At 63.5% G+C, this 56022-nt stretch carries 53 protein-coding genes (1 of these 53 only partly in view); 19 read left to right on the top strand and 34 right to left on the bottom strand.

The features are described 5' to 3' along the window. From IB267_RS30590 to IB267_RS30540, 11 genes are all read right to left on the bottom strand, one after another. Positions 1–227, bottom strand: partial view of a carbohydrate ABC transporter permease gene (locus IB267_RS30590; protein WP_192451162.1) — the 5' portion only. The gene continues 634 nt to the left of window position 1, outside the view; the window shows 227 of its 861 coding nt (coding positions 1–227); the start codon lies at positions 225–227; its stop codon lies beyond the left edge, outside the window. 88 nt (positions 228–315) lie between these two features. Further along, positions 316–1593, bottom strand: a complete 1278-nt coding sequence (locus tag IB267_RS30585) for a sugar ABC transporter substrate-binding protein (protein WP_192451161.1) — start codon at positions 1591–1593, stop codon at positions 316–318. Between the two features lie 227 nt (positions 1594–1820). After that, positions 1821–2753, bottom strand: coding sequence for an AraC family transcriptional regulator (locus tag IB267_RS30580; protein ID WP_192451160.1), 933 nt, complete (start codon positions 2751–2753; stop codon positions 1821–1823). Between the two features lie 96 nt (positions 2754–2849). Continuing rightward, on the bottom strand, positions 2850–4082 hold the full coding sequence (gene pepT / locus IB267_RS30575) for a peptidase T (RefSeq protein ID WP_192451159.1): 1233 nt from the start codon (positions 4080–4082) through the stop codon (positions 2850–2852). Positions 4083–4235: 153 nt separating this feature from the next. Beyond that, the gene (gene hpaI / locus IB267_RS30570; RefSeq protein WP_192451158.1) at positions 4236–5048 is read right to left on the bottom strand and encodes a 4-hydroxy-2-oxoheptanedioate aldolase; all 813 of its coding nucleotides are present in this window, start codon (positions 5046–5048) and stop codon (positions 4236–4238) included. Between the two features lie 8 nt (positions 5049–5056). Then, the gene (hpaH, locus tag IB267_RS30565; RefSeq protein WP_192451157.1) at positions 5057–5860 is read right to left on the bottom strand and encodes a 2-oxo-hept-4-ene-1,7-dioate hydratase; all 804 of its coding nucleotides are present in this window, start codon (positions 5858–5860) and stop codon (positions 5057–5059) included. Positions 5861–5863: 3 nt separating this feature from the next. Beyond that, positions 5864–6733 (bottom strand): fumarylacetoacetate hydrolase family protein, encoded by an 870-nt coding sequence (locus IB267_RS30560; protein WP_192451156.1) that lies wholly within the window; start codon positions 6731–6733, stop codon positions 5864–5866. Beyond that, a complete protein-coding gene (locus IB267_RS30555) occupies positions 6730–8166 on the bottom strand; it encodes a pyridoxal-dependent decarboxylase (protein WP_192451155.1) in 1437 nt (478 codons plus the stop codon). Before IB267_RS30555 ends, IB267_RS30560 begins: the two co-directional genes overlap by 4 nt. Positions 8167–8218: 52 nt before the next feature. Next, positions 8219–9199: a 3,4-dihydroxyphenylacetate 2,3-dioxygenase gene (gene hpaD / locus IB267_RS30550; RefSeq protein ID WP_192451154.1), complete on the bottom strand. Its 981-nt coding sequence runs from the start codon at positions 9197–9199 to the stop codon at positions 8219–8221. 34 nt (positions 9200–9233) lie between these two features. Next, the gene (gene hpaE / locus IB267_RS30545; protein WP_192451153.1) at positions 9234–10751 is read right to left on the bottom strand and encodes a 5-carboxymethyl-2-hydroxymuconate semialdehyde dehydrogenase; all 1518 of its coding nucleotides are present in this window, start codon (positions 10749–10751) and stop codon (positions 9234–9236) included. A gap of 65 nt (positions 10752–10816) precedes the next feature. Continuing rightward, positions 10817–11209, bottom strand: a complete 393-nt coding sequence (locus IB267_RS30540; protein ID WP_192451152.1) for a 5-carboxymethyl-2-hydroxymuconate Delta-isomerase — start codon at positions 11207–11209, stop codon at positions 10817–10819. Between the two features lie 108 nt (positions 11210–11317). On the opposite strand from IB267_RS30540, the gene hpaR reads away from it, so the two are divergent. Next, the gene (hpaR, locus tag IB267_RS30535; protein ID WP_371742666.1) at positions 11318–11806 is read left to right on the top strand and encodes a homoprotocatechuate degradation operon regulator HpaR; all 489 of its coding nucleotides are present in this window, start codon (positions 11318–11320) and stop codon (positions 11804–11806) included. 23 nt (positions 11807–11829) lie between these two features. Here hpaR and IB267_RS30530 read toward each other — a convergent pair whose 3' ends face one another. From IB267_RS30530 to IB267_RS30505, 6 genes are read right to left on the bottom strand one after another with little or no spacing between them, the layout of a single operon-like run. After that, a complete protein-coding gene (locus IB267_RS30530) occupies positions 11830–12837 on the bottom strand; it encodes a phosphotransferase enzyme family protein (protein WP_192451150.1) in 1008 nt (335 codons plus the stop codon). A 7-nt stretch (positions 12838–12844) separates the two neighbouring features. Next, positions 12845–14128: an aspartate aminotransferase family protein gene (locus IB267_RS30525; protein ID WP_192451149.1), complete on the bottom strand. Its 1284-nt coding sequence runs from the start codon at positions 14126–14128 to the stop codon at positions 12845–12847. Positions 14129–14132: 4 nt separating this feature from the next. Then, positions 14133–15488, bottom strand: a complete 1356-nt coding sequence (locus IB267_RS30520) for an aspartate aminotransferase family protein (protein WP_192451148.1) — start codon at positions 15486–15488, stop codon at positions 14133–14135. 2 nt (positions 15489–15490) lie between these two features. Next, positions 15491–16165 carry an HAD family hydrolase gene (locus tag IB267_RS30515; protein ID WP_371742665.1) on the bottom strand — a complete coding sequence of 225 codons (675 nt, stop codon included), beginning with the start codon at positions 16163–16165 and terminating at the stop codon, positions 15491–15493. Continuing rightward, a complete protein-coding gene (locus IB267_RS30510; protein WP_192451147.1) occupies positions 16162–17415 on the bottom strand; it encodes a Tm-1-like ATP-binding domain-containing protein in 1254 nt (417 codons plus the stop codon). The genes IB267_RS30515 and IB267_RS30510 overlap by 4 nt, the downstream gene beginning before the upstream one ends. Next, a complete protein-coding gene (locus IB267_RS30505; RefSeq protein WP_192451146.1) occupies positions 17415–18197 on the bottom strand; it encodes an IclR family transcriptional regulator in 783 nt (260 codons plus the stop codon). Before IB267_RS30505 ends, IB267_RS30510 begins: the two co-directional genes overlap by 1 nt. A 297-nt stretch (positions 18198–18494) precedes the next feature. Between IB267_RS30505 and IB267_RS30500 the strand changes: the two genes are divergently transcribed. Both IB267_RS30500 and IB267_RS30495 read left to right on the top strand, forming a co-directional pair. Continuing rightward, positions 18495–19946 (top strand): APC family permease, encoded by a 1452-nt coding sequence (locus IB267_RS30500; RefSeq protein ID WP_192451145.1) that lies wholly within the window; start codon positions 18495–18497, stop codon positions 19944–19946. A 69-nt stretch (positions 19947–20015) separates the two neighbouring features. Beyond that, positions 20016–21494, top strand: a complete 1479-nt coding sequence (locus IB267_RS30495) for an aldehyde dehydrogenase (RefSeq protein WP_192451144.1) — start codon at positions 20016–20018, stop codon at positions 21492–21494. Positions 21495–21536: 42 nt separating this feature from the next. Here IB267_RS30495 and IB267_RS30490 read toward each other — a convergent pair whose 3' ends face one another. After that, positions 21537–22439, bottom strand: a complete 903-nt coding sequence (locus IB267_RS30490; protein ID WP_192451143.1) for a LysR family transcriptional regulator — start codon at positions 22437–22439, stop codon at positions 21537–21539. Positions 22440–22614: 175 nt separating this feature from the next. Between IB267_RS30490 and IB267_RS34030 the strand changes: the two genes are divergently transcribed. Beyond that, positions 22615–24342: an amidohydrolase family protein gene (locus IB267_RS34030; protein ID WP_210336050.1), complete on the top strand. Its 1728-nt coding sequence runs from the start codon at positions 22615–22617 to the stop codon at positions 24340–24342. A 163-nt stretch (positions 24343–24505) separates the two neighbouring features. Beyond that, complete coding sequence (locus tag IB267_RS30480) at positions 24506–25213, top strand: YitT family protein (protein WP_192451141.1); 708 nt, start codon at positions 24506–24508, stop codon at positions 25211–25213. Positions 25214–25297: 84 nt separating this feature from the next. Here IB267_RS30480 and IB267_RS30475 read toward each other — a convergent pair whose 3' ends face one another. From IB267_RS30475 to IB267_RS30465, 3 genes are all read right to left on the bottom strand, one after another. Continuing rightward, complete coding sequence (locus IB267_RS30475; protein WP_192451140.1) at positions 25298–26551, bottom strand: sensor domain-containing diguanylate cyclase; 1254 nt, start codon at positions 26549–26551, stop codon at positions 25298–25300. Positions 26552–26699: 148 nt separating this feature from the next. Next, a complete protein-coding gene (locus IB267_RS30470; protein ID WP_192451139.1) occupies positions 26700–27212 on the bottom strand; it encodes a flavin reductase in 513 nt (170 codons plus the stop codon). 8 nt (positions 27213–27220) lie between these two features. Then, positions 27221–28783, bottom strand: a complete 1563-nt coding sequence (locus IB267_RS30465; RefSeq protein WP_192451138.1) for a 4-hydroxyphenylacetate 3-hydroxylase N-terminal domain-containing protein — start codon at positions 28781–28783, stop codon at positions 27221–27223. 95 nt (positions 28784–28878) lie between these two features. Between IB267_RS30465 and IB267_RS30460 the strand changes: the two genes are divergently transcribed. Next, complete coding sequence (locus IB267_RS30460) at positions 28879–29757, top strand: helix-turn-helix domain-containing protein (protein ID WP_192451137.1); 879 nt, start codon at positions 28879–28881, stop codon at positions 29755–29757. A gap of 36 nt (positions 29758–29793) precedes the next feature. On the opposite strand, the gene IB267_RS30455 is transcribed toward IB267_RS30460, so the two are convergent. The 4 genes from IB267_RS30455 to IB267_RS30440 are packed head-to-tail and all read right to left on the bottom strand — an operon-like array spanning position 29794 to position 33757. Beyond that, positions 29794–30918, bottom strand: a complete 1125-nt coding sequence (locus IB267_RS30455; RefSeq protein WP_192451136.1) for a P1 family peptidase — start codon at positions 30916–30918, stop codon at positions 29794–29796. A 2-nt stretch (positions 30919–30920) separates the two neighbouring features. After that, positions 30921–31751, bottom strand: a complete 831-nt coding sequence (locus tag IB267_RS30450) for an ABC transporter permease (RefSeq protein WP_192451135.1) — start codon at positions 31749–31751, stop codon at positions 30921–30923. Between the two features lie 7 nt (positions 31752–31758). After that, on the bottom strand, positions 31759–32661 hold the full coding sequence (locus tag IB267_RS30445; protein ID WP_192451134.1) for an ABC transporter permease: 903 nt from the start codon (positions 32659–32661) through the stop codon (positions 31759–31761). Position 32662: 1 nt separating this feature from the next. Further along, complete coding sequence (locus tag IB267_RS30440; protein WP_192451133.1) at positions 32663–33757, bottom strand: ABC transporter ATP-binding protein; 1095 nt, start codon at positions 33755–33757, stop codon at positions 32663–32665. A gap of 163 nt (positions 33758–33920) precedes the next feature. Here IB267_RS30440 and IB267_RS30435 point away from each other — a divergent pair, with 163 nt between their 5' ends. Both IB267_RS30435 and IB267_RS30430 read left to right on the top strand, forming a co-directional pair. Continuing rightward, positions 33921–35000, top strand: coding sequence for a spermidine/putrescine ABC transporter substrate-binding protein (locus tag IB267_RS30435; protein ID WP_246764803.1), 1080 nt, complete (start codon positions 33921–33923; stop codon positions 34998–35000). 76 nt (positions 35001–35076) lie between these two features. Then, positions 35077–35934: a MurR/RpiR family transcriptional regulator gene (locus tag IB267_RS30430; protein WP_043614025.1), complete on the top strand. Its 858-nt coding sequence runs from the start codon at positions 35077–35079 to the stop codon at positions 35932–35934. A 15-nt stretch (positions 35935–35949) separates the two neighbouring features. On the opposite strand, the gene IB267_RS30425 is transcribed toward IB267_RS30430, so the two are convergent. The 6 genes from IB267_RS30425 to IB267_RS30400 all read right to left on the bottom strand — a co-directional run bounded on the left by IB267_RS30425 (position 35950) and on the right by IB267_RS30400 (position 42559). Next, on the bottom strand, positions 35950–37248 hold the full coding sequence (locus IB267_RS30425; protein WP_192451132.1) for an amidohydrolase family protein: 1299 nt from the start codon (positions 37246–37248) through the stop codon (positions 35950–35952). Between the two features lie 44 nt (positions 37249–37292). Further along, positions 37293–38252, bottom strand: coding sequence for a GlxA family transcriptional regulator (locus IB267_RS30420; protein WP_034787850.1), 960 nt, complete (start codon positions 38250–38252; stop codon positions 37293–37295). Continuing rightward, on the bottom strand, positions 38252–39247 hold the full coding sequence (locus tag IB267_RS30415) for an SLAC1 anion channel family protein (protein ID WP_192451131.1): 996 nt from the start codon (positions 39245–39247) through the stop codon (positions 38252–38254). The genes IB267_RS30420 and IB267_RS30415 overlap by 1 nt, the downstream gene beginning before the upstream one ends. A 157-nt stretch (positions 39248–39404) precedes the next feature. After that, on the bottom strand, positions 39405–40166 hold the full coding sequence (locus IB267_RS30410) for a sulfite exporter TauE/SafE family protein (RefSeq protein WP_192451309.1): 762 nt from the start codon (positions 40164–40166) through the stop codon (positions 39405–39407). Positions 40167–40194: 28 nt separating this feature from the next. Continuing rightward, on the bottom strand, positions 40195–41070 hold the full coding sequence (locus IB267_RS30405) for an MBL fold metallo-hydrolase (RefSeq protein WP_192451130.1): 876 nt from the start codon (positions 41068–41070) through the stop codon (positions 40195–40197). Next, on the bottom strand, positions 41063–42559 hold the full coding sequence (locus IB267_RS30400; protein ID WP_210336048.1) for an aminotransferase class V-fold PLP-dependent enzyme: 1497 nt from the start codon (positions 42557–42559) through the stop codon (positions 41063–41065). The genes IB267_RS30405 and IB267_RS30400 overlap by 8 nt, the downstream gene beginning before the upstream one ends. Before the next feature lie 100 nt (positions 42560–42659). On the opposite strand from IB267_RS30400, the gene IB267_RS30395 reads away from it, so the two are divergent. After that, on the top strand, positions 42660–43142 hold the full coding sequence (locus tag IB267_RS30395; protein WP_192451129.1) for an Lrp/AsnC family transcriptional regulator: 483 nt from the start codon (positions 42660–42662) through the stop codon (positions 43140–43142). 30 nt (positions 43143–43172) lie between these two features. Here the strand turns inward: IB267_RS30395 and IB267_RS30390 are convergent, their stop codons facing one another. After that, positions 43173–43865: an RraA family protein gene (locus IB267_RS30390; protein WP_192451128.1), complete on the bottom strand. Its 693-nt coding sequence runs from the start codon at positions 43863–43865 to the stop codon at positions 43173–43175. Positions 43866–43873: 8 nt separating this feature from the next. Further along, positions 43874–45064, bottom strand: a complete 1191-nt coding sequence (gene uxuA, locus IB267_RS30385; protein ID WP_192451307.1) for a mannonate dehydratase — start codon at positions 45062–45064, stop codon at positions 43874–43876. Positions 45065–45265: 201 nt separating this feature from the next. Here uxuA and IB267_RS30380 point away from each other — a divergent pair, with 201 nt between their 5' ends. From IB267_RS30380 to IB267_RS30335, 10 genes are all read left to right on the top strand, one after another. Then, positions 45266–46009 carry a FadR/GntR family transcriptional regulator gene (locus tag IB267_RS30380; RefSeq protein ID WP_192451127.1) on the top strand — a complete coding sequence of 248 codons (744 nt, stop codon included), beginning with the start codon at positions 45266–45268 and terminating at the stop codon, positions 46007–46009. A gap of 112 nt (positions 46010–46121) precedes the next feature. After that, the gene (locus IB267_RS30375) at positions 46122–47081 is read left to right on the top strand and encodes a substrate-binding domain-containing protein (protein ID WP_052201675.1); all 960 of its coding nucleotides are present in this window, start codon (positions 46122–46124) and stop codon (positions 47079–47081) included. 74 nt (positions 47082–47155) lie between these two features. After that, a complete protein-coding gene (locus tag IB267_RS30370) occupies positions 47156–48700 on the top strand; it encodes a sugar ABC transporter ATP-binding protein (RefSeq protein WP_192451126.1) in 1545 nt (514 codons plus the stop codon). Next, positions 48697–49689 carry an ABC transporter permease gene (locus IB267_RS30365; protein WP_052201674.1) on the top strand — a complete coding sequence of 331 codons (993 nt, stop codon included), beginning with the start codon at positions 48697–48699 and terminating at the stop codon, positions 49687–49689. Before IB267_RS30370 ends, IB267_RS30365 begins: the two co-directional genes overlap by 4 nt. Before the next feature lie 107 nt (positions 49690–49796). Next, complete coding sequence (locus tag IB267_RS30360; RefSeq protein WP_192451125.1) at positions 49797–50582, top strand: SDR family NAD(P)-dependent oxidoreductase; 786 nt, start codon at positions 49797–49799, stop codon at positions 50580–50582. A 19-nt stretch (positions 50583–50601) separates the two neighbouring features. Further along, complete coding sequence (locus tag IB267_RS30355; RefSeq protein WP_192451124.1) at positions 50602–51714, top strand: mannonate dehydratase; 1113 nt, start codon at positions 50602–50604, stop codon at positions 51712–51714. A 9-nt stretch (positions 51715–51723) separates the two neighbouring features. Next, positions 51724–52617, top strand: coding sequence for an SMP-30/gluconolactonase/LRE family protein (locus IB267_RS30350; protein WP_192451123.1), 894 nt, complete (start codon positions 51724–51726; stop codon positions 52615–52617). Continuing rightward, on the top strand, positions 52614–53636 hold the full coding sequence (locus IB267_RS30345) for a hypothetical protein (RefSeq protein ID WP_192451122.1): 1023 nt from the start codon (positions 52614–52616) through the stop codon (positions 53634–53636). Before IB267_RS30350 ends, IB267_RS30345 begins: the two co-directional genes overlap by 4 nt. A gap of 41 nt (positions 53637–53677) precedes the next feature. Continuing rightward, positions 53678–54520, top strand: a complete 843-nt coding sequence (locus tag IB267_RS30340) for a fumarylacetoacetate hydrolase family protein (protein ID WP_192451121.1) — start codon at positions 53678–53680, stop codon at positions 54518–54520. Positions 54521–54540: 20 nt separating this feature from the next. After that, positions 54541–55290, top strand: a complete 750-nt coding sequence (locus tag IB267_RS30335) for an SDR family oxidoreductase (RefSeq protein ID WP_192451120.1) — start codon at positions 54541–54543, stop codon at positions 55288–55290. A gap of 115 nt (positions 55291–55405) precedes the next feature. On the opposite strand, the gene IB267_RS30330 is transcribed toward IB267_RS30335, so the two are convergent. Then, positions 55406–56022 (bottom strand): isocitrate/isopropylmalate family dehydrogenase (locus tag IB267_RS30330; RefSeq protein ID WP_246810897.1); only part of this gene is annotated, 617 nt, incomplete at its 5' end.

The raw sequence follows: 56022 nt of genomic DNA, 5'->3' as shown, positions 1-56022 counted from the left end.
GTCACGGCTTCCCAGGTCAGGGAGACGCCGATCGCATTGATGAAGCGGCGGTCCGAGAAAAGGTCGATATAGTTGGCGAAACCGACGAAGCTGCCGTCCGGACGGCTGAGTTCCCGGTTTTGGAACGATATGTAGATCGCATAGGCCGTCGGCACGAGGGCGAGAACGGCAAGGATGCCCATGGCCGGGGTGAGGAACACCGCCGGCAGGCTGTTTTTCTGCTTCATGATCAGTCCTACGGCTGGGCTTTGAGCGCCCCCGATGGTGCGGGCCACCGGCGGCTTTGCCGGCCGATGGCCCCTGGGAGGAACCGGCTTACTGGCTTCGGGCAACCAGGTCTTTGGCGAAGCCGTCGAGTTCGTCGAGGCCTTCCTTGATGTCGGTGCGCGTTCCGGTGATCAGCTCCTCGAGGATGATGCCCCAGCGGTCGCCAAGATCAGGCCATTGCGGGTTCTGCCAGAAGTTGACGGCGGTGACCTTGCCGGTATCGGCGAGCGCCTGGCCCAGATCGGGGCCGTAGAGCTCGGCGAATTTCGGGCTGGTCATGATGCTGGTGCGATTGAGTTCGCTGAACTGTCCGGCTTCGAGCCGCCGGGCCTCGTTTTCCTTCGAGGTCGCCCAAGCTACGAACAGACCGGCGCAGGCCTTGGAGGCCTCATCCTTGTTGGCCTTCATGCCGATCGCGAGACCATGGCCGTAGCCGCCGCCCGTCAACGGTGCCGGAGGCGGCAGGTAGCCGACCTTGCCGGCCACCTTCGAGGACTTCGGATCGATCGCCATGCCGACGAGCGGGGTGGATTCGATCAGCATCGCCACCTGGCCGGAGGTAAAAGCACCAACCGCCTCGTCCCAGCCGCCGGTCTGGCTGCCCGGTGCCGAGTACTTGAAGAGTTCGAGATAGGTCTCGGTCGCCTTGACCGCCTGTTCGCCGTCAAAGACCGGCGTCTTGCCGTCGAACCAGTTGCCGCCAAAGCCCTTGAAGAATGGCATCCAGCGCCAGACATTCGCGCCCGAGCCGCGCTGGCCGCGAAGGGCTGTGCCGTAGATACCCTGGTCGGGCTGATTGAGCTTCTTCACTGCGGCAACATATTCGTCGAGCGTCTTCGGCGGCGTAATGCCGGCCGCCTCAAGCAGGTCCTTGCGGTAGACCATGAGGTCCCCGCCGCCAGTGACCGGCGCAAACCAGACCTTGCCGTCATAGGTCGCGACCTTCTGGCGGCCCGCATCGAAATCGGCGTAGTCGTAGTCGGCAGGATAATAGTCCATCAGCGGCGCGACCCAGCCGGCCGACGCAAATAGCGCCACATTTGCCTCGTCGATGTAATAGACGTTGTACTTGCCGATGGTCGAGGCGTCCGCCTTGGTCTTGGCGCGGCGGTCGTTTTCGTTGAGATAGTCGATCTCGAAGGATGCGCCGCCCGAGAGCTTCTCGAATTCGGACTTGTAGTCTTCGAGCAGCGTCAGGCCGTCGCGCGGCTGGGCGAGCACCTTGACCGTGCCGGAGCATTCGGCAGCGACCGCAACAGTCGTCAGGCCGGTGGAAAGAAGGCATGCGAAGGCGATGCTCGAAACGAGCGTTTTGGCTTTTTTCATTGTGAAAAGACCTCCCCAGGTCTGCGATGCGCGCCGGATACTCCTCAGATCCAGTGCGTTTTCCTCATAGCGAACCGTTTCGCTGGGTTCGATGATAGGCCTTACGCTCTGCCGAGCTAGCGTGCGCGATGCGGCGATTCTGTACTTTCTTGCAGAAAATTGCCAGATGCCAGCCGTTTGCAGCGCAGCAAACGCAAGGATTCATCGCCTGGGTGGGTGAAACGCGCCTAAGAACGGGAAGTACGACGCTGGCCTGTCAGCCGCCTGTAGGCCGAAGGCGTCATCTTGTGCTGGCGCAGGAAGGTGCGGTTGAAATTGGAGATGTTGAGGTAGCCGACCTCGAAGCAGATGTCGGTGATCGGCATGTCGGTTTCGGCAAGCAGCTTACACGCCTGCCAGATGCGCAGCTTGTTGACGTGGTCGGTAAAGGTGTTGCCGGTATTCTTCTTGAAGAAACGGGAAAAGGCCGTTTCGCTCATGCCGGCCTGCCGGGCAAGATCAGCAAGATGAATGTCGGTGGCGATGTTCTCGTAGATGAAGGCCAGAGCGCCGCGCAGCACGTCAAGCGATTGTTGGTCGAGTTCTGGCGCGAATTCCGGCGAGGAGAGCAACGCGTATTCCTCGGTGTTGACCAGCAGATCGAGCAGCTGGATGAACAGCGAGAAGCGCGAGAGCCCTTTCAGGCTGCCCATACGTTCGATCAGATCGGCGCCCTTGGCGCGAGCTTCGCCATGAAACACCAGGCCGCGCTCGGCGCGGGCGAAGAAGGCCCCGAGCTCGGCAAATTCCGGTAGGGCGTCGGTGATCTCGCGCATCCTGTCGGGATGGAACTGGATGACGATGTCGCGCCCTTCGATGATCTCGTCCGGTTCGGTGACCGTCACCCAGTCATGCGGCAGGTTGCTGCCGATCACTGTCAGATAGCCGGGATCGAACTGGCCAATATGATCGCCGACGAAGGCAAGGCCCGAGGCCTTGCGGATGAGATGGATTTCGATCTCCGGATGGAAGTTCCAGACGTTCCGTTCCCAGGGATAGTTGTCGAGACGCCATAGGAACGTCTCGTTGACGCCGGTGACGATGTGCTCGAAGGTCGGCGGGTTGGTCGCGAGCGAAGCGGGCTTTGCCGGCGCACGTTTTGAGCCTCGCGCCGTGCTCATCGCCTGACCCTCCTTCGCGCCGTGTCGATCGGTCGTCTCCTTTGGAGAAGGAGCGGCTGCCTATTGCACCCAAGCCGCCCCGTTTTCCGGACTATGTCAGGCGCGTTCGGCCCAGATCTTGGCGAGCTCGACCAGCGTCTTGACGCTGCGCTCCATGTCCTGGCGGCTGACCCATTCGAGCGGCGAGTGGAAGGCATGGCCGCCGGCAAAGAGGTTGGCCGAGGGCAGACCCATGAAGGACAGACGCGAGCCGTCGGTGCCGCCGCGAATGCTGCCGCGCACCGGCTGCATGCCGGCGCGACGGATCGCCTCGATGGCATTCTCGACGATCTCCGGGTGGCGGTCGAGGATGGCCTTCATGTTGCGATACTGCTCTTTGACCTCGAAGCTGTAGGTGGATCCGGGATAGGCCGTCATCACATCCTTGACGATGCCTTCGAGCATGGCTTCCTTCGTGGCCAGGCCTGCCTCGTCGAAGTCGCGCACGATGAGGCCTAGCTGCGCCTTGTCCATTGAGCCGCTGACACCGGTCGGGTGCACGAAGCCGTCGCGGCCTTCTGTGCCCTCGGGAGACACGTCGCGCGGTAGCCGGCTAATGATGTCGCCGGCGATCTTGATCGCGTTCTCCATCTTGTCCTTGGCAAAGCCCGGATGGATCGCCACGCCATGAATGACGATCTCGACGCCATCGGCGGAGAAGGTCTCGTCCTCGATATGTCCGGCTGTTTCGCCATCGACCGTATAGCAGAATTCGGCACCGAGCTTCTTCAGGTCGACCTTGTCGACGCCACGGCCGATTTCTTCGTCCGTGGTGAAGAGCAGCTTGATCGTGCCGTGCTTGATGTCGGGATTGTCGACGAGCACCTGAGCGGCTGTGACGATCTCCGCAAGCCCGGCCTTGTCGTCGGCGCCGAGCAGCGTCGTGCCGTCGGTCGTGACGATGTCATTGCCGATCTGGTCGTTGAGAACCGGGTGGTCGGCGACGCGGATCACCTGCTGCGGATCGCCCGTGAGCCGGATATCGCCGCCCTGATAGTTGCTGACGATCTGCGGCTTGACGTTCGTGCCGGTGAAATCCGGCGCCGTGTCCATGTGCGAGCACCAGCAGATGACCGGCACCGGCTTGTCCACGTTCGAAGGAATGGTGGCATAGACATAGCCGTTCTCGTCGAGATGGGCGTCGGCAAGGCCGATCGCCAGCAGTTCCTCGACGAGCACGCGACCGAGGTTCTTCTGCTTTTCCGTCGAAGGCTGGGTCTTCGACCTGGCATCGGACTGGGTGTCGATGACGACGTAACGGAGGAAGCGTTCGAGAACGGTATCGGTCATGGGCGGGATCCAGTGCTGGTGAGCGTGCAACCGCTATACTCCCGCGTCACGATTCCTCAAACCGGATTCGGTGGCGAAACGTCGAGGCTGTCGGCCCAGGCCTGTAATGTCCGGCGCTTGATGACGCGGCCCGCGTCGACATCTGAGCGCGCCTCAGTAAGACCCGCCCGACCGTTCCACCGTTCCGGCATCGCCTCTGATGCCTTTGAACTCCGCGGCCAGCTTGGAAGTCGCGCCGACCAGCAGGCTGACGTCATTGCCGACGGCGACGAAGGTGGCGCCGAGTTCGAGGTAGCGGCGGGCGAGCGCCTGGTCGGAGGTCAGAATGCCGGCCGCTTTCCCGTACGACTGGATGCGCACCAACGCCGCTTCTACGGCTTCCTGCACTTCCCGAGCGCCGGGCTTGCCGAGAAAGCCCATGTCAGCGGCAAGGTCGGCCGGGCCGATGAAGACACCGTCGACGCCGTCGGTGTTCGTGATCTCGTCGAGCGCGGCAAGGCCGGCCCGACTTTCGATCTGCACAAGTAGGCAGACCTCGTCGTTGGCGGTCTGCAGATAGTCCGGAATGCGATTGAAGGCAGATGCCCGCGCAAGCGCGGCACCGACTCCGCGCACGCCATGGGGCGGATAACGCACGGCGCGCACCAGGGCGCGGGCCTGCTCGGCGCTTTCGACCATCGGTACCAGCAGCGTCTGCGCGCCGATGTCGAGGATCTGCTTGATTATCCAGGTCTCGCCGATCGGCGGGCGGACGATGGCATGACTTGGCGACGCGGCCAGCGCCTGGAGTTGCGCGGCCAGTAGCGGTACGTCGTTCGGGGCATGCTCGGCGTCGATAAGTAGCCAGTCGAAACCGGCACCGCCGCAGACTTCGGCGGCGTATGGATTGGCAAGCGCCAGCCAGAGGCCGATTTGCGGGCGCTTCTCGGCAAGCGCCTGTTTGAACGGGTTGCGGGGAGCGGGCATGGTCGATCCTATTCGAAGAAGCAGCTGACGGTGCCCGACGGACCGAAGTCGGCGACAATGGTATCGCCGTGGCGGGCCTCGATCGGGCGGATGAAGGAACCGGCAAGCACGATCTGGCCGGCCTCGATGCGTTCGCCGTAAAGCGACAGGCGATTGGCGAGCCAGGCGATGCCACGGGCCGGATGGTTGAGCACGCCGGCGCCAAGCCCGGTTTCTTCCACCTCGGCATTGCGCGAGACGATTGCGCCCATCCAGCGCATGTCGATCGCATCGGGCCGCATTTGCCGCCCGCCGAGAACGATGCCGGCATTGGCGGCATTGTCCGAGATGGTATCGACGATGGTGCGGGCCTTCTTCGTTTCCGGATCGACGCGCAGGATGCGGGTGTCGAGGATTTCGAGCGCAGGGGTGACATAGTCCGTGGCGTTCAACACGTCGAAGACGGTGACGTTGGGGCCGACAAGCGGCGCCTTCATCACGAAGGCGATCTCGGCCTCGATGCGTGGCTGGATGAAGCGGTTGCCGGGAATGCGCGCACCACCCTCGAACAGCATGTCGTCGAAAAGCACGCCGGAATCCGGGATGTCGATGTTCAGCGCATATTGCATCGCCTTGGAGGTGAGACCGATCTTCCAGCCGATCACCCGGCGTCCCGCCGCGATCTTCTGCTTCACCCAGGCGGTCTGCACCGCATAGGCGTCGTCCATGGTCATGTCGGGGTGCTGGAGCGAGAGCAGTCCGGTCTGGACGCGCTCACGTTCGGCGGTGTCGAGGGCGCTAGCTGCGGCCTCGATCTGGGATTTGTCGAGCATCGATCAGGCCTCGTCGGCAATGGGGTTGATGAGGGTGCCGATGCCCTCGGCCTCGACCTCGACGATGTCGCCGGGCTTCAGCCAGATCGGCGGATCGAAACGGGCACCGGCGCCGGTCGGTGTGCCGGTGACGATAACGTCGCCGGGAACCAGCGTCGTGAAGGTCGAGACGTAGCTGATGATTTTGCGGAAGGAGAAGATCATCCGGCTGGTGCGATCCTGTTGGCGCACCTCGCCGTTCACCCGCGTTTCGAGCTTGATATCGGCAAGCTGGGCCTCGTCGGTGAAGGGCACCAGCCAGGGGCCGATCGACCCCGTGCGGTCGAAATTCTTGCCCTGGGTGACATTGAACTTGGCATGGCGAACCCAGTCGCGGATCGTGCCTTCGTTGCAGAGCGACAGTGCCGCGATATGGTCGAGTGCGCTCGACTCGGGAATGCGTCGACCGCCCTTGCCGATGACGATGACGATCTCGCCTTCATAATCGAGCTGTGGGCTTTCCGGCGGGCGGATCAGTGGCTGACCGTGGCCGGTAAAGGAGCGCGGAAAGCGGATGAACAGCGACGGGTTGGCGGGCGCTGCCTGGCCATCCTTGTACTCTTCGTTGCGGTCGGGAAAGTTCACGCCGACGCAGATAATCTTTTCCGGTGCCGGCACCGGGATCTCGTAGCGGATAACATCGAGCGCGTAGTCGGCGGGCAACCCCGCCGCATCATCGGCAAGCCGGCCAAGAGCGCCGGCTTCAATCACTTCGCGCAGGGTCGGGAAGGTCGATCCGTATCGCTTGGAGAGATCGATCAGACCGTGGCCGGAAACAAGGCCATAACCTCGCCCGCCTTCGGCCGAAAAGGTGACGAAACGGGGAGGGGTCATTGGGAAGCCTTCGCTTTTTCGGGATGCCCGTCGAGGGCGGCTGCGACTTCGACGATCACGTCGAAGGCCATCTCTGCATCTTCTTCCGTCATGTCGAACTGGCCGGCCTGGAAGCGGATTGCAACGCGCCCATCGACACGGGTCTGGGTCAGATAGATGCGGCCGTCATCGTTGATCGCGTTGACGAGGGCGATGGTGTGGGCGTCCGGATCCTCTTCGCTCAGATGGCGGAACGAAAACAGCGACAGCATCGGCGGCGTGACGATCTCGAAATCCTTGTGGCTGCCCAGCCGCTCCGCCAATTGTTCCGACCAGCGCACATGGTTGCGGATCATCGTCTGCAACCCGTCGAGTCCGTGGAAGCGCAGCAGGAACCAGAGTTTCAGCGCGCGGAAGCGCCGGCCGAGCGGGATCGTCCATTCGGAATAGTTGATGATGCCGTCGCGGCCATGGGTCTTCAGATATTCCGGCTGGATCGCGAGCGTTTTCACCAGATCGCCGGGACTGCGGATGAAATGCGCCGAGCAGTCGAACTGCGCACCCAGCCACTTGTGCGGATTGAAGACGACGGAATCCGCCGTCTCGACGCCGGTCCAGAGGTCGCGAAACTCTTCGCAGATCATCGCGGCCCCGGCCCAGGCGGCGTCGACATGGACGTAAAGACCGTGCGCATGCGCGACCCGCACGACCTCGGCGATGTCGTCACAGGCGCCCGTGCTGGTGCCGCCGGTGCAGGCAATCACGCCAGCCGGCAACAGGCCTGCCGCCTTGTCCTTGTGGATGGCGGCTTCCAGCGCGCCGGTGTCCATCGCGCGTCGTGGTCCCTTGGCCGGAATGCGCACGAGGTTTTCCTCGCCAATACCTGAAACCCAGATCGCCCGGTCGATCGAGGTGTGGACCTGGTCGGAGGAGTAGATGCGGAGCTGCTGCTGGCCGGAAAGTCCCTTCTTGTTGCCCTGCCAGCCGAGCGCCTTCTCGCGCATGACCAGCACGGCAGAGAGCGTCGCCGAGGAGGCGGAATCCTGGATCACGCCGGAAAAGCCTTCGGGCAGCCCGATCGCCTGGCGCAGCCAGTCGAGCACCTTGGTCTCAAGCTCGGTCGCTGCCGGCGAGGTCTGCCAGAGCATGCATTGCGCCGCCATGGCGGTGACCAGATATTCGGCGACGACAGAGACCGGCGCGGCATTTGCCGGGAAGTAGGCGAAGAAGCGCGGATGCTGCCAATGGGTCATGCCGGGCAGGATGATCTTCTCGAAATCCTCGAAGATCGCCTCCATGTCCTCGCCCGTCTTCGGCGGCTGCGACGGGATATGGGCGGCGATCGCGCCCGGTGCCGTCTGTGCCCGCACCGGCCGGTCGCGCAACGACGCGCGGTAGTCGGCGCCCCATTGCGCTGCCTTCAGCGACCATTCTGCGAAACTTTTCTGATCCATGTGCGTCCTCCCGTCTGCTCTCTGGCTCTACCCGACCCTTATCTCCAAACCGTCAAGGCGCGACGATCGGCTGGGCTTTCAGGATCGAGTCGCGGATCTCGGCGCCGGCGAAGGCACTGCCTTCCTCGAACCAGGATTTTGGCGCCGGCGCGCCCCAGAGCGTCTGGCGCTGAGGGTCCTTCAGATCCCACTTGATTGGCTCGAGATCCGGGTCGACGGTCTGGTAATCCGAGCAATAGATCTCGATGCGGTGGCCATCAGGATCACGGACATAGAGGAAGAAGGCGTTGGAGATGCCGTGGCGGCCGGGGCCGCGCTCGATATTGGCAAGCCAGCCGGAGGTCGACATCAGGTCGAGCAGGTCGATGATGTTGAGCGGCGTCGGCACCCAGAAGGCGGTGTGGTGAAGGCGCGGACCGCGGCCGTTGGTAAAGGCGATGTCGTGCACGCCGCCCTTGCGATGGGTCCAGGCAGCCCAGAGACGCCCCGTCTCCTCGTCGGCGGTGTATTCCGTCACCCGGAAGCCGATCTCGTTGTAGAAGGCGACGGCTTCGTCGACATTGGGCGAGAAGCAGTTGAAGTGGTCGATGCGGAGCGGCTTCACGCCGCGATAAAGGGCGTACTTCTGGTGGATGGGCGGCAGGCGGTCCATCTTCGAGTAGAACTCGAGCGGGATGCCCTGGGGGTCACGGGTGCGGAAAGTGCGCGCCTGATACGGGCGCTCGATCCACTCGACCGGCAGATCCTTGGTCTTAAAGAAATGCGCGGCCTTTTCGAGGTCCTCGTCGCCAAAAACCTTGAAGCCGAGGTCGCGTGCTTCTGCCGATGCCGCCTTCTTGAGGATGATGCAGTGGTGGCCGCGCTCCTCCATAGCCCGCAGATAAATGGTGTCCGCCGTCTCGTCGGTGACCTGCAGGCCGAGCACGTCGACATAGAAGGCGCGGGACTTGGCGAGATCGGTGACGGCGAGCTCCACATGGCTCAGCCGCACGATGTTGAAGGGCGGGTGAAGGTTCGGTTTCGGCAAGGGCATTGATGTCTCCTCCAGATGTGTAGCCAGCGCGCGCTCAGCCGCCGAGCTTGGCGATCGCATGCGCCGAGCTGGCAAAGGCGATGTTCTTGGTTTCCATGTAAAAGTCGAACGACCAGTCGCCGCCGTCGCGGCCAATACCCGAACTCTTGACGCCGCCGAAGGGTGTCGGCAGGTGGCGCACGTTTTCCGAGTTTACCCAGATCATGCCCGCTTCGAGGTGGTCGGTGAAGCGGAAGGCGCGGGTGACGTCGGAGGTCCAGAGGTAACCGGTCAGGCCGTATTGTGTGTCGTTGGCGAGCGACAGTGCCTCCGCCTCGTCCTTGAAGGGGATGGCGGTCAGCACCGGCCCAAAAATTTCTTCCTGGGCGATGCGCATGCCGTTGTTGACGCCGGTAAAGAGCGTCGGGCTGACGTAGCAGCCACCGCCCGGGCCTTGGAATTTCTCGCCACCCGCAGCAACAGTCGCCCCTTCCTCGCGGCCGATGCGGATGTAATCGAGCACCTTCTTCTCATGCACAGGGTGAATGAGCGGGCCGACCACGGTCTCGGGGTCGAGCGGATGACCGACCTTGATGCGCTTGGCTTTCTCGGCAACCTGTGCGGTGAAGCGATCGTAGATGCTGTCTTCGACGAGGAGCCGCGAAGACGAGGTGCAGCGTTCGCCGTTCAGCGAATAGATCATGAAGACGGCGGCGTCGGCGGCGCGTTCGAGATCGGCATCGGCAAAGACGATGACAGGGTTTTTGCCGCCAAGTTCGAAATGCACGCGCTTCAGCGTGTCGGCACCCTGCCGCATGATCATCGAGCCGGTGCGGCTTTCGCCGACGAAGCCGATCGCCTTGATATCCGGATGTTCGGTGAGCGCCCGGCCGGCATCTTCACCGAAGCCGTTGACGAGGTTCCACACACCCTTCGGCAGGCCCGCTTCCTCGGCGATCTCCACCAGCAGCCGCGCCGTCAGCGGTGAGAATTCGGCCGGCTTGTGCACGACCGTGCAGCCGGCGGCGAGCGCCGGGGCGATCTTCCAGGTCGACAGCATGAAAGGTGTGTTCCACGGGGTGATGATGCCGACCGGGCCGATCGGCACGCGCGTCGTCATGTTGATCTGGTTTCCGCCGCGCAGCACCTTGCCGTCGCGCGCCTCCGGCGCCCGGTCGGCAAAGAAGCGGAAGTTTTCCGCGCCGCGCAGCGCCGCCTTGGCCATGAACTTCAGCGACTGTCCGGTATCCATGCACTCGACGAAAGCGATCTCCTCGGCGCGCGCGACGATCGCGTCGGCGATTTTGTGCAGGAGCTTCTTGCGCGTCTCGCCGGGCATCGCGGCCCATTCGGCGAAGGCCGCTTTCGCAGCCTTGGCGGCGCGGTCGATATCGGCTGCCTTGCCACGCGCGATCTTTGCCAGCGGCTTCAAGTCGACAGGCGAGATTGTCTCGAAGGTCTCGCCATCGAGCGAAGGGACTGCCTCGCCGTTGATGTGGTTGAGCACGCCGTCGCTTTTGAAGCGGGCAAGGTAGCGTTCCGCCTTGGCGAGATTTTCGTGGAGCTTGGACATGGTGTTCTCCGATGCTGGCGCAGACCTTCGCCGCGCACTGCCGTGTTTTTGTGGGAGGGCCGCGCTCAGCCTTTGGAGGCGCGCAGCCTGGGGTGAATGGCGTTCTTCTTCCAGCTCAGATCCGGGTCGATCTCACGGATTTCGAGGCTGAGGGCGAAGTGCGGCGTGGCGAAAAGCGCGGAAAGTTCGTCGCTCACGGCCTTGAAGATCGCTTCGCCGGTCGCCTTCTTCTCAGCTTCCGTACGCCCGCGGCCGATGCGGAAGGACATGTCGATGAAGCCGTTCTCGGGCAGAAGATCGGCGATCGCGTAGTCGAGGCTCCGGATCGTGCGCACCCTGACCGCACCGAGCTCGAAAAGGCCGGTGCTGAGGATCGTCCTGTGAACGGTCCGGCAAAGCCGGGCAAAGTCGACCTTGGTGTCGAGATTGCCGGAATATTCGATTGTCAGGTGCGGCATCTTTCCTCCCGATGCGCCATGATTTAATTAACACGTTAATGAAATTGGCGACCGTGTCAAGTAACTCTCTTTCGGCACTTGTGGCTGACAATTGCGGAATGACGGAAAATGTCCGATAGAGCGCTTATGAGCCGTGAGAAAACCAAGACCGATCTCGGTCCCGACGCCCTTTTGCCGCACAATACGCGCCGATCGCTGCCGATCGCGCTGCTGCGAGCGCGCGAAGCGGTCATGGCGCATTTCCGCCCGATGCTCGCCCGTCACGATATCACCGAGCAGCAATGGCGGGTAATCCGCATCCTCGCCGAGGTCGGCCGGGTCGATGCTTCCGAAATGGCCGACAAGGCCTTCATCCTGGCGCCGAGCCTCACGCGCATTATCCGTTCGCTCGAAGAGCGCGGCCTGATCACCAAGCACAAGGACGCCGACGACGGACGCCGCGTGCTTCTGGAGATCGCGCCCGAGGGCATGCGGGTGATCGCCGATGTCAGCCCGGAAAGCCGCGCGATCTACGAGCAGCTTGAAGCTCGCTATGGCCACGAACGTGTCGAAGTTCTGCTCGACATGCTCGACGAGCTGGCCACCCTCAACGACTGAGGGCTTCGACAGCGCCCGGATCATCACAGAGCCAGTTCTTCGGCAAGCGTCAGCGTTTCGTCGGCGTAGCGGCGGACGCGCTCGCGGGCGCCTGGCAATTCCGGTCGTGCGGCAAACCAGCCGATATAGGTGAGGCTGCGAAGCACGAGAAAAAGCGGCAGGTGGGAGAGCGCTTCGTCCGGCAGGGCACGGCGGCTGCGATAGCCTGAGATCAGCGCGGATTGGATCGCCTCGTACGCCGGCTCGCGGCGGTTCTTCAACAGAGCGGTGGCGATGTCGAACAGGCGAAAACCACAGCCGGCATCATCGAAATCGATGAAGGTCACGGCGTTCTCGGCGACCAGAACGTTTTCCCGAACAAGATCCGCATGGATCAGCCCAAAATCCTGAGCCGGCGTCGGCAGCGTTGCCACGTGCCGTCGGAGATCATGCCGCAAGGCCGAAAGCCCGGCCGCCTGCACCGAAGACAGGCCGTCGCAGTCCCAGAACCTTCCCCAAAGCGGTCGCTCGCCAAGCAGCCCGTCCGCGTCCCAGGCTGGACGCCAGAACTCCGCAGGCGGCGCCCAGCGGTCGGCAATGTCGTGCATTCGCGCCATCAATGCGCCGAGTGCGGCAAAGATCGTGCTGAGCCTTTCCGGCGGAAGGGCCAGCGCTTTGCCGCTTTCGCCCAATGGTTCGCCGCCCATCCAGCCGATGACATCGGCGTGCTGCGCGGCAAACACTCCATCTTCCGGCAGAGCGACAAGCAACCGCCCGTCCACTGCCGTGATCGGCTGCGGCACAGCAAGACCGCCATCGCCGAGTGCTGCCATCCATTGCAGTTCCGAGCGGAGCGCATCCTCGCCGTGATAGCCGGCACGGTGCAGCCGCAGTGCCGCCAGGCGGCCATCCGTGAGGCGGACGCGAAACACCGCGTTTTCGCGGTATTTCAGAAGTTCCGGCCGTTGGTCGGCGACGCCCCAGTGCGTAAGCGCCTGGCAGGCGCGCCTGTCGAGCGCGGCCCGAAAGTGCGGAGGCAGGTCGGCGACCATCGTCGGATCACAGACCCGAAAGCACGTCGTCGAGCGTCGACAGCATGAAGTCGGCGTTGTCGCGCGTGAACGGCATCGGCGGCCGGATCTTCGTCGTGCATTGGTGGATGCCGAGCTTGCCCATCAGGATGCCGCGGTCGCGCATGCCGTTGATTACTCGGGTCGCGAGATCGCTGTCCGGCGTTTTGGCTCCGCGGTCGGTGACGAGTTCTGCGCCGAAGAACAGGCCGCTGCCCCTGATGTCGCCGATCACCCCGTGTTTGTCCGCAAGTCGCGTCAGGCCCGCCTTGGCGTAAGAACCCACCGTGACGGCGTTTTCGATGAGCTTCTCGTCTTCGATCACGTCGAGCACCGCCATGGCCGCGGCACAGGATACCGGGTTGCCGCCGAAGGTGTTGAAGTAGCGAAACGCTTTGCGGAAGGCGTTGAGCGTGTCGGCCCCCGCCACCACGCCGCCGATCGGGTGACCGTTGCCCATCGGCTTTCCGAGCGTGACGATATCAGGCACGATGCCCGCCTTCTGGTGTCCCCACATATGGCCGCCGGTGCGGCCGAAGCCTGGCTGGACTTCGTCGGCAATGATGAGGCCACCGGCCTTTCTGACAGCGGCAACGGCGCCATCGAGAAAGCCTGACGGCAAGTCCGGAAAGCCTTCATTGGCGAAAAAGGGATCGATGATCAGCGCCGAGAAACCGTGCGGGCTCTCTTCAAGCGAGGCGATCGCCTCTTCTACCTTGGCGGTGAAGGCGGCGGCAAAGGCGGCACCCGGTTCGCGCCCAAGCGGCCGGTAGCTGTCGGGCGCCGGCACGTGGCGCACATGGCCGCCGAAGCCGCCGACCGGCGGCATGCGGGTCGAAAGCTGCGACACGGCCGTGGTGTTACCGTGATAGGTATGATCGGTGGCGATCACTCCGGTCCTGTCGGTCACGGCCTGGGCCATGCGCAGCGCCACGTCGTTCGCTTCGCTGCCGGTGCAGGTGAGGATCGCCGTATCGAGGCTCTTGTCGAAGGTGGCGGTCAACCGCTCGACATAGTCGAGTATGCCTTCGTGCAGGTAGCGGGTGTGGGTGTTGAGGATCGACGCCTGCCTTGCGATTGCCTCGGTCACCCGCGGGTGGCAATGACCGACATGCGGCACATTGTTGTAGCAGTCGAGATAGCGGCGGCCGTCGGCGTCATAGAGCCAGACGCCTTCGCCACGCACCAGATGCACCGGCTGCTCGTAAAACAGCGACATGTTGCGCCCGAGCAGCCGCTCGCGGCGCGCGATCAGATCCGCGTTGTCGGCCATCGCGTTATCCCCTTGCGGCGGTCAGGCCGGCGTCGAGCGCCGAGAGGATACGGGTGACGTCAGCGGCGGTGATCACCAGTGGCGGCGACAGGATGACGTTGGCGCCGGACGTCCGCACCATCACGCCGGCGTCATAGGTCACGTCCTGGACCCTTTGGACCACATCCTTCGCGGCACCGGTCTTCTTGTCGCGATCCGAAACCAGTTCGAGCGCGCACATCAGACCCTTGCCGCGCACGTCGCCGATCAGTTCGTGCCTCTCCTTGAGTGCTTGAAGACCGGCCATCAGCTCCTCGCCGCGCGCGCAGGCATTCGCCGCCACGTTCTGCTTGCGTGTCTCCTTCAGCGTTGCCAGCGCTGCCGCGGCGCCGACCGGATGGCCGGAATAGGTGTAGCCGTGGCCGATCGATCCGGCGGCCGTCTTGTTGCTTTCGAAAGCTTGCGCCACCTTTTCGGCGATCATCACGGCGCCGAACGGATAGTAGCCGTTGGTGATCGCCTTCGCCGTCGACATGAAATCCGGCTTCACGCCAAAGAGACGCGAGCCGGTCCAGGCGCCGGTGCGACCGAAGGCGGTGATCACCTCGTCGGCAATGAGCAGGATGCCGTGGCGGTCGCAGATCTCGCGCATCAGCGGCATGAAGGTTTCGTGCGGCACGATCACGCCGCCGGCGCCGAGCACCGGTTCCATGATCAGCGCGGCGATCGTGTCAGCGCCCTGGAAGGCGATCTCGTCCTCGAAAAGCCGGGCAATCGCCTTCGCAATGACGGCGCCGTCGGTCGTGTCGAAGGGGTTGCGGTAGGTGTAGGGCGCCGGCAGGTGAAAGACGCCCGGAAGCAGTGGCTCGTAGTTGCGGCGGAAATTGGCGTTGCCGTTGACCGAGGCGCCGCCGAAATGGGTGCCGTGATAGCCCTTCTTCAACGCGACGAACTTGGTGCGCTCCGGCTGGCCGTTGAGCTTGTGATACTGGCGGGCAAGCCTCAGGCAGGTCTCGACGGAATCCGAGCCGCCCGAGGTGAAGAAGGAGCGGGTGAGGCCATCCTCGCGGAACCACTCGGCGAGCTCGTAGGAAAGCTCGATCAGCGGCGAATTGGTGGTGCCGCGAAAGGTCGAATAATAGGGCAGGTCGTCGAGCTGGCGGCGGATCGCTTCCTTCACCGGTTCGCAGGAATAGCCGAGATTGACGTTCCAGAGGCCGCCGACGGCGTCGAGCACCTTCTTGCCGTGGATGTCGACGATCTCGACGCCTTCGCCGGCATTGATGATGCGCGGCGGCGTCGCCTGCATCTCGGCCGGATGCGCCATCGGGTGCCAGAGATGGCGGGCATTGTTCTCGATGAGGAAGTTGGTTTCGCGCATGGTCATGCTCCTGTCAGTTCAAGGCCGAGCATTTGAAGTGCTCTGGCATAGCTTTCCGCGGGGCGGGTGACGTCGAAATGGACGTGAGGCAGGCCGACCGCCCGCGCACCCTCGATGTTCTTCAACTGGTCATCCACGAAGACGCAGGCCTCGCGTGGCAAATTGAGCTGGCTCAGAACCAGTTCGTAGGCGCGGGGGTCCGGTTTCAGGATGTTGGTGTAGGTGGCGTCGACGATCGTCTCGAAGCGATCGATCAACGGGAAACGCTCGCGGAACGCGATCCCATAAAAGAGATCGAGCTCGTTGGAGAGGATCGCAAGCCGGATGCCGGCCCCATGGGCGGTGAGGATCGCGTCGCGTGCCTCCGGTCGGAGCACGAGTTCCGGTTCCGCCCCACGCGCCCGCTGCACGAAGGTCTTCATGTCGCTCCAGTCTTCGCCGAGCAACTGGCCGACCTCGCGGGTGCGCGTCGTCCAATAGTCCCGTTCGCTAATCTCGCGCCGCTGCATAGCGGCCCAGAGCGGGTCGGTTGCGGGATCGAAGGGCCCGCGCCAGGTGATCGTGCCAGGCGCAAGGCCGAGTGCGCGTTCGGTGACATCGTGGGTCTCGAACAGCGTTCGGGTGACGACGCCGCCGAAGTCGAGGATCAATGCCTTTTCGGTCATGGTGTCGGTCATGGCCGGCCCTCGGGCACGATGCCGCGCGCCACCCAGTCGTCGAAGATTGCCAGCGCTGCCATCGAAAACTCAGGCGCGTTGATATGGCTGTCGACCTCGTGCAGCGCGATGCCTGACGGGATGGAACGGCGCATCTCGTCGATGAAGGCGCCGAGCGCATCCGGTTCGTGGAGCGGCTCGTCCGGTTGATCCCACTCCTGAATGCCCTTCAGCGGCAAGATGAAGGCGATCTCCGCCTCGGTGTCGGCAAGTTTGCCGCCGATGACGCGGGCGATCTCGCGCCGCCCTTCGGCCGAGGTGGTCACGGAGCCGAGCAGCCGGTTGTGGGCGTGATAGGGACGGTCGGCGAAAGCGTCCGGAACGGGCTGCCAGGCCGGCAGGTCGACCATGTCGACGGCGCCGGGTGCGATGATCTGCGGGATGCCGGCGCGTCCGGCATTCTCCAGCCGGTCCGGTCCTGAGGTGACGACCGTGCCGTGGTGATGGTTGCTGACCTCCTGGATGCAGAAGTCGAAGACAGCGGTGAAGCCCTTCTCAGCGGCGATCGCCTCGAAGGCGCGCCCGCCCATGCCGGTCGAGTGGAAGACCGCGACGTCATAGCCGCGACGTTCGAGCTCGGGCTTCAGGTATTTCATGTATTTGAGGCAGCTCGACCCGAGCGAGGTCATGCCGATCAGCGGCCGCGATCCGTCCGGCTTTGTACCGAAACGGGCCGCACCGACGACCGCGCCGCAGGCCTGTGAAAGAACGGAACGGCAGATGCCGTTGAGACCGTAGAGACCGCCGGCCCAGAGGATCATCATCAGGTCGGGGGCGATGCGCTCCGGCGGAAGCAAGTGCGAATAGGCAATTGTTGAGACGATGAATTTCGGCACGCCGAGCGGCAGGGCAGCGGCAACATCGAGCGCGAGATCGGTGCCCATGGAACCGCCAAGAATGATGACACCATCGGCCTGGCCAGCCTCGTAGAGCGAGCGGGTGAGGGCGCTAGCACCTTCTGCCATCAGCGCCATGGCGCTGTGTTCGTCGCCGCTGGATGCGATCGCGGCGATGGTGACGCCGGCCGCTTCGGCGATGTCGTGGCGCGAGTATTCCGGCTGGTAGGGCGGGTCGCCGAGAATGCTGACATCCATCATCACAGGCAATCCGCCGGCTTCGCGGATGACGGACGCCATGAACTGGAGTTCGTCGCATTTGGTGTCTCCCGTACCCACGACCAGGATATTGGGGAGACGGTTCATCGCATTCATCAGCCGGCCCTCCTTGCCAGCGGATCGGCAGCAACCTGCTCCAACCCGAAAAGTCTTTCGGAAATGCGCCTGGCCGTTGCCATCGCGGCGCGGCCCATCTGTTCCACCGTCTCCTTGTCGGCCCGTGTCGCGGGGGCGGCGATCGCGATCGCGCCAACCGGCGTGCTGCCGGGCGCTCGGATCGGGGCGGCGACACTGACGACGCCGGTTTCGAGCCCGTGATGGCAGATCGAGTAGCCGCGCCGGAGCGTCTCGCCGAGTGTCTGGCGCAGCGCCGCCGGGTCGGTCAGCGTGTGGTCGGTAAAGGCTTGAAGCGGCGCCGACAGCGCCGCATCGATGTCCTTCTGCGGACAGAAGGCGAGAAAACCGAGGCCGGATGCGGTCGCGTGGAAGGGCAGGATGCTGCCGACATCGACGATGACGCGATGGGCGCGCTGCGAGTCTTCCACATGGACGGTCGAGAGGCGGCCGGCTGCGTATTCGGAGAGGTGAACGGTCTCGCCCGCAAGGCCTGCGAGTTCCCGCGCAAAAGGCGTCGCGACGCTCAGATATGGAAAACGCGCCTCGCGGATGCGGGCAAGCCGCACCGGCGCGCCGCCAAGTCGATAGCGCCGCGTTTCCGTGTCCTGCTCGACGAAGCCGTGTTTTTCCAGTTCCACGAGGAAGCGTCTGGCCGTCGCCTTGTCGAGCCCACAGTGGCGGGCGATGTCGCTCAAACCCGCTTCCTTCTCCAGGCGCGAGATCGCGTCGAGCAAAGTCAGGGCCTTACCGATGGTGCTCATCCATTCCTCCGTTGTCGAGCGCCCCGTCAGTCCTCTCGCCTGTTCCCTCCTAAGGAGCGGTAGGCCCGCTCTCCCGGTCGTTTTGGGTCGAGATACTTAACATGCGAAATAACTTGACAGGGCCAGATGCAATTTGCAAGTCTATATTTGAAGCTGAGGTTCAAATAATGAACCGAAAGACTTGCGCGGCAAAGACAAAAAGCAAGCCCCGCGCCTCAAGTCCGCTTCAGGGAGCAGCCGCCGGAGAGAAGGACCGGAGGCGAAAAGGCGTTCGCGCCAGCAAGGGGAGCCAAGACCATGACCAATTCACCCACGCCCGTGACCGCGGCGAACCAATTGCGCAAGAACGCCCTCGGCGTCGGCGCCGTCACCTTTCTCGTCGTTTCGGCCGCCGCACCGCTGACCGCAGTTGCCGGCGGCGTTCCATTGTCGATGATGCTCGGAAACGGTGCGGGCATTCCCGGCACCTTCCTGATCGTCACACTGATCCTGCTTCTGTTCTCGGTCGGCTATGTCGCGATGGCGCGGCACATCCGAAACGCCGGTGCCTTTTATGCCTATACGGCCCAGGGCCTCGGCGGGCTGATGGGCGGTGCCGCCGCGATGATCGCGATCCTCGCCTATAACGCCATGCAGATCGGGGTCTTCGGCCTCTTCGGCGCGGCGACGGCAGGGCTCTTCGCCGGCCTGGGGATCGATTTCCCCTGGTGGGTCTGGACTTTCGCCGGCATCGCAGCGGTCGGCATTCTTGGCTATCGCCGTGTCGACCTTTCGGCCAAGGTGCTGACCGTCCTCGTCATCCTCGAATATCTGGTCGTGCTCGTCATCGATGTCGCGATCCTCGCCAAGGGTGGTGACGGCGGTTTGGGCACGGTCTCTTTCACCCCCTCGGCCATCCTCTCCGGCTCGCCGTCGATCGGCATTCTCTTCTGCTTCGCCGCCTTCATCGGCTTCGAGGCGACGACGATCTATAGCGAAGAGGCCCGCGATCCGGAGAAGACCGTACCGCGCGCGACCTATATCTCCGTGCTGATCATCGGCATTTTCTACATGTTCACATCCTGGCTGATGGTGAACGCTGCCGGCGCCGACAAACTGGTGCCGGAACTGCAGGGCCTTGCCGATCCGACCACCTTCCTCTTCGGCCTCGCCGAGCGTTATGCCGGTGGCTGGCTGCCGCCGCTGATGAACGTGCTGTTCGTCACCAGCCTTTTTGCCGGCGTGCTGGCGTTCCATAACGGTGTCGCGCGCTATCTCTACGTCGCCGGCCGCGAACGCCTGCTGCCGGCCTCGATCGGCGTCACCCATCCGGTCTATCACAGCCCGCATGTCGGCTCGCTGATCCAGACGGTGATTGCCGTGCTGGTCGTCGCGCTCTTTGCGGCTACGGGCCAGGACCCGGTGCTGGCGCTGTTTTCCTGGCTGACGAATGTCGGCACGCTTGCGGTGATGACGCTGATGGCCTTCACCGCCTTTGCGATCGTCGCCTTCTTCGGCCGCAATCCTGGACTTGAAACGAACCCGCTGGTGACCAAGGTCATTCCCGTCGTCACCGGCCTGATCCTCGTTGCCGTCATCATCGCGATTGCCGCCAATTTCGGCGATCTCGCCGGCGCCACCGGCATGCTCGCCGTGTTCCTGCCGGGGCTCGTCGTGATCTTCGGGGTCATCGGGCTCTTCCTGGCGGCATCGCTGAAATCGGGCAACCCAATCGAGTTCGCCCGCCTGGGCGCCGGCCAGGAGATCTGATCTCTCGGGAGCATCGCTTTTGGGCATGGCGGCTTGCCGCCATGCCTGCAACAAACGGGACAGGACACCATGCAGGACAAGATCGATCAATTGCGCAACCTGCCCGTCGCGGCTCAGAAACTGTTCATCGGCGGCCGTTGGCAGGAGAGCCTCTTGGGCGTGACGCTCGACGTCGTCTCGCCGATCGACGGTCGGCATCTGACGACGATTGCCGATGCGGCAGCCGGTGATGTCGATGCGGCGGTTCGCGCGGCGCGCGCCGCTTTCGAGAAGGGAAGCTGGTCGAAGGCTGCCCCGGTGCAACGCAAAAAGGTCCTGACGTGCATTGCCGAGATCATCGAGGCGCACGCGCTGGAACTGGCCGTTCTCGGCGTGCGCGATAACGGCACCGAAATCTCGATGGCGCTGAAGGCGGAGCCTGGCAGTGCTGCCGGTACATTCCGCTACTATGCCGAGGCGCTCGACAAGGTCTATGGCGAGATCGCGCCGACGGCCGACAACATCCTTGGCCTCATTCATCGCGAGCCGATCGGCGTGGTCGCCGCGATCGTTCCCTGGAATTTTCCGCTGATGATCGGCGCCTGGAAGATCGCGCCGGCGCTTGCGGCCGGCAATTCCGTCGTGCTGAAGCCAGCCGAGGGCGCATCGCTCAGCCTGCTGAGGCTCGCTGAGATCTGCGCCGAGGCCGGTTTGCCCGAAGGCGTGTTGAATGTCGTCACCGGCCGCGGCGCGACGACGGGCGAAGCGATCGGGCTGCATGGCGATATCGATGTCCTCGCCTTCACCGGTTCTGGCGGCGTCGGCCGCCGGCTGCTCGAATATTCCGCCCGCTCGAACCTGAAGCGCGTCTATCTCGAACTCGGCGGCAAGTCGCCGAACGTCGTCTTTGCCGACGCACCGGACCTCGACCAGGCTGCGCGCGTCTCCGCCCATGGCATCTTCCGCAATTCCGGCCAGGTCTGTGTCGCCGGCTCCAGGCTCCTAGTTGAGCGCTCGATCTATGAAGCCTTCGCAGAGAAGGTGGCGGCGATCGCGGCCGGTCTGAAGGTCGGCGACCCGCTGCTTCTTTCGACGGAGGCCGGCGCCATCTCCAGCGAGGCGCAACTTCAGAAGAACCTCGAATTCGTCGGCGAGGCCGAAGGGGAAGGCGCGCGCCTGCGCACTGGCGGCAAACGTATCCTCGAGGAGACCGGCGGCTATTATATGCAGCCGACCGTTTTCGACGTTCAGCCGGAGATGAAGCTGGCAAGGGAAGAGGTCTTCGGACCCGTGCTCGCGGTCATTCCCTTCGACGACGAGACGGACGCGCTCCGGATCGCGAACGCGACCGACTACGGTCTGGCGTCGGCCGTCTGGACCGCAAACCTGTCGCGCGCGCACCGCATGGTACGCGGCATCCGCGCCGGGGTCGTGCACGTCAACACCTATGGCGGCGCCGACAACACGGTGCCGCTCGGCGGCGTCAGACAGTCGGGCAACGGTCAAGACAAGTCGCTGCACGCGCTCGACAAATATACCGACTTGAAGACGGCCTGGATTCAACTCTGACCCGGGACGAGAAACCGTATCGGCGTTGGGCCGGGTAGCCGGCTATTCCACCGTCGCCCGCAAAGCCCGGATGATCTCCTCGGCAAACATCGCGGCGGCGAGGCCATGTCCGCGCCTTTCCCGCTGCACCAGCGAAAGCACGTTCTTTGCAAAAGTCCGGTCGCGGATCTGCAGGTAGGTCAGCACGCCGTTTCGCTGTTCCTCGGTAATGTCGAATTTGCTGAGGAAGGCGATGCCGTCGCCGGCGGCGGCGAGGAACTTCATCGCCTCGATGGAGTTGGTGAGATAGCTCGGCTCGACCGTTAGCCCAGCCTCGGCGAAGGCGTCGGCGACGATGCCGTGGATCTGCATCGACTTGTCCGCGAAGATAAGCGGGTAGGGCTGGCAATAGGCAAGCGGCAGCGTCTCCATGCCGACGAGCGGATGTTCCGGCGCCACCACCGCGCCGAGGCGGGTGTCCATCTTCCACAGTGTCTCGAGCTGCGGCGTGGACGGGAGATTGAAGGCAAAGCCGAGATCGGCCTCGCCATCGGCCACCGCCTGGGCGATATCGCGGGCAAACATCACCCGGATCGTGATCTTGAGACGCGGATGGCGTGCGCCGAAGATCGCGGCCACCTTCGGCACGATGCCGCCCGCAAGGCCGTTCATCGTGGCGATGATCACCTCGCCGCTCTGCAGCGCCTTGATATCGCGGATCTCGGCCTCGACCTGGCTGTATTCCTTCATCGTCCGGCGCACATGCGCAACAAGGATTTCGCCGGCGGGCGTCAGCCGCAGGCCCCGCGGCAGCCGCTCGAACAGCGGTTCGCCGATGTCTTCCTCAAGCTGCAGCACATGCTTGTTGATGGCCGAGGCAGCGACGTTCAGCCGCTCGCTCGCCCCGCGGATCGAGCCTGAGCGCGCCACCTCGTCGATGTAGCGCAGTACGCGTGAATGCAGCATGGCCATCCCTCACAATCGTTCTCGAAAAGCGAACGGTATGAGCAGAAAATACTGCTTTTCGGAAGCGGTGCAATGACTTCTTATGGTTGGCGAGGGGCGCGCTGCCGGCACCGCACCCACTGAGAATGGCGGGTTGTCGGCAGGCGCCGACGACTATGAAAGTGGAGGATTATTCGTGAACCAGACTGAAGCCGCGCATTACGAAAAGGTGCGCGCCATCTTCGATATCCTGAACGGCGAGAGGGAAGCGGATCTTCTCCTGAAGAACCTGAACATCCTCGATGTCCATGGCGAGACTGTCTATCAAGGATCCATTCTTGTCTATGACAAGCGCATCGTTGCGCTCAATCCGGACGAGACCGTCTTGAAGGTCAGGCAAGTCTTCGACGGCAAGGGTCTTTATGCGATTCCCGGCCTGATCGACGCGCATATCCATTTCGAATCCCAGCTCGCGCATCCGACGGCACTCGCCGAAGCGATGGTGCCCTGCGGCACGACGACGATCTATGCCGAATGCCTGGATCTCTTGAGCGCTGCAGGCAAGGAAGGCATCGAAGCCGCCGAGAAACTCTTCAAGGATTACGATCAACTGCCCTACCGGCTCTATGCTTTCGCGCCGGGCAAAAAGACGGCGGCGTCGGTAACGGAAGCAGTGCTCAAGATGGAGCCGGTGATCGGCCTCGGGGAATTCGAGCATTTCACCTACAGTTCCGGCAACGATGACGATTTCCGCAAGGCGGCCTGGGTTCGCGCCAAGGGCGGCTTCATGAACGGCCACTGGGGCGTCACCGCGCTCTCCGATATGATCCTCAACTACCTGCCGGCGATCGGCGTCTCCAACAATCACGACGTCTGGAACGAGAAGGATATCGAGAAGAGCATTCGCTACGGCTTCCCGACGCACATCAAGTTCGGGGTCGGCAGCAGCGAGGTGATCAAGGTGCTGTTGCGCGCGATCGTCGACCGCAAATGGCCGACCGACAACTTCATGCTATGCACCGACAACATCTCGATCGAGCGACTGCTGACGATGGGCCACATGGACTGGATCATCTCGCTTTGTGCAGAGATGGGCATCAACCCGATCCACGCGATCAAGATGGCGACCTACAACACCGCGCGATCGTTCCACATGGAAGACAGGATCGGTTCGCTGACGCCCGGCCGCTTTGCCGATATCGTCTTGACCGACAGCCTGTCGAAGATCAATCCGCTCTACGTGTTCAAGGACGGCGAACTGGTCGCAAAGGAACGCAAGCTGCTGAAGAATGCCGAGATCGACTATTCCGGCATGTGCAAGGACGGCGTTACCGGTCTTGCCGATCTCTCGCCGGAGCAGCTCGACATCGTGCCCCTGGAGGTGTCGGAAGACGGCACGCAGGCCAAGGTCTATCTGTTCGACGTCTACGGTCGCGGCCACGCCAAATTCTACCAGGAAATCTGGGTGCCTCTGAAGGACTGCAAGGTCGTTGCCGAGCACGAGGGCAAGAAGCTGAGCCGGCTGTCGGTCGTCCAGCGTTATGCCGACGGCAAGCGCCATGTGGTGAACGGGCTGTTCAAGGGCGTGCATGTCGATCGCGGCGCTGTGGCGACCTTCTGGCCGGCGCCGAAGCCCTATTTCGTCGTCGTCGGTCAGGACAGCGCCGAAATGTGCCATTGCCTCAAGCGGGTCGATACCCATGCCGGCGCCTGCATCGTCACCGAGGAGAAGGTGGAGAAGGCCGTCATGCCGCTCGAGATCTATGGCGTCATGGCGAACATGAGCGTCGAGCAACTGACGGCCAGCGCCGCGGCGATCGACGCAGCGCTCGAAGCGCTCGGCAATCACAACGAAGGCGAACCGGTGGTCAACAAGCTGCTCAGCCTGTTCATCTCGTTGCACCGCTTCCGCTTCATGGCCTAGAGCCGTTCAGGAAAAGCAGACGGACGTTTCGGCGTCCGTCCGCCAGGAAAGTGGCGTGCTGTCGCGACAAAGGGCGGGCATGCCGAGGGATTTAAAAGCGCATCGCTGAGGGGGCGATGGGCAGGCGGGGCAACAAACCCGCATCGTTTCGAGGGAGGAAACAATGGCACACAATGCGGCGGAAGCCGAAATCGTCGATACCGGTAGCCTGAAGCGGCGCTGGATCATGTATGTCGTCGGCATCTACGTGCTGACCTTTGGCGTCAGCCTGGCGATCCGGGCCGGCATCGGCATTTCACCCCAGAGCAGCCTGACGCGGACCATGACGCTGGTCTATCCGCCCTTCAGCCAGGGCACCTACAACTTCATGCTCGAACTGATCATGCTGTTCCTGACCTATCTGGTCTTGCCGAAGGACTTCAAGCTCAAGAACTTTGCGTCGCTGATCCCGGCTTTCGTGCTGGCGGTCTTCCTGGATTTCAACCTGGGCATCACCGAGTTCATCAAGCTCGAAGCCTATCCAGTCCGGGTGGCTTTGCTGGTCTTCGCCGACGCGGCGCTCGCTTTCGGCCTGTTCCTGATGATCCGCGCCAATCTCGTGCTGATGCCGATCGACATGTTCGTCAACACGATCTTCAAGCGCACCGGCTGGAAGTGGGGCAACATCAAGACTGGCTTCGACTGCACGCTGCTGGTGCTCTCCGCCTGTATCGGTCTGCTCTTCCTCGCCGAGGTCAAGTTCATCCGCGAGGGTACGATCCTGAACGCCATTCTCGTCGGTCAGTACATCAAGCTCTACTTCTTCCTGTTCAAGAAGTTCCAGGGCAAGCCTGCTCCGTCGCCGAAGGGCCTGGAGGCGGCCGCGGAATAGCATCCCGCAATAATGCGAGAGAGGGGGCGCCTAACCGGCGCCCCTTCATCCTGTGTCGTGATGGATGCCCATGGGCGAACAGGCCTATCCGAAAGCGAGTTCGAGGTTCTGCCGGTCCCGCGCCACCACTTGGCACTTGGTTTCGAAACCATCCCCGGCAACGACCAGGACGAGTTCGGGCGGTATGCCGGCGGAATTCGAAACCGTAACCGCGGCGCCATCGGCGCCCAGCGACCGGATGGTGCAGTCGATCCGCGAATGCCTGTCATCGAAGAGGATGGTGCCGGCCTTCAGCACGCGCTGCCGCGGGCCGAGCGGATAGCCGGCTTCGAGACTGCTCCATTCGACGCAGCGGTTTCGCCCTCCGGCCTTGGCGAGATACATCGCCGCATCCGCCTGGGCGAGCAGCGTGGCGCCATCCCTGCTCTTGGTCGAAAGGGCGGCGGTGCCGAAGCTCGCGGTTACCGCCAGTTGGCCGAAGTCGCCGTGGATCGTCTGGGCGGCGATCGCTGCCCGCAGCTTTTCCGCCGCGGCCAGCGCTCCACTCGTGTCGACATGCGGCAGGATGATCGCGAATTCCTCGCCGCCGAGCCGGCCAAAGAGGTCGCTTGCCCGCAGATTGGACTGGCAGATGGAGGCGACGGCCTTCAAGACCTCGTCTCCCGCCGCATGCCCGTGGGTGTCGTTCACCCGCTTGAAGTGGTCGACATCGAGGACGATGCAGGACAGATCATGCTGGTGCCGCACGGCAAGCGAGATCAGCTTGTCGGCTTCCTCGCGAAAGGCGCGCCGCGTCAACGTCCCGGTCAGCCCGTCCGTCGCGGCCGAGCGGAGCAAATCGATCCGGTCCATCGCCACGCCCGCCAGTTCCGTCAGGATCGCAAGATTCGTCGCAGTGAACTGTCGTGGCGCGCGGTCGATCGCACACACGGTCCCCACCGTATGTCCGTCCCGCGTCTTCAGCGGAACGCCTGCGTAGAACCGGATATGTTCGGGGCCGGCCACGGCCGGGTGCTGCGAAAAGCGTGCATCCTTCGTCGCGTCGTGGACGACGAGAGGCTCCTCGGACGCGACGACATATCGGCAGAAGGTGTCTTTGCGCGGGACCTCGTCGGCCGAAAGGCCGGAGCAGGCCTTGTACCATTGGCGATGCGCATCGACCAAGGAGACGATGCCGATATCGATGTCGAAGACCTGTTTGATCAGCCGTACGACGCGTTCAAGGCCCCCATCCCTGGGCGTGTCGAGGATATCGAGATGTCCAAGGGCGGCCAAGCGATCGAATTCCCTGCCTTTCGCGTCCATCGTCGGACGTCCGGCTGGCCCAGCAATCACCATTCCGTTTTCCTTTCTCATTCCGCGCCTGGCAATAGACGCGTTTCAGGGAGAAAACAAAAGGCGCTGAAGAGCAAGTGGATGTGGATTGCGTCGGCTCTATGGCGAAAGATGCGGTGTTGGCACCCGAATCGCGGTGCCGCGTTCGCGCCTAGCCGCCGAAACTTCCGAGCTGGGTCGGCACGTGTACGTAGTTGCGGTCGAAGTAGAGCAGCGCATTGCCATCGCTGCGCGAACGGATGCCGACGACCCGGCCGATCAGGATATGGTGGGTGCCGAGGAGCCGCGCCTCGGCCAGTTCGCAGTCTAGCGAAACGATCGCATCCTTCACCGCGAAGCTTCCGGAGCTCATCTCCACCCAGTCGGCCGCTGCATAACGGGCCGCCATGTCCTGCGTCGCGCCGGCGAAATGGCCGGCGAGGTCCCGGTGGTCGTGGCTGAGTACATTGACGCAGAAGCGCCGGTTCTCGATGAACAGGCCGCACTGGGTGGAGTTGCGGTTCATGCAGACGAGCAGCGTCGGCGGCTCGTCGGTCACCGAGCACATGGCGGTGGCGGTGAACCCGCCGCGTCCGGCGGGTCCGTTTGTGGTGATGACGTTGACCGGCGCGCAGACCCGCGCCATGGCGTTGCGAAACTCCGTCTTTGAAACAAGCGGCTCCATGGCGGACCTCATTCGGCGGCGTTGCTGAGAACTTGGCCGTCGCTCAGCGGCGGCAGCCAGGTGTTGCCGGTCCAGCCGTTCTCGTCATAGTCGGCCATGCACTGGTCGACGAGCGCTTCCATCTCCTTCAGCCGCCCGCCACGCTCGGCGCCTTTCAGCACCTGCAGCCGCACTTCTTCCGGCGCGCCGGCATAGTTCAACTCATAAAGCGCGTGGCGGCCGCCAAACTCGGTGCCGGTCGCATCCCACAGCAGCTTCATGATCTTGATGCGCTCGATATGGCCCATGTCGTTGGAGCCGCGCACATATTGCGCCAGGTAACGATCGATTTCCGAATTGCCGAAGTCGCGCGCCGACGACGGCAGGTAGATCAGGCCCGACGCGATTACCCTGCGGATCGTCTCGACGACGCGCGGATAGGCCTCCGACATGAAGGTGCGATAGGAAAGGGCGGCCTCCAGATTGGGAAGCACGGCGCCGTCGGCCCAGGGGATGGGGTTGTGCGCCATCGCGTTGGAGAAGCTCCAGAACATGTGACGGAGCGCTATGACCTCGCCAAGTGCTGCCTGGTTGCCACGGAACGCATCGCCGCCGGTCGCTTTCAAAGCCTTGGCGAGCAGGCCGGCGAGGAAATCGAGCTTCACCGCAAAGCGAGTGCAGCCCTGGAAGCAATAGCCGTGCATGAAGCCGGAGGCGGGGTGGAAGGAGAGGATCTTGGCGGCGTCTCTGAGGACCAGTACGTCCTCCCAGGGCACGAAGACATTGTCGAGCACCAGGATCGCGTCGTTCTCGTCGAAGCGCGACGACAGCGGATAATCGAAGGGATGGCCGACTGTGTTGGCCGTCTGCTCGTAGGAGACCCGGCAGAACATCTTGATGCCCGGCGCGTTCATCGGCACGATGAACATGACGGAAAGCGAAGGATCCTCTGTCACCGTCGCCGAGCTTTGTGCCAGGAAATTATAGTGCGTGAGCGCCGAAGACGTCGCGACCACCTTGGCGCCGGAGACGTAGATGCCGGCATCGGTTTCCTTGGTGATGTGAACGAACACGTCCTTGACCGCATCCGCCGGCTTGTGGCGATCGATCGGCGGATTGACGATCGCGTGGTTCATGAAGAGCGCGGCTTCCTGGGCGCGTTTATGCCAGGCAAGTGCATTGTCCTTGAAGGGACCGTACCAGTTGGCATTGGCGCCGAGCGTGTTCATCAACGCCGCCTTGTAATCGGCGGTGCGGCCCATCCAGCCATAGGACATGCGCGCCCATTCGGCGATCGCGCCCTGCTGTGCGGCCAGGTCCGTGGACGAGCGGGCGACGCGGAAATATTTGTGGGTGTAGCCACCGGAACCGGTGTCGGTCGGTGACGTCAGAATGTCTTTCTTCGCCGGATCGTGCAGCGCGTCATAGAGGCGTGCAAGCGACCGGGCGGAATTGCGCATGGCCGGATGGCTGGTGACGTCGTGCACGCGCTCGCCGTTGATGTAGACCTCGCGGCCGTCGCGCAGGCTCTCCAGATATTCGGCGCCGGTAAAGGGCCGCGTCCGGTCGGCGCGGAAATCCTCTGCTCTCATGTTCTCCTCCCTTGAGTTTCGTCAAGGCTAGGCGTTGAAATCGTCAGCCGCCATGGACAGAATGGCAAAATGACTTGGACTTTTTCGGGTGGGGCATGAGCAGCAGCATTCCAAGTTTCTTCGTCTACGGCGAGCCGGAGCAACAGCTCGAGCCCGGGTTCTTCCACGTCGAGACGGTGATGGCCCGGCGCGGCCTGCATCAAGGACAGGTGAAGGCGCACAAGCACGACCAGATGGGGCAGATCACCTACTGGCTGAGCGGCGGGGGAACCTACTTCATCGATGACAAGCCATTGGACTTTTCCGCGCCCGCGGTCAGCTTCGTGCCGAGCGGCATCGTGCACGGCTTTTCGGTCGACCCGGAGACGAGCGATGCGGTCGTCGTTTCGGTCGCCGACGGCGCGCTGCTCTCGATCCGCGAGAACTCGACGCTGGCGCTCGATAGGCCGACGATGATCCGTGGCGACGGTGAAGACCGGCATTGGCGCCGCCTAGCCGAACTGCTCGATATCGTCGCCGACGAATATGCCGGGGGTGCTCCCGGCACCCAGCGGATGCTGGCGTCTCTGGTTGCTGCGGTGCTGACCCAGATCGCCCGGCTGGCGGCGGCCACGCCGGACACCGCCCAGCCGACGCAGGCGATGTTGGCAACGGAATTGCGCCGGCTCATCGACGTGCGGTTCCGCGAGAACTGGAGCGTCGGGCATTACACCGATGCGCTCGCCACCACCCCGCACCTGCTTGCCAAGGCGAGCAGGAACGCCTTCGGCATGCAAGTCAAGGAGCTGATCAACGAGCGTCGATTGCTCGAGGCCAAGCGTTTGCTGCTCTTTACCGTCCGGCCGCTCGAAGACATTGCCTATGAGATCGGCTTTGCCGATGCCGCCTATTTCTCGCGCTTCTTCCGCCTGCGTGTCGGCGAGGCGCCGAGCGACTGGCGCCGGGCGCGCGTGGGCTCAATAGGAGCCGGCTAAGTCACCGGCCCCGAGAGGTATCGGCAAGGCTGCCGGTTATCGGCCATAAGCCCGCATCAGCTCCATCAGCGGTTTGTGCCGGATGGCCTGAATCTTGAAGCGATCATGGGCCGTGCCGCCGGAATCCTCAGCTGCGATCATCGCATTCACCACCGCCTCCTCGACGCTGTCGACGGTCGCGAGGTAGACAGGATCGAGCAATTCGTCGTTGACGATTTCGAGCGACAGGCGAGGCGGCGCCTTGTGCGCCATAGGCTGGGTGTTGGCGGTCGAGAAGGCGAGAAAGATGTCGCCGGAATTGTTGCCGCCGGGTGTGCCGTTGCGGCCGATGCCGATCGCCGCGCGGCGCGCCAGACGCTTCAACTGATGCGGCGCCATCGGCAGGTCGGTGGCGATGACGACGATGATCGAGCCGCGCTCCTGCATCTGGCTTTGCGGCGTGCCGTCGCGCATGTGCTCGCCGACCGGAACGCCGCGGATCGTCAGCCAGTCGCGCTGGCCGTGATTGGCCTGGACCAGCGTGCCGATCGTGTAGTCGCGTCCGCCGAACGCGACGACGCGGGACGCGGTGCCGGTGCCGCCCTTGAAGCCATAGGCGATCATGCCTGTGCCGCCGCCGCAATTGCCTTCCTGGACGGGCCCGGACGTGGCGGCGTCGAGTGCGGCGTGCACGTCCGTTTCGGTGATCGGCTGGCCGTTGATGTCGTTCAAAACGCCGTCATAGGTCTCGGCGACGACAGGCATCAGCCAGAGGAAATCATCGGTGTCGTAGGTCGTGCTGTAGCGTTCCAGCATCCACTTTATGGTGGCGTGATGCGTCATGCCGACCGCGTGGGTGTTGGTGATCATCACGGGTCCGAGGAAGAAACCGCCGTCCTCGATCCAGTGGGTGCCGGTCATCTCGCCATTGCCGTTGAAGCGGTGCACGCCGGCATAAACCGGGACCGGCGTTTCCGATCCGGCATGCGGCAGGATGGCGGTGACGCCGGTGCGCACCGGACGCTTTCGGCCGGGCCGCGGGATCTGTTCCTCGATGGTGCGGAAGCCGACGGCAATGCCTTCGACATCGGTGATGGCGTTGAAGCGGCCGGTGCGGCCGGCAAAGGGCAGGCCGATATCGCGGGCGCGGGCGCTGGAGGGCGTAGAGGTTTTGTCGTTCATGATCATTTCTGCCGGGAGCGAAGGTAAAGGCCGAGCGAGGCGACGACGAAGGAGAAGGTCAGCATCATCACGGCGATGGCGTTGATCTCCGGTTTGATGCCGCGCCGAAGCATGGAGAAGATGAACATCGGCAGCGTCGTGACGTCGACGCCGGCGATGAAATAGGTGATGACGAGATCGTCCATCGAGATGATGAAGGCGAGCAGCGCGCCGCCGACGATCGCCGGAAAGAGCTGTGGCAGCACCACCCGGCGAAAGGTCATCCATTCGTTGGCGCCGAGGTCGGCCGACGCGTGTTCCAGCGTCCGGTCCATGCCGGCAAGGCGCGCCGAGACGACGATGAAAACGTAGGAGATCAGGAAGGTGCACTGGCCGATGATGATCGTTGTCAGGCCGAGCTTGATGCCGGAATTGACAAAGAAGATCAGGAGCGCGATGCCGAGCACGATATCCGGCATCAGCATCGGCATGAACATCACCACCCGGTAGAAGCGCTGGCCGACGAATTCGAAGCGATAGAGGGCAATCGCGATCGCCGTGCCGAAGACGGTCGCAATGGCTGTGGTCGAGGCGGCAATGACGAGGCTGTTCCACACCGCCTGAAGCAACTGCCCGGTCGATTCGATATAGAGCGCGCTTTCTGAGACCTTGGTCTTGAAGCCGAGAACCTGGGCGTACCATTCGGTGGTGAAGCCCGTCCAGGTCATCATGTTCACCGGATTGGCATTGAACGAATAGACGGCGATGACCACGAGCGGGATATAGATGAAGGCGAAGAACAGGCCGGTGTAGGCAAGCAGGCCACTGGCAAAAAGGGATTGAGCGATCTTCATGTGCGCCTCACCGTGCCAGTGCCGCGGCGGCAGCGCTGCGCCGTCCGGAGATGACCACGTGGGCGATCATCATGATCAGCATGACGCTCATCACCATCATCGCCAGCGCCGCACCGAAGGGCCAGTTGCGGGCGGCGAGAAACTGCTGCTCGATGAGGTTGCCGAACATCATCACCTTGGCGCCGCCAAGCACCGCCGGCACGACGAAGTTGCCGAGCGCCGGGATGAAGACGATGACGGCGCCACCGGCGATGCCGGGTGCGGTCAGGGGCAGAATGACGCGCCAGAATGTGCGCACCGGACCGGCGCCGAGATCGAGCGAGGCGCGCACCAGCGTCCAGTCGAGCTTTTCGACGCTCGCATAGACCGGCATGAACATGAAGGGAATGAACACATAGGTCATGCCGAGAATGATCGCGCCCTGGGTATAGATCAGGTCGAGCGGCCTTTCGATCAGCCCCGTGGATAGAAGCACCTCGTTGACGAGACCGGTCTGGCGCAGGATCAGCACCCAGACGAAGAGCCGCACGATCAGGCTGGTGAAGAAGGGCAGCGTGATCAGGAACAGGCAGAAATTCTTCCAGCGCTCGGAGAGCCGGGCGATGCAGAAGGCCGCGGGGTAGCAGACGAGAAGGGTCGCAAGCACCGTCAGTGCGGCGATCTCGATCGAGCGCAGGAAGATCGCGATGTAGATCGGATCGAATTCCTCGAACATCGGATCGGCAAAGCCGAGAATGCGGCCGAAATTATGCGGATAGAAGGTCCATTCCACGCCGCCATAAAGGCCGGGCGCGAGGAAACTGGTCACGATCATGATCGCGAGCGGCCCGAGGAAGAAGACGGCGAGAAAGGCCGAGACGGGCCCGAGCAGGAGTGCAAGCTGGAAGCGGCGGCGACTGGCGATCGTCATCTTACGCCGCCCCCGTGTTTGCGCCGATCAGGTGCACGGCCGCCGGGTCGTAGGCAAGCCGCGCCTTGCGGGTCTGCTCGACCGTGCCGACGAGATGGCGGCGGTTGGCCGGGATCTCGGCAACCACCTTGCGGCCCTCGGCGGTGCGGCCGAAAAGCTCGAAGGTGGACCCAACGAAGACGATCTGGTCGAGATCGACGTCGATCGTCGGGAAGGGGGCGTTGTCCTCGGCGAGGAAAAACTGTTCCGGCCGGATCAGCGCCGTCGCCTCTGTCGAGATTTTCCGCTCGCAGGGCCGGTGGCGGATCGCCATGCCGTCAGCCGTCATCAGCCGGTCGCCGTCGAGCCTGCCTTCGAACAGATTGCTGGCGCCGATGAAGGTGGCGACGAAAGTGTTGACCGGATGGTCGTAGATGGCGCGCGGTGTATCGAGCTGCTGGATGCGCCCGCCTGACAGCACCGCGACGCGATCCGACATCGTCAACGCTTCCTGCTGGTCGTGGGTGACGAAAATGAAGGAGATGCCGAGCTCGTTCTGCAACGTCTTGAGCTCGATCTGCATGGCCTGGCGCAGGTTCTTGTCGAGCGCCGACAGCGGTTCGTCGAGCAGAAGCAGCTTCGGCCGGGCGATGATCGCGCGGGCGAGCGCCACGCGCTGTTGCTGCCCGCCGGAGAGCTGGCGCGGCTTGCGTGCTTCCATGCCTTCGAGCCCGACCATCTTCAGGGCGGAGGCGACCTTCTCCCGGCGCTGCGGCTTGGCAATGCCTGCGACTTCCAGCGAATAGGCGACGTTCTCGCCGACCGTCATATGCGGAAACAGCGCGTAGTTCTGGAAGACGGTGTTGACCGGGCGACGGTAGGGCGGCCGGTCCGTCATGTCTTCGCCGTCGATCAGGATGGAGCCGCCGTCGAGTTCGACGAAGCCGCTGATCGCCTGCAGCAGAGTGGTCTTGCCGCAACCGGATGGGCCGAGCAAGGTTAGGAACTCGTTGCGGCGGACATCGAGATCTATACGGTCGAGAGCGGTCACGGTGCCGCCTTCCGGAGTGGTAAAGGCCTTGCTCGCCTCCACCAGCCGGACGATGGAATTCTGCATACTTCTGTTCCCCGAAATGTTATGCAAATAACGCTTGTGCGTTTTAGATATATGGATACCATTTGCCTATCGGAGTCAACGGCCACGAGAAGCCGTGATCCGGAAGCGGCCGGTCAAGGTCGTGTCAGGCCGTCCGGCCAGAAACCATCAGAGGAGAATTTCAATGACGACGACAAACGGGACGACCCGCGGAGGCAGGAGAGCTTTCGCGACCCGTGCACGCACAGTGGCACTTTCCCTGGCGACGCTGACAGCCCTTTTCGGCACGTCGCAGGCGGCCGAGCTCAACATCTACAACTGGGGCGAATACATCAATCCGGCCGTGCTGAAGAAGTTCGAGGAGGAGACTAAGATCAAGGTCAACCTCTCGACCTATTCCTCCAACGAGGAAATGCTGGCGAAGATCCAGGGCGGCGCCACGGGCTATGACATCGTCTTTCCGTCGGTGCACATGCAGGACATCATGGCCAAGCTCGACCTGCTGGAAAAGACCGACATCAACACTTACGAGGGCTTCAAGAACATCGACCCCACGTTCCTTCGTGCCAAGAGCGACCCGAAGGGCGAATATTGCCTGCCCTATGCCTTCGGCACGGTCGGCATCCTCTATAACCGCACACTGCTCGGCAAGGACGTAACCGGCTGGCGCGACCTGATCGAGACGGTGAAGGCCAAAGGCCTGAAGTTCACGCTGCTCGACGACATGCGCGAGGTGCTGTCGGTCGGCCTGATCCTCAACGGCCACAAGGTCAACTCCACCGATCCGGCGGAACTGCAGCAGGCAGCCGATACGATCATCGCCATGAAGCCCGAAGTCGCCGCCTTCACCTATGACACCCGTCCAATGGTGGCGGCCGGCGACGTGGCGGCCGGCCACTTCTTCGTCGGCTCGATGGTCGACGTCTTCGGCAATCCGAAGGATCTCGGCTACGTGATCCCGGAGGAAGGCGCGACGATGTATCAGGAGGATATCTGCGTCCTGAAGACCGCGCCGAACAAGGAGAACGCCGTCAAGTTCATGCAGTTCTACACGCGCCCCGAAGTGGCTGCACTCAACATCGAGCAGCAGACGAACGGCACCGCCAACGTCCCGGCGCGGCAATTGACCCCCGAGCAGATCAAGAATAGCAAGGAAATCAATCCGCCGCCGGAAACCATGCAGAAGCTGCAGATCTTCGAAGATCTCGGCCCCGGCGTGCGCCAGCTCGATCGGGTCTGGACGAAGGTGAAGACGGCGCAATAAAGAGGCGATGCGACGGAGCGGGGTGTGCGGCGAAGCCTTGCCGGCATCCCGCTTTGATCATGCAAGGGGAGGGGACGTGGCACAGCGAATCCTGAAGCTGGTGCGCAGCGACGAGCTCAGACGCTCGAAATCGGACAAGCTCATCGCCAATTACATCGAGCGAAATCTCGCCGACATTCCCTTCGAGACGGCGCGCTCGATCGCGACCCGGCTCGAGGTCTCACCGATGACGGTCGGGCGCTATCTCCGGCGCATGGGCTTCGACGGTCTCGACGAGCTGAAGCTGGAACTTCGGCGCGACGGCTCCAACAATCCGGCCTGGCAGGTGAAGGGATCGGTCGGCCGTCTGCGCGACGACAACCGCGAAGGCAAGCTGCTTGCCGGCCTGATCCAGCAGCAGATCGACAATCTCGGCATGATCTATGAGCTGACGACCGCGCCGGAATGGCAGCAGGCGATCGATGCGTTGATCGCTGCCAGCGAGGTCTATGTCGCGGCGTACCAAAACGTGCGCGGCATCGCGCAGTATTTCGCCAGCCAGCTTTCCTATACCCGGCCGCGGGTACAGTTCGTCGATGGACTCAACGGCACCTATGCCGAACTGCTCGACGGTTCCGTCGAGGGGCGCGTGCTGTTCCTGCACGACGTGCGCCGGTTTGCCGCCAAGGCACGGCCGCTTGCCGAGGAAGCCCGGCGCGCCGGCGTCAAGGTCATCCTCTTCACCGACGAGTTCTGCCCCTGGGCGCCCGAGGTCTCCGACATCTGTCTCGTCGTGCCCGGTTCGCACGGCCCGCTCTGGGATGGGGCGGCAACGACGGTTGCAGTCATGGACCTGCTCTTGAGCAACATCATCGTCGTCCTCGGCGACGAGGTCGGCGAGCGTGTCGCCCAGCTGACCCGATTGCAGAACGTCTTCGGCGACTTCGAGGATTGACGCCGCAGCCTCCGCTCAGGGCGTCGGCGCCTGCGGGATGTAGTCGAGCCCGATATCGATCGAGGCCGGGCGACCGTCGAGGAAGAGTTCGCCGATGCGCGGCGCTGTCCGTGCGATGACCTTGCCGGCCCTGATAACGGCGAGCCGGTTCGGCTTCAGCCTAAGGGCCTCGCTGACATCGGCCGCCTGCAACAGGACGAGGTCGGCCTTACAGCCGACATCCAGCCCATAGCCTTCGAGACCCATGGTCCTTGCCGAGTTCACGGTGATCGCATCGAAGATCTTCCGCTTGTCCTCGATGCCGCCCATCTGCGTCACATGGATGGCCATGTGAGCCACTTCCAGCATGTCGCCCGATCCCATCGAGTACCAGGGATCCATGACGCAGTCGTGCCCGAAGGAGACGTTGAGGCCGGCCGCCATCAACTCCTTCACCCGCGTCATGCCGCGGCGCTTGGGATAGGTGTCGTGGCGTCCCTGCAGCATGATGTTGATCAGCGGATTGGGGATCACGTTGATCTTGGCCTCCGCCATCAGCGGAATGAGTTTGGAGACGTAGTAGTTGTCCATGGAATGCATCGAGGTCAGATGCGAGCCGGCGACGCGGCCTTGAAGACCGAAGCGGACCGTCTCAGCCGCCAGCGTCTCGATGTGGCGCGACATCGGATCGTCGGTCTCGTCGCAATGCATGTCGACCGGCAGGCCGCGGTCGGCGGCGATCCGGCAAAGCGCTTCCACCGAGCGGGCGCCATCCTCCATCGTCCGCTCGAAATGCGGAATGCCGCCGACGATGCCGATGCCCATGTCGAGCGCGCGGTTCAGTGACGCCACTCCTTCAGGCGCGCGAAAATAGCCGTCCTGCGGGAAGGCGACGAGCTGCAGGTCGATATAGGGTGCGACCGTCTCCTTCACCTCCAGTAGTGCCTCGGCCGTCACCAGCCGCGGGTCGGACGTGTCGACGTGGCTGCGGATGGCAAGCAGACCCTGGCTGACGGCGAGGTCGCAGTAGCGCAGCGCCCGCTCGATCAGCGCCTCCTTGGTCAACATCGGGCGCAGCTCACCCCAGAGCGCGATGCCTTCCAGTAGCGTGCCGGAGACGTTCATGCGCGGCAGTCCGAGCGACAGCGTCGCGTCCATGTGGAAATGCGGGTCGCAGAAAGGCGGGCTGAGCAGGCGGCCGGTGGCGTCGATTTCTTCGCGCGCTGTCGCGGCAAGAGCCATGTCGATCGCTGCGATCTTGCCGCCCTTGACGCCGACATCGACGCCAAGCCGTCCGTCCGGAAGATTGGCATTGCGGATGATCAGGTCGAACATGCTGGTTTCTCCGGTGGCGGTAACGGCGCGGGCCTTGAGCGAGGTTAGGAGCCGAAGCTCTTTCGATAAGCCGCCGGCGACGTGCCGAATCGACGAACGAAGGAACGACGGAAGGCGATATCGTCATGGAACCCGATATCGGTCGCAATCTTTTTGAGCGGGATGCTGGTGTCTTCGGCCAGCCTGCGCCCGGCCTCAAGCCGCATGCTCTCAACATAGTCAGCCGGCGTCATGCCCACCTCCTGCTTGAATTGCCTGGAGAAGTTTCGCTCGCTCATGCCGGTGCGCCTGGCGATCGCCCCGACACCGAGATCGGCAGAGAGGTTGTCGGCAATGTAGTCCTGCGCCGCGCGAATAGGGGTCTTCTGCGCAAGCTGGCCGGCAAGGAGCGTGCTGAACTGGGTCTGGCCGCCGGGTCGCTTGAGGAAGACAACAAGTTCACGCGCGACTTTCAAGGCGATGTGCAGGCCGAGATCCTTTTCGACGATGGCAAGTGCGAGGTCGATGCCGGCTGTCACGCCCGCCGAGGTCCAGACATTGCCGTCCTTGGTAAAGATGCGGTTAGGCTCGAGCTTCACCTCCGGAAAGCGCTTGCCGAATTCCGCCGCTTGCGACCAATGCGTCGTCGCCCGCCTGCCGTTCAACAGGCCTGCTTCGCCGAGCACGAAGGCGCCGGAGCATACCGATCCGAAGCGACTGGCACGGGCGGATGCGTCTTTCACCCAAGTCAGAAGCGATATCGGAAGCGGTCGTTCGTGAATGAGCGGGTCCCCGGCAACCAGCAGGGTATCGATGTCGGCAATGCCGTCATCCATCGCACGGTCGGGAAGGAGGGTCAGCCCGGAAGACCCACGCACCGGGGCGGTGGAGGCGCTGACGACCTCTACCGAATAATGGTCGGTGCCACTCTGACGGTTGGCCTCCGCGAACACGTCCGAAGGGCCGATAACGTCGAGGAGCTGGACGCCCTGCATTGCGACGATCGCGACTTTGTGAACGGCCATCAGCGAACCTCGAACAATCTGCCGGTGAGGATGATGCTGATTGTCCGATAGAAGACAACCGCAATCGCGCCAGCCAGAAACAGAAAGAACAGTCCAGCCAGCCCTGTGAGGACGGTGCTCTCGGCAGACGCAGCATACCGGAAGAAGGCGATCGAGAGCGCAGCAAGCGGAAAGCTGATCGCCCACCAGGCGACGCTGAAGGGGACATGGGAGCGGAATACCATCGGCGACAGGACGAGCATAAGAAACAGCGCGAAGTAGAACAGGACCGTGGCGAAGAGATCGACCGAACCCGTGACATTGCTATAGGCGAGGAAGCCGACGGCAAAGGGGGCGACCAGAACCATGAGAGACGGCCGAGCCAGCGCCGGAAGCGGATCTTCATGGCGCAAGCGCGAGAAGATCAGCGCAATGAAGACTGCGGCGATGACGCTGCCGACCGAGAAGGCAAGCATGTTGACCTCATGTGCCCAGGCGAACGGCATGGCGTGGCCGGTAACGGCGATATCCAGAGTGGCGACACCGGGGATGAGCAGCGGCGGCAGCGTTGTATCGCGCGACTGTTGCCGGCCGAGGAAGCCCCTGGCGACGACATAAGCGAGGGCGAAGGTCAGCGCCGACGCAGCCGTCCAGACGACTTCTGACAGCAGCGGGCTATAGCGGTTCAGAAAAGCTGACTGCAGAAGCAAGCCGATTGCGACCGTTGCGAAGAAGTTGCTTTGAACCGGATGGGCGAATTCGGCGGCGACCGAGGCCGGATGGCGGTGCCACTTGAAAGCGTAGCCGAGCGCAAGGCTTAGAAAGATCGACGTCCCGAGCCAGCCGACATATTCGCCGGGAAGGGCCGGCAGACCGATCGTCCTGGTGGCTTCGCGCCAGGCGAGGCTCAGGCCGGTTATGCCCATTACCGAGGCGAACAGGTTGATCGGAAGCTGCGAGATCGACCTGCGGGTCAACGGCGTGCTGTTCGAGAGGTCCATGGATTGAACGGTCATTGGATTATTCCTGTCCGAAAGAGTGCTGACAGGATTAAAACACGCCACGCCGTTGTCTTGAATGATCCAGATAGTACGATTCCGGACTCGCTGCGTATGTTTCCGGCCAAGGACCGATCAGTCGCGCCGTCATATGGATTGCGGACGGCGAAGCCGGTCACACGGCTCCGTAGCTGCGCCAGAGAACGTAAAGGCTGACGGAAAAGATGATCGCACGGAAAATCTTGGTCAACGTATCGCGCTGGGTCGAAAGCTGCGTCGAAACGATCGTGCCGATTACGCCACCCGCGATGCCACCCAGGATGAAGTAGCCGGCGATGCGCCAGTCCACCAATCCAGAGGCGGCATAGTTGATCGCGGTCGTCAGGCCGAAGGTGCCGACAGCAAGCAGCGACGTGCCCACAGCGTTGATGAGCGGCATGCCGGTCGCAAGCAGCAGTCCGGGAACGATGAGGAAACCGCCGCCGATGCCGAAGAAGCCGGAACAGGTGCCGGTCAGAAGCGCCGTCAGGCCGGTCTTGCCGTGTGTGCCGAGAGAAAGCGACTGCGGTGTTGCCGCCGTGTCGCATTTGACTTTCCGCATGGCGAAGCTGACGAACATCATCACCAGGCCGAAGAGAAACAGCAATCGCTGGCCGTCGATCAGCTTGCCGAGGCTGGAGCCGAAAAACGCCCCGAGCGAACCGGCGACCGTGAAGATCAGCGCGCAGCGCCACCAGAGATGGCCGCGAAGTGCGTGGCTGATGAGGTTGAGATAGGCGTTGGCGGATACCGCAAGCGCGCCGGTTCCGAGCGCCGTGTGCACGTCGCGGATGCCGACCACATAGATCAGGAGCGGTGTCGCCAGGATCGAGCCGCCGCCGCCGATCAGGCCGAGCGTGAAACCGGTGAGAGAACCGGAGCCGATCGCAAGCAACATCTGCTGGAAGGGATCCACCACGATGCCGCTACCCCCAGACCGAGCCGGGGAGCGCGTCGAGCGGGATCTTCAGATAGCGCCGACCGTTGTCTTCCGGCGCCGGCAGCTCGCCGCCGCGCACGTTCACCTGCAGCGCGTGCAGGATGAGCTTCGGCATCGGCAGGGTGCGGTCGCGTGCCTCGCGCAGGCCGACGAAATCGGCCTCGGTCTTGCCGGCCACATGCGGGTTCGTGGATTTCTGCTCGGCGACCGTGCTTTCCCAGCGCGCCTCCCGGCCGCCGGGGCAATAGTCGTGACCGGTGAAGAGCCGGGTTTCATCGGGCAGCGCCAGAATGGCCTGGATCGATCGCCAAAGATCGGCAGCGCTTCCACCCGGAAAATCGGCGCGGGCCGAGCCGCTGTCTGGCATGAACAGCGTGTCATGGATGAAGGCGGCATCGCCGATCACGTAAGAGATCGAGGCGAGCGTATGTCCCGGCGAATGCATCACGTGGGCCTTGAGTTCGCCGATCTGGAACATGTCGCCGTCGGCAAACACCCGGTCCCATTGCGAGCCGTCGCAGGCGAAGTCCGGCCAGTTGTAGATCGCCTTCCAGATCCGCTGCACGCCCTTCACATGTTCGCCGATACCAGTCGGCGCGCCGGTCTTCGCCTTGAGGTAGCGCGCGGCCGAGAAATGGTCGGCGTGCGGGTGGGTGTCGAGGATCCATTCGACGGAGAGGTTCTTGGCGGCGATATGGTCGAGGATCGCGTCGGCGTTGCGCGTGGCGGTCGAGCCCGATTTTTCGTCGAAGTCCAGCACCGGATCGATGATTGCGCATTTGCCGGTCGCCGGGTCGGCGACGACATATTGGATGCTGCCGGTGCGGGGATCGTAAAAGCCGGTCACATCGGGCTTATGCATAGGCGAGGGCCTCTTCAGCCGCGGCGCAGGGGAAGAAGATCGCGCGGGCGGGGTCAAAATCGTAATCGGCTTCGAAGCTCGGCGCGTCGGCGGCCAGCTGCATGACGCAATCGAGGATGTATTTCACCTTGTCTTCCGAAAGCAGCACGCTGAAGTTCAGCCGCGTGAAGCCTGGCTTCTCGATTTCCTCGCCGGCAAGGATCGCCTGGCGGATCTGTTCGGAGTGCGCGGCATCGATCGACAGCAGCCGGTGCACGTAAGGTCCGGCGCAGGCGCAGCCGCCGCGCGCCTGAATGCCGAAGCGGTCGCTCAGCATGCGGGTGACGAGCTGCTGGTGGACGTAGCCGCCCTTGCCGTTCTTGATGCGGAACGAGAAGATCGGCAGACGGTCCGGTTCCTGCAGGCCGAGCAGCTCCAGTTGCGGAATGGTCTTCCAGGCGGCAAACGCCTGCTCCGCCAGTTCGCGGTTGCGCCGCTCCATGTTCTCAAGGCCGATGGCGTGCTTGACGATAAAGGCGAGCGCCGCCCGGATGTCGCCGACGACATTCGGCGTTCCGGCCTCTTCGCGGGCTTCGATGTTGGCGCTGTAGTCGTGCGTATCCGGCGAAACGAATTTCACCGTGCCGCCGCCCGGCCAGGTCGGCTTGTCCGTCGTGACGCTGTCGCGGCGAACGATGAGGATGCCGGAAGCGCCCGGCCCACCGATGAACTTGTGCGGCGAAACGACGATGGCGTCGATTTCGGCACCGGACGCAGGGCACATGGCGATCGGAACATAGGGGCCGGCGCCGGCATAGTCCCAGATCATCTTCGCGCCGGCGGCCTTGACCATGCGGGTGATCGCGGCCACGTCGCTGGTGATGCCGGTGATGTTCGAGCCGGCCGAAAGCGTACAGACCGTCAGCTCGGGCGAACCGGCATTTAGCGCTTCGCGAAGCTCCGTGAGGTCGGGTCCACCCGCCGGGCATTCGGCGATCTCGACGATCTCAGCGCCGCTTTCGCGCCAGGGCAGGATGTTGGAGTGGTGCTCGTAGGGGCCGATGATGACGCGGACGGTCTTGCCGGCGGCAACCGCGTCGGTAACGCCGACGAGCTTGACCAGCCGGTTGATGCCGGAGGTCGCACCGGAGCCGGTGAAGATCACGGCGTGGTCGGCCGTGGCGCCACAGAACTCACCGATCAGCGCCCGTGCTTCCCGCCGCATCCTGGTCATGAAGCCCCCGCAATAGGAGGCTTCCGTGTGGCTGTTGGCGTAGTAGGGCAGGACCTCTTCAAGCACGAAATCCTCGATCACGCGCAATGCGCGCCCGGAGGCGACATAGTCGGCATAAACGAGCGCCTTCGTGCCGTAGGGGCCGGCGATCCGCGCTTTCGCCCCGACCAGATCGTCGCGAAGATCGGAGATAAGACCCGGCCGGTTGAGGGATTGGCGGAACCGGGCGAGCGGCGAGAGCGCCTCGCAGGGTTGATGGACGGCGGGCACGATCATCGCGCTTACTCCTCGGAGCGGACATTGACAGCAATTGTAATCCCGTCCAGGGTCGAAAACTTCACCTATCTTCTGCGGTTTCATCGAGGAATTGTGTCAAATGATCGAATCTTCGTTCAAAATCGATGCGTTCGATCTGAACATTCTTACCGCATTGCAAAAAGATTCGTCGCTGTCGCAGCGGGATCTGGCCGAGAAGGTCGGCCTGTCGCAAAACGCCTGCTGGCGCCGCCTGCAGCGCCTGCAGGCGATCGGCGTGATCCGGGGCTCGCACGCGGACATCGATCTTAACATTTTGGGGCTGGATCTGACCGTGTTCGTGATGATCCGAACGCGCCATCACTCCAAGGAATGGAGCGACGGTTTCCGCCAGCATGTCGAGCGACTGCCGGAGGTGATCGATTTCTATCGCATCGGCGGGGATTGGGATTATCTGATCAAGGTGGTGACCCGCGGCATGCGCGGCTATGACACCTTCTACCAGAAGCTCATCACCAATTTCGACCTCGCCACGGTCACCGGCTTTTTCTCGATGGAGGCGATCATCAACAGTCGCCCGGTGGATTTGAGCCGGTTGAAGTGAGGCGCCGGATCCCGGCGCCTCATCCTGTGCTTACATCACGCCGAAGCGCTCGAACGCCTCGACGGTGCTCATGCCGGCCTCGATTGCGAGCCGCACCTTGTTTTCCGTCTCGGCTTTTTCCAGCGCCAATGTGATCGCTTCGCGCTCCGCCTCCTTCGGGATAACGAGCACGCCGTCGCGGTCGCCGAACAGGATGTCGCCCGGCCGGATGCGGATGCCGCCGATCTCGATCGGGATATGGTAGTCGACGACCTTGCCGCGCGGTCCCTGGTCCTGGGCATAGGAGCCGTAGCAGAAGGTGGGGAAATCGAGCGCGAGAATGCCGGCGCTGTCGCGGCAATAGCCGTCGCAGATTGCGCCGGCCGCCTTCAGTTTCATGGCCCGCGTCGACATCAGTTCGCCCCAGACGGCGTATCGCGGCGACGAGCCGGAGCAGACATAGATCTCGTTTTCCTTCAGGCTGTCGAGCGCATGGAACATCAGGCCAAAGGGCTTGGCGCTGAATTCCGAATGACCGCCGGCCTCCGCCGTCGCGAAGAAATCCGCTTCAAGCACGGGCATCGCGCGGCCCACGGCGACCATGTCGTCGCGCAGCGCCTTGATCTGTGGCGGCAGGAACTGGTGCTGCAAGCCCATCGTGTCGAGAATGTCGCCGACCACGGCCGTGAACAACCGGCTGCGCATGGCGGCAAAGAGTTCTGTATCGTCTTCAAAATGTTTCATGTCTTCCCTCACGCCTTATGCGCCATGGCGGTCGCGATGCCCTGCATGACGCCTCTGATTTCTGCGAGACCCTTCAAGCGCCCGATCAGCGAATAGCCGGGGTTGATGCGCTCCTTGCCGATGTCGTCGGCAAGCAGATGCCCGTGGTCGGGCCGAAGCGGAATCTGCCAGTCGGTGCGCCCCTCGCGGACGCGGCGCTCCTGCTCCTCCATCAGCGCGAGGATCACCGCGGGCATGTCGCTCGATCCGCCAAGATGGTCGGCCTCGTAGAACGAGCCGTCCTCTTCGCGCTGGACGTTGCGCAGATGGGCGAAATGGATGCGCGGACCGAACTCGCGCACCATGGCCGGCAGGTCGTTATCGGCGCGCGTGCCGTAGGAGCCGGTGCAGAAGGTGATGCCGTTGGCCGGACTGTCGACGGCTGAGAGAATGCGCCTGACGTCGGCCGGCGTGGAGACGATGCGCGGTAGGCCATAGAGGGAAAAGGCGGGATCGTCGGGATGAATGCAGAGCCGGATACCGACTTCTTCGGCGACCGGCACGATCTCCTTGAGGAAGCGCGCCAGGTTGTCATGCAGCGCGTCGGCGGTGACGCCGTCATATTCCGCAAGGGCTGCGAGGAAGCTTGCCCGGTTGAACTGGCGCTCGGTTGCCGGAAGGCCGGCGATCAGATTGCGTTCGATCCGGTCGATTTTCGCCTGGTCCATCTGATCGAAGCGCTGGCGGGCGACGAAGATCTGCCGCTCGGAATAGCTGTCCTCGACGCGCGGACGCTTCAGCACGAAGAGATCGTAGGCGGCAAAGTCGACGGCGTCGAAGCGCAGTGCGTAGCCGCCGTTCGGCAAGGGTTGCACCAGCTCCGTGCGCGTCCAGTCGACCACAGGCATGAAATTGTAGCAGACGATGTCGATGCCCGCCCGTGCCAGGGCGCGAAGCGTGTCCTTGTACCAGCCGATGTAGCGGGCACTGTCCGATGTCGCGAGCTTGATCGAGTTGTGCACCGGAATGCTCTCGACGACACTCCAGCGCATGCCGGCCGCCTCGATCAGCGCCTTCTGCTTCTGGATCGCCTCATCGGACCAGGGCGAGCCGTCGTAGATATGGTGCAGCGCCGAGACGATCCCCGTGGCACCTGCCTGCCGGATGTGGCTGAGCGGCACCGGATCGTTTGGCCCATACCAGCGAAAGCACTCTTCCATCATTCTCATGCAGAACTCCTACCCGCTTCCGTGGTTATTGTTGGACCACGCTCGGCAATAATGTCCCATTGGTCCAACAATTCAAGCCTGAAATCGGCGAATTTGCGCGAAAATCAGTGATTCAGATGAGAGTATCAAATTTTCTCTTGACGGAAACTGTGATCTGGACCAACAAATAAAACATCGCAGGGAGGAGAGCCGGTGAGCAGTTCGGTACGGGAAGATGCACTGTCGGGCGTGGAGGCCGTCGAGCCGGGGAAGACCTCGGCCGTCGATCGCCTTGTCGAGCAGATCCGCGACATGATCTCCGAGCGTGGCCTTGGTGTCGGCGACGCGTTGCCGACCGAGCGTGATCTTGGTGAGCAGTTCCAGGCGGGCCGCAACACCGTGCGCGAGGCGCTGCAGGTTCTGCGCGCCTATGGCATGGTCGAGACCCGCCCGAAGGTGGGTGCCGTCATCAGCGGCGGCCACGGCGAGGCGATCCGTCGCCTCTTTGCCTTCCACAACGGTATCTCGCCGGACTCGTTTCATGACCTGCAGGGCTTCCGTCGTATCATCGAGACCGGTGTCGGCGAACACATCATCCTGACGGCCAGCGACGCCGATTTCGACCGGCTGGATGCGATCAATGCCCGCATTCTGGAGGCCGAGAGCGTCGAGGCGGCCGCACAGTGCGACTATGAGTTCCACTCGGCGATCGTCGAACTCTCGGGCAACCGCACGACGCTTGCCGCCTATCACATGCTGCGTTCTGTGATCGAGGAGGTCATGCGTCTCGGCAAGGCCGAGCGCCCGGTGCATGCGGCGACCTTCGAGGCGCATGCCGAGATCATCCGGGCGCTGCGGGCGCGCGATCGCATCGCCTATGTCTACCTGATGAGCCGCCATCTGGAGTTCGGCATCCGCTTCGTCGATGCCGCGCCGGGCAGCCCACAGCCACGATAAGCATTTTGGAGATTGGGTCCGGACCGCGCTTCATGCGGTGCGGGCAGCCATTTGCCGGATTTTCGCCCGTTGGTCCGGCGGCACGAACAGGGCACTTGGGAGGAGAACCAATATGAGCAACATGAAACGTCTGGCGCTTGCCGCACTTCTTGCCACCGTCAGCTTCGCGCCGGGTGCGGCCTTTGCCGGCGGCAAGGCGATCGCCGGCATCGTCTTCCAGCAGGACCAGTATTTCCGCGGCATCCAGATCGGCATGGAAAAGGCGGCGGAAGCCGCCGGTGACGAGCTTCTGGCCGGCAACAGCGACAGCAAGCTGGAGAAGGAAGCGCAGCTGATCGACACCTACATCGCCCGCGGCGTGAACTCGATCGTCGTCGCTCCGCTTTCCGCCGATGCCTCGGTGCCGGCGCTGAAGAAGGCACGTGACGCCGGCATCACCGTCGTCACCTACGGAACCTCGGCCAATGGCGACGTCGCCCAGGCAACGGTGACAAGCTCGGACCGCGATATCGGCATCGGCACCGGCAAGGCCGCAACCGATTTCCTGAAGACGCTCGGCAACGGCGGCAAGGTCAAGATCGGCACGCTCGCCTTCAAGGCACTGCTGCCCGAACAGTCGAACGCCCGCGTCGACGGGTTCCTGAGCGTCGTCAACGATCAGGTCGACATCGTCGCCCAACAGGATGCCTGGCTCGCCGAAAAGGCGCTCGCCGTCGCCAGTGACATGCTGACGGCCAATCCCGATATCCAGGTGATCTATGCGGCCAACGAAGGCGGCACGATCGGTGCGGTCCAGGCGGTGAAGAAGGCCGGTCTTGAAGGCAAGGTCTTCGTGTTCGGCACCGACGGTTCCGAGCAGCTCGCCAACATGCTGCTCAATTCCGACAACGTGCTGCAGGCAACGACGGCGCAGCAGCCGCTCGAGGTCGGCAAGCAGGCGATCGAAGCGGCGCAGAACCTGCTCGACGGCAAGAAAATCGAGACCAAGGTCAACGTGCCGGTGCTGCCTCTGACCCGCGCCGATACGCAGGCCGTCGCCGCCTACAAGGAAGGCCTGAAGGCGCTGAAGTGATTGGGTTTTGACGTGAGCCGAGCGGCGGGTCATCGCGCCCGCCAATCCCTTGTCTTGCACAGCAGGAAATCCGCATGAGCTATCCGCAACCGAGTTCAGCCGCGTTGCAAGGGGTGCAGGGACGGCTGGACTTTCGGGCCGTAACCAAGCGTTACGGCCCGACTGTCGCCCTCTCTGAATTCACCCACAGCTTCGCACCCGGCCAGGTGCATGCCCTGATGGGCAAGAACGGCTCGGGCAAATCGACGCTCGTCAAGCTGCTCGCCGGCGTCACCGAGCCAACATCGGGCACGATCAGCGTCAATGGCGAGGATCGCCATTTCACCTCGCCGCACGACGCCTTTGCCGCCGGCATCGTCACCGTGCACCAGGAGCTTTCGCTGGTGCCGGAGCTTTCCGTCGGCGAGAACATCTTTCTCGGCCGGCTGCCGCATCGCCGCCGCGCCGGCTTCAGTGTCGTCGACTGGACGGGCCTGCACCGCCGCGCCGGCGAGTTGCTCGCCGACATGGGGCTCGCAATCGACTCCCGCCAGCCGGTTTCGGCGCTCAGCGTCGGCCAGCAGCAGGTGGTGGAGATCGTCAAGGCGATGTCCTTTAACCCGTCGATCCTGCTCTTGGACGAGCCGACTTCGGCGCTGGCGTCGCGCGAGGTCAAGCAGCTCTTCACCCTGATCGAGCGGCTGCGCGCCCGCGGCGTGACGATGATCTACATCACCCACCGCATGAGCGAGCTTTTCGAGATCGCCGACACCTGCACGGTGATCCGCGACGGCCACTATATCGGCGCGGTCGAGATGAAGGCGACGACGCCGTCGGCGATCGTCGGCATGATGTTCGGCGATGCCGCCCGTGCGACGCGGCCGCCACGGCGCACACTCGATCGCACAAGGCCGGTGCTCGAAGTGCGCGACCTCAGCCGCTCCGGGCATTTTCAGAATGTCTCCTTCGATCTCTATCCCGGCGAAATCCTCGGCATTGCTGGCCTGCTCGGCGCCGGGCGCACGGAACTGATGCGGGCGATCTTCGGCGCCGACCGGATCGATGGCGGTAGGGTCACATTCGACGGTCGTGACATGACCGGCGCGAGCCCCCGCGACATGCGCAAGGCGGGGCTCGGCTACACGCCGGAAAATCGCAAGGAGGTCGGCCTGGTGCAGTCGCTTTCGACCGCCGACAATCTCTGCATGGCGAGCCTCGGCCCGATCTCCAACAAGGGCTTCATCTCGCGCCGGCGCGAACAGCCGCATGTGCGCCGCCAGATCGCCGATCTGCACATCAAGTGCGGCGATCCGGAACTGCCGGTGTCGTCGCTGTCGGGCGGAAACCAGCAGAAGGTGGTGATCGGCAAGTGGCTGAACCGGCAGCCGTCGGTGATGTTCTTCGACGAGCCGAGCCGCGGCGTCGACGTTCAGGCCAAGCGCCAGATCTTCGACATCATCTGGCAAAAGGCCGCCGACGGCCTCGCCAGCATCTTCGTTTCGACGGAGCTTGAGGAGGTGCTTGAGGTCGCCGACCGCATCCTCGTCATGCACCACGGCGCCGTTGTCGCCGAAGTGGATCCGACGAAAACCGACCTGACCGAACTTTACGGCCTGTGCATGGAAGGGGCCAAGCAATGACACTCGTAAGCCAGACCACGGAAGGCGGCGGGCAGAACACCCCGCTCAAATTCCTGAAAACCTACCCGATGGAGATCATCCTCGCCGCCTTGGTGATTTTCCTGATCTTCGTCGCACCGGGCTTTGCCTCCACCAGCAACGTCTTGAACGTGCTACGCACGGTCTCGATGCTCGGTATCATCGCCTTCGGCATGACGGCTGTGATCATCAGCGGCGAGATCGACCTTTCGGTCGGTGCGGGTGCTGCCCTTGCCGGCTGCATCGTCGCCTGGTTTGCCGATCGCTTCACCGATGTCTTCGGCGACTGGGGCGCGGTCACGGTAGGTTTTGCCGCGGCGTTGCTGCTCGGCTTCTCGCTCGGCTATCTCACCGGCCGCTTTCGGCAGTGGTTCAACGTGCCGACCTTCATCACCACGCTGGCGCTTTTCGCAGCGCTTCGCGGTGTCGCCAATCTGATCACCGGCGGCTTCCCGATGTCGTCTTTCCCGCTCGGCTTCGATTTCCTCGGCGGCGGTTACCTCTTCGGCATCCCGTTCCCGGTCTATATCTTCGCGCTGACCTTTGCGGCCATGCACTTCCTGATGAAGTACACGAGCTTCGGCCGCGAGGTTTACGCGGTCGGCGGCAACATGGAAGCGGCCCGCCTTTCCGGCATCGACATCTGGAAGGTGAAGGCGCTGACGCTGGGCCTGACGGGCGCTCTCACCGCCGTCTCCGGCACGCTGATCGCCTCGCAGATCGGGGCCGGCACCGGGACGACGGCGACCGGCATGGAGCTCGACGTGATTGCGGCCGTGATCATCGGTGGCACCTCGCTCTTCGGCGGCAAGGGCCGCATCTGGGGCACGCTGATCGGGGTGCTGTTCCTTGGCTGCATCTCCAACGGCATGACGCTGATGAATGTCAGCGAATACTGGCAATACGTCGTGCGCGGCGGGATCATCCTCGGCGCCGTGCTCCTGAACCAGGTTCTGGAACGGGTGCGCTGAGACCGGTGCGGGGTGTCCGCATCCCGCGCCCTCTATGAGTAACGATCACGCTTATGGTCCCGTGCCGACGCCGGCCCGGATCATCGCGATCCATCGCGGAGACAATCATGACTGAATTCAAGGGAAAAGTGGCACTGGTCACCGGCACGTCGGGCATCGGGCTTGCCTCGGCAATCCGGCTCGCCTCGTCAGGCGCGACCGTGCTTGCCTGCGGCAACGACGTCGCCACCAACGAGATCTTCGACCGCATCGCGAAAGAGCGTGACCTGCCGATGTCGACCCGGCTGACCGACGTCTCGTTCGAGGCGGAAGTGGAAGCGGCCGTGCGCGAGGCGGCGCTGCGCCATGGCGGCCTCGACATCATCGTCAATGCTGCGGCCGTCCATCCCTATGGCACGGTGCTCGATACCAGCGCCGAGACCTTTGCCCGCTGCCTCGCGGTCAACGTCGGCTCGATCTACCTCACCGGCCGCTTCGGCATTCCGGAAATGATGAAGCGCGGCGGCGGCGCGATCGTCAACATCTCCTCGGTGCAAGGCCATGCCTGCCAGCAGAATGTCGCGGCCTATGTCGCCTCCAAGGGCGCGATCCACGCGCTGACCCGCGCCATGGCGCTCGATCACGCGGCAGCAAAGGTCCGGGTCAATTCGGTGAGCCCCGGCTCGGTGCGCACGCCGCTGTTGGCGCTCGCTGCCCGCACCTATGGCGGCGAGGGCGTCAGCGAGGCGGAAGCCTTTGCCCGCTTCGGCGCTGCGCACCCGATCGGCCGCATCGGCGAACCGGAGGAGGTGGCCGAACTGGTCGCCTATCTCGCCTCGGATCGCGCCGCCTTCGTCACCGGCTCGGACTTCCGCATCGACGGCGGCCTCACGGCCGGCATCGGCGTCAAATAATCGGATAGGAAAAGACAAGATGAAAATCGGCCTTGGGCTCTACCGGGAGCAACTCACCCCGGATAACTTTCAGTTTGCCGTGCAGGCGGGGGCGACCCATGTCGTCGCGCATCTCACCAACTATTTCGCCGGCAAGGATCCGAAGATCGACAGCGGCGATCAGGGCGGCTGGGGCGATTGTTCCGGTGACCGGCTCTGGACTTACGAAGAGCTTTCGGCGCTGGTGAAGGACGTCAGGGCCGGCGGGCTGGAGGTTGCGGCGATCGAGAACTTCTCGCCGCGCTTCTGGCATGACGTACTGCTCGACGGGCCTGAGCGCGCTCAGCAGATCGAGGGGCTGAAGCAGCTCATTCGCGACGCCGGCCGCGCCGGGATTCCCTGCATCGGCTACAATTTCTCGCTCGCCGGTGTCTATGGCTGGACCCGTGGTCCTTATGCTCGCGGTGGCGCCGAATCCGTCGGCTTCGGCGTCGAAAACAGCATCGCGCCAAGCCCGGATGCACCGATCCCCGACGGCATGATCTGGAACATGCGCTATCGTCGCGGCGTCGCCGGCGCTGCCTCCGTTTCCGTCAGCTCGGCGGAGCTCTGGGAGCGCCTCGGCCACTTCCTGAAGGAGGTCGTGCCGGTCGCCGAAGAGGCGGGTGTCGTGCTTGGCGCTCACCCTGATGATCCGCCGGCCGAGGAACTGCGCGGCACCGCGCGGCTCGTCAACCGGCCGGAGAAGTACGATCGGCTGATGTCGATCGTCGACTCGCCCTCGAACGGGCTAGAACTCTGCCTCGGCTCGCTCCAGGAAATGCCGGGCGGCGACATCTACGAGCATGTCCGCCGCTTCGCCCGCTCCGGCCGCATCGGCTACATCCACTTCCGCAACGTGCGCGGAAAGATGCCGCGTTATGTCGAGACCTTCGTCGACGAGGGCGATATCGACATGGCGGAGATCATCCGCATCCTGCGCGACGAGAACTATCAGGGCGTGATGATCCCCGACCATACGCCGGCCATGACCTGTGGCGCCTCCTGGCACGCTGGCAAAGCTTTCGCGCTCGGCTACATGAAGGCGCTGGTGCAGAATGCCGAGGCGCTCGGCCCGTCGCGGTCGATCCCGACAAGCATCGCAGCGGAATAGGAGGTGGCGATGGCCCGTGAGCTTATCTGCGTCGCGCCTGTCGGTGACCGCTGCGGAGAGGGTGCCGTCTGGTCGGCGGACGAGGCGGCGCTCTACTGGACCGACATCAACCGGTTTCTGATCCATCGCTATGACGAGGCAACGCGAGCGGTCCGGACGTGGCTGTTCGACGAGCCAGTGGTGGCGATCTCGCTGACCCGTGAAGACGGACGGCTGCTGGTCGCCCTCGGTTCGAAGCTCATCTGGTGGTGGCCCGAAACCGACCGGCAGGAGGATCACGGCTTCGTCCTGCCCGGTTCGCCACGGGTTCGGCTGAATGACGGCCGCGCCGATCCAGTCGGAAATTTCTGGGTCGGCTCGATGAAGAACAATGTCCTTCCCGATGGCCAGCTTGGAGACGTCGCGCCGGGCGAGGGTATCCTCTACCGGATCGCGCCCGATGGTGCCGTCACCGAATGGCGGCGAGGCCTCGGCATTTCCAACACGCTGTGCTGGAGCCCGGATCGAACCACTTTCTATTTCGGCGATACGCTGGCCAACGAGATCTATGCCTTCGATTATGATGCAAGGGCTGGAGCGATCTCCGGCGAACGATACTTCTTCACCGGTTTCGGCCGCGGCGCGCCCGACGGTTCGGCGATCGACAGCAATGGGTTCCTCTGGAACTGCCGTTATGGCGGTGGCTGCATCGCGCGCATAGCGCCCGATGGGAGCCTTGCCGAGGCGATCGACATGCCGGTCACCAACATCACCACTTGCACCTTCGGCGGCGCAGACTTGAAGACGCTCTACATCACCACGGCCGGGGGAGGGCCAGCCGAGCGCCTTGCTGGCAGCCTCTATGCCATGCGTGTCGAAGTCCCGGGCATGCCGGAAAATCGGTTTGGGGTGGCAAGCCGGTGAGCGCGGAGACGACACGGCGCGCCCTTGCCTGGGCGCATGGCTGCCTCACGGTGCAGTCGCTCGGCGGCATGCTCGGCCCGGTGCTGTTCCTGCTGCCGGATGGACGCCAGGTCAGCCCCTTGCATGTGGCGCCATGGGGCAACAACCCCGAGCGGGAGACGCTGCCGGAAATCCTGAGGGAGTTGCGTGGTGAGTGGCCGTGTGTGCCTTTCGGCAGCGACACGGACCGCACGCTTCCCGCAGGCTGGCCCGTAGACGGTGAGAGTTTTGCGGGCGCCGACGTGCCGCATGGCCAAAGCTCCAACGTCCATTGGGACTGGGGCGCCTGCGACGACCGTCAGATCACCATGGAATGCCAATATCCGGAGACCCATCCGATCCGCCTGCTGCGGCGGCGGATCGTGCCGGATCCCAATGCGGCGGCTGTCGACCTCACCTTGGAAATCGAGGCTCGGCGTCCGTGCCGCCTGCCGATCGGCCTGCATCCGACGTTCCGGCTCTCGACCCGCCCCGGTTCGGTAGCCATCGAACCCGGTGCTTATGACCAAGTCTGGAGCTTTCCCGGCGATGTCGAACCGGGCGCGGCTCTGTTTTCGCCCAACCGGCAGTGGTCGTCGCTCGGTAAGGTCGATACGCGTGGCGATGCGAGCATCGACGCATCGCAGGTGCCGCTTGTCGAAGAGACCGAGGACCTGCTGCAGCTCTCCGGTATCGATGGCAGCTTGGTGCTCCACTATCGCGACGAGGGTTTTCGCGCGCGGCTTGCCTGGCAGAAGGAACATTTTCCGAGCCTTCTGCTCTGGTTCAGCAACCGCGGACGCAAGGCCTATCCCTGGAACGGGCGACATGTGGCGCTTGGTGTCGAGCCGATAGCTTCCGCCTTCGATCTCGGACCGGCGGTCTCCACAGGCGACAATCCCATCGCGGCATCCGGCGTTGCAACGGCGATTGCCTTCGAACCCGATCAGACTTTCACCACCCGCTATCGGCTGTCCGTCGAGGCCGCTCCGATCGGCTGAACGGCGTTCGCCCGGACCTATACAACTGAAAGGCCAAGAGAATGAAATTGCTGCGTCTCATCGTCGGCGGCTCCGCCGTGCCCTGCATCCTCGATGGCGAGGGCAAGGCGCGGGACGTGTCTTCGCTCGTCCAGGACTTCACGGCGGAAACTTTGCCTGGTGTCTTGGCAGTGCTCTCCGGCGCCGATTTCGCGGCGCTCCCTTTGATGCCGGTGGTCGATGCGGACATCCTGCCGCCTGTCGCAAGGCCCGGTACGATCTGGTGCGTCGGCCTCAACTACTCCGACCATGCGGAAGAGGCGGGACTGCCAGTGCCGTCCGAACCGATCCTCTTCAACAAGGCGGCCGGCACCTATTGCGGTCCGAACGCGCCGCTTCTCCACTCCGAAAACATGTCGAAGCTCGACTGGGAGGTCGAGCTCGGCATCGTTATCGGCAAGCGCGCACTCGGTATTTCTCGTGACGCTGCCATGGACCATGTCTTCGGCTATACGGTCGTCAACGATGTCTCCGAACGGGCCTGGCAGATGGAGCGCGGCGGGCAATGGGTGAAGGGCAAGAGCTTCCCGAACTTCTGCCCGACGGGCCCCTGGCTCGTGACGAAGGACGAGGTGCCGGACCCGCAGGCGCTGTCCATGTGGCTCGACGTCAACGGCGAGCGCATGCAGGCCGGCACGACCGCCCGCATGATCTTCGATGTCGCGACCATCGTCTCCTACATGAGCGAGTTCTGCGTGCTGGAGCCCGGCGATCTCATCTGCACTGGCACCCCGCCGGGCGTCGGCATGGGCAAAAAACCGCCGCGCTACCTGAAGCCCGGTGATGTGGTGGAACTTGGTATCGATGGCCTCGGCCGCCAGCGGCAGGTCGTTCAATCCCTCTAGACATGCGGAAGGATTTCACCATGAAGGAAAAGTCGGGACGATTGGCCGGGCGCATTGCCGTGGTCACGGCCGCCGGCCAGGGCATCGGCCGCGCCGTCGCCGAACGGCTGATGGCCGACGGTGCCGAGGTCCACGCCAGCGACATCAATGCCGAGCTGCTCGCCACCCTCGACGGTGCTGCGACGACGCGGCTCGATGCGACGGATCACGGGGCCGTCAGCGCCTATTTCGAAGGCTTCGATCGGGTCGATATCCTCGTGCATGCGGTCGGCTACGTGCATCAGGGCACGGTCGAGGAATGCTCGCCCGCCGATTGGCGCCGCTCGGTGAACATCACGCTTGATAGCGCCTATAACGTCATTGCCGGCGCGATCCCGAAAATGAAGGCCAATAGCGGCAGCATCATCACCATCGGTTCGGTCGCTTCTTCGATCAAGGGTTTCCCGCGGCGTGCCGCCTATGGTGCTGCCAAGGGTGGTGTTATCGGTCTGACCAAGGCAGTGGCCGCCGACTATGTATCCCAGGGCATCCGCTGCAACTCGGTCTGCCCCGGAACGGTGGCTTCGCCTTCCCTGGAGGAGCGCATCGGCGAACTCGGTGAAAAGCTTGGAAGCCGGGATGAGGCCTATCGATCCTTCATCGGTCGGCAACCGGCCGGGCGTTTCGGCACGGTCGAGGAGGTCGCCGCCATCTGCGCCTTCCTCGCCTCGGACGAGGCGGCCTTCATTACTGGCCAGGCCATCAACATCGACGGCGGCATCACGATCTGAGACCTCGTCTTCCCAAGGCCGGAAATGCAAAACACCTCCGGATGCGCTCCGGAGGTGTTTGTTTCTCAAGTTCCCGCTGGCGTCGGTGGGACGCCCGCATCTGATCGGTCGTCGTTTAAGCCGACAGCGCCTTGAACTCGGCGAGGATGGCGTCGCCCATTTCGGTCGTTCCGACCTGCCTGGCGCCTTCGGCCATGATGTCGCCGGTGCGGATGCCCTGGTCGAGCACGTTGGCGATCGCCTTCTCCAGATTGTCGGCTTCCTTCACGAGGTTGAAGGAGTAGCGCAGGCACATGGCAAAGGACGCGATCATCGCGATCGGGTTGGCAATGCCCTTGCCGGCAATGTCCGGCGCCGAACCATGCACCGGCTCGTAGAGCGCCTTGCGCTTGCCGGTGACGCCATCCGGCGCGCCGAGCGAGGCCGACGGCAGCATGCCGAGCGAACCGGTGAGCATGGCGGCCACGTCCGACAGCATGTCGCCGAACAGGTTGTCGGTGACGATGACGTCGAACTGCTTGGGCTGGCGCACCAGCTGCATGCCGCCGGCGTCCGCCAGCATGTGCTCGAGCTGGACGTCGGAGTACTTCGCCTTGTGCGTCTCTGTCACCACCTGGTTCCAAAGCACGCCCGACTTCATGACGTTGCGCTTTTCCATCGAGCAGACGCGGTTTTGCCGCGTGCGGGCGAGCTCGAAGGCAACGCCGGCGATGCGCTCGATCTCGTAGGTGT

Origin of the sequence: Ensifer sp. ENS09 (genome assembly GCF_014852425.1) — a bacterium.
In the GTDB taxonomy this organism is placed as follows: domain Bacteria; phylum Pseudomonadota; class Alphaproteobacteria; order Rhizobiales; family Rhizobiaceae; genus Ensifer.
Note: the sequence above shows the minus strand (reverse complement) of the source record. Positions and strands in the feature narration are given on the sequence as shown.

What these genes read in the sequence shown, in the direction of transcription:
- IB267_RS30365 (WP_052201674.1), top strand. Translation starts at nt 48,697, where the DNA reads ATGACACTCGTAAGCCAGACCACGGAAGGCGGCGGGCAGAACACCCCG.
- IB267_RS30470 (WP_192451139.1), bottom strand. Translation starts at nt 27,212, where the DNA reads ATGGAGCCGCTTGTTTCAAAGACGGAGTTTCGCAACGCCATGGCGCGG.
- IB267_RS30460 (WP_192451137.1), top strand. Translation starts at nt 28,879, where the DNA reads ATGAGCAGCAGCATTCCAAGTTTCTTCGTCTACGGCGAGCCGGAGCAA.
- IB267_RS30525 (WP_192451149.1), bottom strand. Translation starts at nt 14,128, where the DNA reads ATGGCCGACAACGCGGATCTGATCGCGCGCCGCGAGCGGCTGCTCGGG.
- hpaR (WP_371742666.1), top strand. Translation starts at nt 11,318, where the DNA reads ATGTCCGATAGAGCGCTTATGAGCCGTGAGAAAACCAAGACCGATCTC.
- IB267_RS30495 (WP_192451144.1), top strand. Translation starts at nt 20,016, where the DNA reads ATGCAGGACAAGATCGATCAATTGCGCAACCTGCCCGTCGCGGCTCAG.
- IB267_RS30580 (WP_192451160.1), bottom strand. Translation starts at nt 2,753, where the DNA reads ATGAGCACGGCGCGAGGCTCAAAACGTGCGCCGGCAAAGCCCGCTTCG.
- IB267_RS30415 (WP_192451131.1), bottom strand. Translation starts at nt 39,247, where the DNA reads ATGACCGTTCAATCCATGGACCTCTCGAACAGCACGCCGTTGACCCGC.
- IB267_RS30445 (WP_192451134.1), bottom strand. Translation starts at nt 32,661, where the DNA reads ATGACGATCGCCAGTCGCCGCCGCTTCCAGCTTGCACTCCTGCTCGGG.
- IB267_RS30505 (WP_192451146.1), bottom strand. Translation starts at nt 18,197, where the DNA reads ATGAGCACCATCGGTAAGGCCCTGACTTTGCTCGACGCGATCTCGCGC.
- IB267_RS30400 (WP_210336048.1), bottom strand. Translation starts at nt 42,559, where the DNA reads ATGATCGTGCCCGCCGTCCATCAACCCTGCGAGGCGCTCTCGCCGCTC.
- IB267_RS30475 (WP_192451140.1), bottom strand. Translation starts at nt 26,551, where the DNA reads ATGGTGATTGCTGGGCCAGCCGGACGTCCGACGATGGACGCGAAAGGC.
- IB267_RS30395 (WP_192451129.1), top strand. Translation starts at nt 42,660, where the DNA reads ATGATCGAATCTTCGTTCAAAATCGATGCGTTCGATCTGAACATTCTT.
- IB267_RS30585 (WP_192451161.1), bottom strand. Translation starts at nt 1,593, where the DNA reads ATGAAAAAAGCCAAAACGCTCGTTTCGAGCATCGCCTTCGCATGCCTT.
- hpaE (WP_192451153.1), bottom strand. Translation starts at nt 10,751, where the DNA reads ATGTCCAAGCTCCACGAAAATCTCGCCAAGGCGGAACGCTACCTTGCC.
- IB267_RS30480 (WP_192451141.1), top strand. Translation starts at nt 24,506, where the DNA reads ATGGCACACAATGCGGCGGAAGCCGAAATCGTCGATACCGGTAGCCTG.
- IB267_RS30370 (WP_192451126.1), top strand. Translation starts at nt 47,156, where the DNA reads ATGAGCTATCCGCAACCGAGTTCAGCCGCGTTGCAAGGGGTGCAGGGA.
- IB267_RS30435 (WP_246764803.1), top strand. Translation starts at nt 33,921, where the DNA reads ATGACGACGACAAACGGGACGACCCGCGGAGGCAGGAGAGCTTTCGCG.
- IB267_RS30440 (WP_192451133.1), bottom strand. Translation starts at nt 33,757, where the DNA reads ATGCAGAATTCCATCGTCCGGCTGGTGGAGGCGAGCAAGGCCTTTACC.
- IB267_RS30555 (WP_192451155.1), bottom strand. Translation starts at nt 8,166, where the DNA reads ATGGATCAGAAAAGTTTCGCAGAATGGTCGCTGAAGGCAGCGCAATGG.
- IB267_RS30520 (WP_192451148.1), bottom strand. Translation starts at nt 15,488, where the DNA reads ATGCGCGAAACCAACTTCCTCATCGAGAACAATGCCCGCCATCTCTGG.
- hpaD (WP_192451154.1), bottom strand. Translation starts at nt 9,199, where the DNA reads ATGCCCTTGCCGAAACCGAACCTTCACCCGCCCTTCAACATCGTGCGG.
- hpaH (WP_192451157.1), bottom strand. Translation starts at nt 5,860, where the DNA reads ATGCTCGACAAATCCCAGATCGAGGCCGCAGCTAGCGCCCTCGACACC.
- hpaI (WP_192451158.1), bottom strand. Translation starts at nt 5,048, where the DNA reads ATGCCCGCTCCCCGCAACCCGTTCAAACAGGCGCTTGCCGAGAAGCGC.
- IB267_RS30425 (WP_192451132.1), bottom strand. Translation starts at nt 37,248, where the DNA reads ATGTTCGACCTGATCATCCGCAATGCCAATCTTCCGGACGGACGGCTT.
- IB267_RS30405 (WP_192451130.1), bottom strand. Translation starts at nt 41,070, where the DNA reads ATGCATAAGCCCGATGTGACCGGCTTTTACGATCCCCGCACCGGCAGC.
- IB267_RS30465 (WP_192451138.1), bottom strand. Translation starts at nt 28,783, where the DNA reads ATGAGAGCAGAGGATTTCCGCGCCGACCGGACGCGGCCCTTTACCGGC.
- IB267_RS30375 (WP_052201675.1), top strand. Translation starts at nt 46,122, where the DNA reads ATGAGCAACATGAAACGTCTGGCGCTTGCCGCACTTCTTGCCACCGTC.
- IB267_RS30510 (WP_192451147.1), bottom strand. Translation starts at nt 17,415, where the DNA reads ATGAATGCGATGAACCGTCTCCCCAATATCCTGGTCGTGGGTACGGGA.
- IB267_RS30530 (WP_192451150.1), bottom strand. Translation starts at nt 12,837, where the DNA reads ATGGTCGCCGACCTGCCTCCGCACTTTCGGGCCGCGCTCGACAGGCGC.
- IB267_RS30540 (WP_192451152.1), bottom strand. Translation starts at nt 11,209, where the DNA reads ATGCCGCACCTGACAATCGAATATTCCGGCAATCTCGACACCAAGGTC.
- IB267_RS30335 (WP_192451120.1), top strand. Translation starts at nt 54,541, where the DNA reads ATGAAGGAAAAGTCGGGACGATTGGCCGGGCGCATTGCCGTGGTCACG.
- IB267_RS30515 (WP_371742665.1), bottom strand. Translation starts at nt 16,165, where the DNA reads ATGACCGACACCATGACCGAAAAGGCATTGATCCTCGACTTCGGCGGC.
- IB267_RS30355 (WP_192451124.1), top strand. Translation starts at nt 50,602, where the DNA reads ATGAAAATCGGCCTTGGGCTCTACCGGGAGCAACTCACCCCGGATAAC.
- IB267_RS30455 (WP_192451136.1), bottom strand. Translation starts at nt 30,918, where the DNA reads ATGAACGACAAAACCTCTACGCCCTCCAGCGCCCGCGCCCGCGATATC.
- uxuA (WP_192451307.1), bottom strand. Translation starts at nt 45,064, where the DNA reads ATGGAAGAGTGCTTTCGCTGGTATGGGCCAAACGATCCGGTGCCGCTC.
- IB267_RS30410 (WP_192451309.1), bottom strand. Translation starts at nt 40,166, where the DNA reads ATGTTGCTTGCGATCGGCTCCGGTTCTCTCACCGGTTTCACGCTCGGC.
- IB267_RS30420 (WP_034787850.1), bottom strand. Translation starts at nt 38,252, where the DNA reads ATGGCCGTTCACAAAGTCGCGATCGTCGCAATGCAGGGCGTCCAGCTC.
- IB267_RS30450 (WP_192451135.1), bottom strand. Translation starts at nt 31,751, where the DNA reads ATGAAGATCGCTCAATCCCTTTTTGCCAGTGGCCTGCTTGCCTACACC.
- IB267_RS30490 (WP_192451143.1), bottom strand. Translation starts at nt 22,439, where the DNA reads ATGCTGCATTCACGCGTACTGCGCTACATCGACGAGGTGGCGCGCTCA.
- IB267_RS30360 (WP_192451125.1), top strand. Translation starts at nt 49,797, where the DNA reads ATGACTGAATTCAAGGGAAAAGTGGCACTGGTCACCGGCACGTCGGGC.
- IB267_RS30340 (WP_192451121.1), top strand. Translation starts at nt 53,678, where the DNA reads ATGAAATTGCTGCGTCTCATCGTCGGCGGCTCCGCCGTGCCCTGCATC.
- IB267_RS30390 (WP_192451128.1), bottom strand. Translation starts at nt 43,865, where the DNA reads ATGAAACATTTTGAAGACGATACAGAACTCTTTGCCGCCATGCGCAGC.
- IB267_RS30500 (WP_192451145.1), top strand. Translation starts at nt 18,495, where the DNA reads ATGACCAATTCACCCACGCCCGTGACCGCGGCGAACCAATTGCGCAAG.
- pepT (WP_192451159.1), bottom strand. Translation starts at nt 4,082, where the DNA reads ATGACCGATACCGTTCTCGAACGCTTCCTCCGTTACGTCGTCATCGAC.
- IB267_RS30350 (WP_192451123.1), top strand. Translation starts at nt 51,724, where the DNA reads ATGGCCCGTGAGCTTATCTGCGTCGCGCCTGTCGGTGACCGCTGCGGA.
- IB267_RS30560 (WP_192451156.1), bottom strand. Translation starts at nt 6,733, where the DNA reads ATGACCCCTCCCCGTTTCGTCACCTTTTCGGCCGAAGGCGGGCGAGGT.